The sequence below is a fragment of the Streptomyces chlorus genome (assembly GCF_042655885.1).
Classification (GTDB): Bacteria; Actinomycetota; Actinomycetes; order Streptomycetales; family Streptomycetaceae; genus Streptomyces; species Streptomyces chlorus.
This window is the reverse complement of the sequence record NZ_JBHSOA010000061.1, coordinates 115,344-161,369: the sequence shown is the minus strand read 5'-3', so window position 1 is coordinate 161,369 and position 46,026 is coordinate 115,344. Positions and strand designations below refer to the sequence as shown.

The window sequence follows — 46,026 nt, the reverse complement described above, 5'->3', positions numbered from 1 at the left end:
TCGTACGCGCTCGCGATGCACGCGGGGATGCCGACGCCGTCGTAGGCCGCGCCGCACACGGCCAGCCCCGGGAGGGCGGCGAGGTGCTCGCGGACACGGGCCACACGCGCGTGGTGGCCGACGGGGTACTGGGGCAGGCCATCCTGCCAGCGGGTGACGCGGGTGGCGACCGGGGTGGCGTCCAGGCCGGTGGCGGCCAACAGGTCGTACCGGGAGACCTCCACGAGACCGGCGTCGTCGCGGCCGAGGATCTCCGTCTCGCCGTGCCGGCCGACGGAGGTGCGCAGGATGGTGAGGTCCGGGTTCTCCTCGTCGATCCAGCCCCACTTGCACGAGGCGAAGGTGGACGCCTTGATGGTGCGGCCATCGACCGGCGGCACCAGGAATCCGCTGCCCGCCGGAAGATCGGTCTCCGCGCGGCGGTAGGCGAGCGTGATGAGCGCCATGGAGGCGTACTCGACGCCGGCCAGCTCGGCGGCGGCGCCGGGCGCCTCGGCACGCAGCAGCCGGGCGGCGGCCGGGGCGGGCACGGCGACGACGACCGCGTCGGCGCGCAGCTCCCGTTCCCCGGTGACGACCCGCCAGCCGCCGGCCGGCTCCCGGCGCAGTTCGGTGACCGGGGTGCCGGTGCGGATCTCCCCGCCGCGGGCCCGCACCGACTCGGCGACGGCGAGCGGGAGGGTGCCCACACCGCCCTCGATGCCCATGAACACCGGTCCGGTCTGCTGCGCGGTGGCGGCCCCGGCCTGGATCTCGCGGACGCCCTCGGTCAGGGAGGTGTGCGTCCGCGCGGCCTGGAACAGCTGGGGGACGGCGGAGCGCATCGAGATGCGGTACGCGTCGCCCGCGTACACCCCGCCCAGCAGGGGCTCGACCAGCCGGTCGACGACCTCGCGGCCGAGCCGGGCCGCCACGTACGCGCCGACGGCGACGTCGTCGCCGACCTCGGTACGGGGCAACTCGGCGTCCTGTCCGATCCGGGCGAGGCCCTCGTCGGAGAGCACCCCGGCCAGGGCGGCGGCGGTGCCGGGGACGCCCATGACGTGGCCCTTGGGCATCGGGCGCAGGGCGCCGCGGGTCCACAGCGACGCGGTCGCGGTGGCCGGGGGCCGGAGCCGGTCGGTGAGGCCCACCTCACGGGCGAGGGTCACCGCCTCCGGGCGGCGGGCCAGCATCGACTCGGCGCCCAGGTCCACGCGCGCGCCCGCGATCTCACCGGGCAGCAACTTGCCGCCGACCCGCTCCGAGGCCTCCAGCACGGTCACCCGTGCCCCGCGCCCGAGCAGCCGGTGCGCGGCGGCCAGTCCGGCGATGCCGGCTCCCACCACGACGACCCGCTGCTCCGCACCCGTGTGTGATCCGCTCATGGCTCCACCCTCTCAGATGCCGCCGACGGTCCCACCAGGGCCATCCGGCCCTCCCGAGTCCCTACCGTGACCGCTTCGGGACCGTTTCGCGCCGTCGTTCCGGCGCCCTCCGGCGTCGTAGGAACGTCAGTGGTCTCGAACCCGGGGGGAACCCACATGCGCACACGACGATCCGAACGGCCGGCACACGCCATGACGGGCCTGCTGCTGGCAGCCGCGCTCGCCCTGGCCGGATGCAGCGGCGCGGATGACAGCGCCGACTCCGCCTCGTCCGACGGCAAGGCCGCCGCGCAGGCGGACGCCAAAGCGGGCACCGAGGAAGGGGCGAAGGCAGGGGCGGCTCGGGAAGGAGCTCCCGGCAGCTCGGCGGACGGCTCGCGGGCGACGGCGCCGCCCGCGGACAGGAGCACCGCCACGAGCCACATCATCCGCACCGCCTCGTTGACCGTGCAGGTGAAGGACGCGCCGACGGCGCTGGCCGACGCGCGCACGACCACCGAGAACGCGGGCGGCTACGTCGGCGACGAGAACACCCGTCAGGACGGGGAGGGCCACGAGCTCACGCGCGTGGTGCTGCGCGTTCCCGTCGAGAAGTACGACAAGGTCCTCGCGGACCTCGAGGGCGCCGGCAAACTCGTCGAACGCAGCGCGAAGGCGGAGGACGTCACCGACCAGGTCGTCGACGTCGAGAGCCGGATCAAGACGCAGCGCGCCAGCGTGGCCCGGATCCGCGAGCTGATGGACCAGGCCACCCGGCTCAGTGACGTGGTCACCCTGGAAGGCGAACTCAGCACCCGTCAGGCCGACCTGGAGGCCCTGCTCGCCCGGCAGGTGTCCCTGAAGGACCGCACCAGCCTGGCCACCATCACCCTGACCCTGTCCGAGACGCCGGTGGAGGAGAGCACCGAGGACGACGACCCGGGGTTCCTGGACGCGCTCGCGGGCGGCTGGGACGCGTTCGTGACGATGCTGCGCTGGCTCGCGGTGGCGATCGGCGCGGTGCTGCCGTTCGCGGCGGTGGCGGCCCTGCTCGCGCTGCTGTGGCTGAAGGCCGTACGGCCCAGGCTGTCCCGCCCCGCACAGCCGGCACCCGCTTCCCCGCCCCTTCCCGCGTCCCGGCCCTCGTCCGCGCGTGCGACGGCCCGGACCTCGGACGAGACCCCGGAGCCGGATACGAAGTGACCGACCCCCGTAGCGTGGTCGCATGACCACGAGCACGAGCACGAGCACGGGTACGACCACGGGTACGGGTACGGGTACGGGTACGGGTACGGGCCGCAGCGCAGGTCCGGCCGCGAAGGGACCGGAGCGCCTGGTGGTGATCGGCGGCGACGCCGCGGGGATGTCCGCGGCGTCGCAGGCACGCCGGCTGAAGGGGCCGGACGAGCTGGAGATCGTGGCGTTCGAGCGCGGGCGCTTCACGTCCTTCTCGGCCTGCGGCATCCCCTACTGGGTGGCCGGTGACGTCGCCGAACGCGACGAGCTGATCGCCCGCACGCCCGAGGAGCACCGCGCGCGGGACATCGACCTGCGGATGCGCACCGAGGTCACGGAGATCGACCCCGACCGGGGGCGGGTGCGCGCGCGGGACCTCGATTCCGGCACCGAGTCGTGGACCTCGTACGACAAGCTCGTGATCGCGACCGGCGCGCGGCCGATCCGCCCGGAGCTGCCCGGCATGGACGCCGACGGTGTGCACGGGGTGCAGACCCTGGAGGACGGTCAGGCCCTGCTCGACACGCTGGAGCGCACGACCGGCCGCCGCGCGGTGGTCGTCGGCGCGGGGTACATCGGCGTGGAGATGGCCGAGGCGATGATCAAACGCGGCTACGAGGTGACCGTCGTCAACCGCGGCCGGGAGCCCATGGCGACCCTCGACCCGGACATGGGGCGCCTGGTGCACGGGGCGATGGAGGGCCTGGGCATCACCATGGTGAACGACGCCGAGGTCACCGGGCTGCTCACGGGGGACGACGGCAGGGTGCGGGCCGTGGCCACGGCGGACGCCCAGTACCCGGCGGACGTGGTGGTGCTCGGCATCGGCGTGCGGCCCGAAACGGCTCTGGCGCGGGCGGCGGGGCTGCCCCTGGGCGAGCACGGCGGCCTGCTCACCGACCGGTCGATGCGGGTCCGCGGGTACGAGAACATCTGGGCCGGCGGCGACTGCGTGGAGGTGCTCGACCTGATCTCCGGGCAGGAGCGGCACATCGCGCTCGGCACGCACGCCAACAAGCACGGCCAGATCATCGGCTCGAACGTCGGCGGCGACTACGCCACCTTCCCGGGCGTGGTCGGTACGGCGGTCAGCAAGGTCTGCGACCTGGAGATCGCGCGCACCGGTCTGCGGGAGAAGGATGCCCACCGCGCGGGACTGCGATTCGAGACGGTCACCATCGAGTCGACCAGCCGCGCGGGCTACTACCCGAACGCCTCCCCCATGACGGTGAAGATGCTCGCCGAACTGCGCACGGGCCGCCTGCTCGGGGTCCAGATCGTCGGCCGGGAGGGCGCGGGCAAGCGCGTCGACATCGCGGCGGTCGCCCTCACCGCCGGGATGACGGTGGAACAGATGACGATGCTGGACCTGGGCTACGCCCCGCCCTTCTCCCCCACCTGGGACCCGGTCCTGGTGGCGGCCCGCAAGGCCACCACGAAGATCCGCGCCACGGCGGGACAGCCGTCGCCGCGTACGCCCTGACAGCCGTCGCCGCGTAGGCCTGACAGCCGTCCGGCCTACGCGGTCCCGTTGATCCGTTCGATCGCCTGCCGCGCCTGCTCCGCCGGAGGCCGCGCCTGCTCCGCCGGGGCCCGGGGCGGCAGGGACGACACGGAGGCGCTGGTGCCGCCAGTACCGGCGAAACCGGCCGCACCGGTGACCCCCGCGCTCACGGCCGCCGGCGGCTGCTCCCCCGCCGGCTTCGCGTGCGCGGCGGCGGCCCGCGCCGAGCGCAGGCGGTGGCTCACCGCCTCGTCCAGCGTCACCGGCCGCTGCATCCGGGAGGCGAGCCGCCCCGCCTCCTGGCCGAGCCGGGCGATGTCCTCCCAGGAAAGGCGCACCACGAGCGTGAGTTCTGCCTCCCCGTCGGGCAGCGCCTGCATCGCAGCGGTCACTCGGTCGTTCATGGCCCGTTCCTCACGTCGGCCCCGCGGCCCCTTCCCCGCGCCGCAGGCAGTTGGGAAGGGATACGCAGGGCCGGACGGCGGTGTTCAGCGGGGCGGCGGATTCACCGGCGGCAGCAAGGGCACAAGTGGGACGTGGTCATCCCCGTTCATGACGTGAATCCGACACGGCGCACCCCGTGGGTCACCTACGCGCTGCTCGCCGCGAACTTCGTCGTCTTCGTGTTCTTCACGCCCGGTGTCGTCGGCTCCCTGACAGGCAGCGGGAGCAGTCTCGCGGAGCTGTGCGATCTCCAGGCGTTCCTGGACCGGTACGCGGCCGTGCCGCGGGAGCTGATCCACCACCAGATGCCCCGCCTGGTGCCCACGGGCGCCACGGGGGTGGGACCGCAGGGGCCGGGGTGTGTGGCGGGGCCGCCGTCGTACGAAAAGTCGCCCGAGCTGAGCGTGCTCACGGCGATGTTCCTGCACGGCGGCTGGCTGCACCTGCTCGGCAACCTGCTCTTCCTGTGGATCTTCGGCAACAACGTCGAGGACCGCATGGGCCATCTGCGGTACCTGCTGTTCTACCTGGTCTGCGGCTACGCGTCCGCATACGGATTCGCACTCACGAACCCCGACGCCACCACTCCTCTGATCGGCGCCTCGGGAGCCATCGCCGGCGTCCTCGGCGCCTACCTGGTGCTCTACCCGAGGGCCCGGGTCTGGGTCCTCGTCCCCTTCCTGATCTTCCTGCCGCTGCGACTGCCGGCCTGGATCGTGCTCGGCCTGTGGTTCGTCCTGCAGGCGGTCTACTCGTCCGGCGCGGGCGTCACCGGCGCCGGGACGGTGGCGTACGCGGCCCACGTGGTCGGCTTCGTCGTGGGCATGCTGCTCGCCTGGCCCCTCAAGCCGGGCACTCCCCCACCGCCCGAACCGGGCGGCATCCGCTTCGGGCGGCAGACACGACGGACCTGGTAGGGCCACACGCCAGCGGCCGACGGTACGGCACGCGTACCGTACCGTCGGCTCCCTGGTAGCCCTTGTCGGCCCAGCAACGGATGCCGGCCTCGGCCAGGACGTCGATGACGCCGTGGGTACGGGCCGCGCGGGCGTCGTGGACCGCGCCGGACAGAGCCGGCGAGGCCCACAGCAGGTGCCGAACGGGGCGGCGGGGACCCGCACGTTCACCCCGTTCTTCCGGTGCTTTCCGGGGTAGTACGGCCGGTCAGTGGCGATGCGGTAGTCAGCCGGTGGGATGGCGCGCGGGAAGGTTCCGGACGAAGCCGCCCCGTTTCTGCCCTCGCGTGTCCATCACGACCCGGCTCAGACGGCTTCCAGGACGCTGACGTAGTTGGCCACTGCCAGACCGCCCATGTTGTGTACGGCGGCGCGCCGGGCGCCGGGCAGTTGCATGTCGCCGGCGGCGCCGGACAGTTGCATGGCTGCGAGGGCGATCTGGGAGACCCCGGTGGCCCCGACGGGGTGGCCCTTGGCCTTGAGGCCTCCGGAGAGGTTGACCGGCAGCTTGCCTCCCCGGTACACCCATCCCTCCTCGACCGCTCGGCGGCCCGCGCCCCGCTCGGTCAGGCCGATGACCTCGTAGAGCACGAGCTCGGCGATGGTGAAGCAGTCGTGCACCTCGGCGAAGTCGAGGTCGTCCAGGGATACGCCGGCCATCGCCGTGGCCCGCTGCCAGGCGGTGACGCTTCCGGCGAAGGCCACCGGATCGCGTTTGCCGGCGGGCAGGAAGTCGTTGGCCTGGCCGAAGCCGACAAGTCGGACCGGAATTGTTGCGGCGGACAGCGACAAGGCGGTGGTGGTGAGTACCAGGGCCGCGGCGCCGTCGGATATGGGCGAGCAGTCGGTGCGGCGTAGCGGTGCGGCCACCACGGGGTTGCGGTCGGAGACGGTCTGGCAGAAGTCCTCGCCGAGGTCCTTGCGGAGCTGGGCGTATGGGTTGAGCATGCCGTTGCGGTGGTTCTTGGCCGCGATGGATCCGAGGACGTCACCGACCGCGCCGTATCGCTTCTCGTAGTGGTTGGCCACGTCGGCGAAGAGTCCGGCGAACCCTGTCGTGGAGTGCTGCCCGGCCATTTCGTAGTCGGCCCCCAGGAGGGCCGCGCCGACCACGTCGGCTGTCGCGTGGGTCATCTTCTCGGCGCCGATGACCAGTACGGTGCGCGCGGTCCCGGCCAGCAGGGACTTGACGCCCTGGTGGAACGCGGCGGAGCCTGAGGCGCAGGCGTTCTCCACCCGGGTGGCCGGGATGCCCGCCATCTCGTCGGAGGCCTGGAGCGCCAGGGACGAGGCGAAACCGAGCGGGACCATACCGGAGTTGAACTGGCCCAGAAAGACTTCGTCGATCTGGTCGGGTTCCACACCGGCGTTGCGGATGGCCTCCGCGGCCACCTGGACGATCAGGGATTCAAGGGTCTCGTCGGAGTGCTTGCCGAACCTGGAGTGCCCCCATCCGGTGATCAGTACGTCCTTGCCGAACTGTTCTGTCAGGCTCATGCCGCCAACGTCTCCTCGACCTCGTCACTCACATCGAATTCGGCGTCGGTGTGGTCCCGAAGCTCGCGCATCGTGACGCCGGGGGCAATGCGCCGCAGCAACAGGCCGCGTTCGGTCACGTCGAAGACGGCACGGTCGCTGATGATCCGGTCCACCACCTTGCGGCCCGTCAAGGGAAGGGTGCACTCCTTGACGATCTTGGGAGTGCCGTCCTTGGCGACGTGGTCGGTGAGCACCACCACGCGGGGGGTTCCGGCGACCAGGTCCATGGCTCCTCCCATCCCCTTGACCAGCTTCCCCGGGATGCTCCAGTTGGCGAGGTCACCGGAACCGGAGACCTGCAGGGCGCCGAGGACGGCGATCTTCACGTGGCCGCCCCGGATCATGGCGAACGACTCCGAGGAATCGAAGATGCTTCCGCCGGGCAGGATGGTGACGGTCTGCTTGCCGGCGTTGATCAGGTCGGCGTCCTCGTCGCCGTCGTAGGGGAAAGGTCCCATGCCCAGCAGGCCGTTCTCGCTGTGCAGGGTCACTCGCACCCCCTCGGGCAGGTTGTTGGCCACCAGAGTGGGGATACCGATGCCCAGGTTGACGTAGTCGCCGTCGTTGAGCTCACTGGCCGCGATCGCGGCCATCTCGGCGCGGGTCCATGGCATGGTGTGCTGCTCCTTCGTCCTTCTTTACTTGGCTGCGGCCGCCGCCATCGGCCGGGGCCTGACGGTGCGCTGCTCGATATCCTTGAGCCGGTCGTCCGCCCGCACGACACGCTGGACGTAGACCCCGGGGGTCACGATGTGGTTCGGGTCGATCGCACCGGTGTCGACGACCTGCTCCACCTCGGCGATGGTCGTCCTTCCGGCGGTGGCCACGACGGGGTTGAAGTTCCGGGCGGTCCAGCGGTAGACGAGGTTGCCGTCCGTGTCGGACAGGTGCGCTCTGACCAGAGAGACGTCGGCGACGATGGAGCGCTCCTGGACGTAGGTTTCGCCGTCGAACTCGGCGTGCGGTTTCCCTTCAGCCACGGGTGTCCCTACACCGGTCTTGGTGTAAAAGGCGGGAATGCCGGCGCCCCCGGCGCGCAGACGCTCGGCGAGCGTCCCTTGCGGATTGAACTCGACCTCCAGCTTCCCGGAGAGGAACTGAGCGGCGAAGAGTTTGTTCTCGCCCACGTACGAGGCCACGACCTTGGCGACCTGCCCGGCTTCGATCAGAACGCCCAGGCCCTTGCCGTCGACACCCATGTTGTTCGAGACGATCGTCAGGTTCTTGACTCCGGAGTCCCGGACGGCGTCGACCAGATCGACGGGAACTCCGCTGAGCCCGAACCCGCCCACTGCCAACGTCATTCCGTCGTGCAGCACGTCCTGGAGCGCTTCCGCGGCGCTCGTCCAGAGTTTTGACATGATGTTTCCCATCCTTCGAGGGGCGCGGCGAGGCCGCGCATGAAGCATCTGGTCTTGGCATGCAGCAACTACGGCCCCGGCGGGGGCCGACAGGCCCGACGCCGTTAGCGTCAGCTGTTGGCGGGAGGGAGGACTCGGCCCGTGCACTCCCCGAGCGCGATGACGCTGCCGTCGGGGCCGGGGGCGGTGGCCCGCATGCTGACCTCGTCGCCGTCCCGGAGGAAGGTGAACTCGCTGTCATCCTTGAGGGTGAGCGGCTCCGAGCCTCCCCAGCAGATCTCCAGGAACGATCCGCGCTGGTTGCGCTCCGGCCCGGAGACGGTGCCGCCGGCGAAGAAGTCGCCCGCGCGCAGGCCCGCCCCGTTGACGGTCATGTGGGCCAGCATCTGGGCCGCGGTCCAGTACGTCTCGGCGAAGGGCGCCACCGAAATCACCTCACCGTTGAGCGAGATCTCGATCTGCAGATCGAAGCACCACGGGTCGGCATCGCTGTCGTCGAGGTACGAGGCGAGCGGGGTGTCCCGGGGCGGCGGCGCGACACGGGATCCCGCCAGGGCGGCGAGCGGGGTGACCCACGGCGAGATGGTGGTGCAGAAGGACTTGCCGAGGTTGGGGCCGAGAGGAACGTACTCGAAGCTCTGGATGTCCCGCGCCGACCAGTCGTTGGCGAGGGTGAGGCCGAAGACGTGCTGTTCGGCCTCGTGGAGCGGTACTCGGCCCTGCGGCACCGGGGAGCCGAGCACAAAGCCGACCTCGGCCTCGATGTCGAGGCGCCGGCTGGGGCCGAAGCTGGGCGGCCCCTCGGGCTCGGGCCGCATCCCTTGCGGACGGGGGAAGTCCGTCCCACTGGGGACGATGGTGCCGGCGCGACCGTGATAGCCGATCGGCAGGTGCTTCCAGTTCGCGGTGAGCGGCTCCATGTGCGGGCGGAAGATCTTGCCGACGTTGCGGGCGTGGAACTCGTTGCCGTAGAAATCCACGTAGTCGGCGACGGTGAACGGCAGGCCGAGCGTCACGTCGCTCAGGGGCACCGCCGTCGCGAGGATCGCGTCGGTACGGGCGGGGTCCAGGAAGGCTGCCTGCAGCGCTCCGCGCACCTCGTCCCACACCGCCTTGGAGCAGGCCAGCAGCCCGTCCAGGGAGGGGGAGTCGGCGGCTTCCCGGGCAGCGGCGCTGACGTTCCCTCCGGCGAGGTCGAGCACGGCCGCCACATCGAGGACGTGATCTCCGAGCCGTACGCCGAGCCGAGGTGCCGCGTCCCCTGCCGTGAACGATCCGTAGGGAAGGTGCTCGACGCCGTTGCCGACGGTGCCCAGTGCCGCGGCGGCGCTGGTGGGGGACGGGGTGCTCATGCGGTGCCTCCATCAGGGGCGGGGAGAAGGGCTGGGTCCAGAAGGCCGAGATCGATGAGGGATTCGACCGGCTCGAGAATGCTGCAGGTGCCGAAGGACTCGAACGTGCCGCGCCATCCGGCGCCGGCCTCCAGGTAGGCGCGGCGGACCTCGCCACGGTCCTTGAGGGACAGCATCCGTACGACCTCTGCCAGGGGCGCGCCCTGCTGCGCTGCGGCGGTAGCGAGGGCGATGTTGAGGAAGCCGTGATGCGGATAGCCCGTTTCCAGCCCGACGTACCGGATGGCCCTGTGCAGTCCGGCCGTCAGCTTGTACGGCACCCGAGCCGCGACGGCCGCGTCGATGACCGCGGCGAGCTGCTCGGCAGTGGGGAACAGCGCGGCGTCGAGGCCACCGGTCCGGAACTTCAGCCGGGCCGGTGTTCCGCCGAGGGCCGCGACCCCTCCCTCTCCGACAGCGTCACCGGAGAGCTCGACATGCACGGTGTAGGGGGACGTCGCCGCCAGGTCCACCGCCGCACGCAGTTGCTCAGGCCATCGCTCGTCGGTCTTCACCTCCAGGCCGCAGACCACGAGCCCTTCCGGGGGGTCGTCGGCGATGCGGCGCGCCGTGTCCAGTGCGCCGGGGGCCACGACCAGTCCGGTCCGAAGCGGTTCACTTCCGAGGTCGTGGCCGAGCTCGGTGCTCGTGGCCCGGGCGATTCGTGCGGCCTCGGGGACCCGGTCGACCGTCAGCAGGAGCGGTCCGACCAGCGGAAGGAGGGGCGTGGAACGGCGGGCCAGGTGCGCGCGTACGGCGTCCGGCAGGGTGGCGGATCCCGGCGGGAAGATCGCGGCGTCGTCGAAGAAGCCGGTGAATGCCGGGGCGGTCGTCGTCACGCGAGCCACCGCCCGCCGCTCCAGGACGACGCGTAGGCCTTGTCCTCGGTCGCGAGGCCGGCCTCGCCCAGCTGCAGCGGCCGGAAGGTGTCGACCATGACGCCGGTTTCGTCGAAGTAGTCCTTGCCGAGGCTGGCCTCGATCGCGCCGGGCTGTGGCCCGTGGGGGTGGCCGCCCGGGTGGAAGGAGATCGAGCCGAGTCCGATGGCGGAGCCCTTGCGAGCCTCGTAGTCGCCTCCGACGTAGAACATGACCTCGTCGGAGTCGACGTTGGAGTGGTAGTAGGGCACCGGCACCGACTTCTCGTGGTAGTCCACCTTGCGCGGCACGAAGTTGCAGATCACGAAGTTCTTGCCCTCGAAGACCTGGTGGACCGGCGGCGGCTGGTGCACCTTTCCGGTGATCGGCATGAAGTCGGCGATGTTGAACGTGTAGGGGTAGAGGCAGCCGTCCCAGCCCACGACGTCGAACGGATGGTGGGGCAGCGTGTGGATGGTGCCGGTGACCCCCGCCGGGCTCCGGTGCTTGATGTAGACGTCGACGTCCGTCTCTTCGACGTGCAGCGGCTCGGACGGGCCCACCAGGTCGCGCTCGCAGTACGGAGCGTGCTCGAGCAGCTGCCCGTACTGCGACAGGTAGCGCTTGGGCGGCGCGATGTGGCTGTTCGCCTCGATGGCGTAGAGCCGGACCTCCCGGCTTTCCTCCACGACCCATCGGTGCGTGGTGGCGCGGGGGATGACGACGTAGTCGCCCTGGCGTGCCGGCAGGGCACCGAAGACGGTCTCGACGACGGCCTCGCCGGCCTCCACGTAGACGCACTCGTCGCCGAGCGCGTTGCGGTAGAGCGGTGAGGTGCCGCCCGCGACGACGTAGGAGATGCGCACGTCCTCGTTACCCAGAACGAGACGACGCCCCCTGACGGCGTCGGTCTCGGCGAGGGTCGTGGCATCCGCGAGGTCGTGCAGCCTCAGGTGCCGGGGCAGCAAGGGAGCGTTGGGGGTGAGCGTCTGGTCGGGAAGCTCCCAGCGTCGGGCGCCCACGACCGCTGACGGGATATGACGGTGGTACAGGAGGGAGGAGTCGGAAGAGAAGCCTTCCTCACCCATGAGTTCCTCGTAGTACAGGTCCCCGGTGTCCGACCGGAACACGGTGTGCCGGACCGGCGGCACCTCGCCCAGTGAGCGGTAGTACGCCATCAGGCGCTCCTTGGTGATCGTCGAGCTGTGATGTGCCCCGATCCTGTGAAGGGGTCTCCTCGAGACGCAAAGCCGGCCCGGGCCCCTTGGACGCCTTGGTCGCGACGCCCTCTTCGAGCCGGTTTCCCGCTCTCCGAGCGGGTGAGGCGCGGAATGCCGCGTCGGCGAGAATCCCGATCCGGCCGGGCAAGATGCTTCCACGTTGACATGGAAATGAAATGTTCGGCGTGCCAGAGTCGACGTTGGGCCCTCGTGACCAGGGCCGCAGCGCTCATCGCTGCCGCAATGCCAGGAGAGGAGGCCGATTCCGTGAGGACACGTGACATCGGCGACGATCCCCGGACGCGCCGTGCACGGACCGGCGCCGCCTCGGTCTTCCCGGTGCCGGCCCAGCGGCTGGCAGTGGTCGACCTGGGGAACGAGCTGCACACCAGGCCCCACGTCGGGGCGATGTCCGAGAGACTGAACTGGAGCGTGCTGCACCTGCACGAGGCCGAGGAACTGGGCTGGGCGCTCACGGTCAACCGCCCGGCTGCCGTGCTCGTCATCATCCCCGCGGACCTGCCGCCCGACCCCACGACCGTCGCACGGGTGCGCCGGGCCACGCGTGCACCCATCGCCGTACTCGCCGACGTCACCGGGCCCCAGAGCGTCGCGCTGATCTCCGCCGGAGCGGACACCGTGCTGCCCACCAGCACCCGGGAGGAGGAGATGGGCGCTCGGGTACTGGCATTGGTGCGGCGGGCGGCCGAAGGCTCCGACGCGGGTGCCCGCTACCTTCTGTCCGGGCCGCTGCGCGTCGACCTGTGGCAGCGAGAAGCCACCCTCGACACCGAGCCGGTACGGCTGACCAACACGGAGTTCAAGCTGCTCGTCTGTCTGATGGAGGCCGGAGGACAGGTGGTCCCGGCCAGTCGTCTCACCTCCCGTGTGTGGGGGTGGGCCGGCGGTGACGACGGACTCAACACACTCCGTATCGGAGTCGGGCGTCTGCGGCGCAAGCTGGGCGACACCGTCCATGAGCCGCGCTTCGTCCTCTCGGTGCGAGGCTCCGGCTATCGGTTCGGTGGTCAGGTCACCGAAGTGGGGGCCCGGGAGGAGGAGCGGCGCACGTCCGAGACGGGCAGCGACCTGCTCCTGGCCGAGCGACTGGCCCGGCGTTGCGAGGAGCTCGCCAGTGCACCCGACGCCAGGTCCGCGGCGAGCCTGGTCGCCCGCTCCCTCGTCCAGGAAGGGACGGTCGATGCGATCGGCCTGCACCTGTTGGACGGTGATCGACTGCAGTTGGTCGCCCATCACGGGTTCAGCGCCGCCTGGCAGGAGGCTGCCCAGGAACTGCGTCTTGCCGACTCCGGATTCGCCGCCGTCCGCACGCTCACGGCGGAGGAACCGGTGCAGTTGCGCCGCTTCTCGACCAAGGCGGGGTATGCCCGCACGGCGGCGCTGGCTCACGTGGAGTTGCCCGGCACCTACCTCTTCGTCCCGCTGCGCAGCGGTTCCTCGGTGGTCGGGGCGATGGGCCTGCACCGTCACTCCTCCGAGCCCTTCGGCCCGTTGAGCATCACCTACCTCAAGGCGGTGGCGGCTCTGTGCGGTGTGTGCCTGAGCGCACGCTGGCGTACCACTTCCACCTGATACCGGCTCACCCTTCCCGATCCGCCCTTGCCGGAGAGCCGGCGAGGCCGAGATCCCACCTGGCCGCACCCGGGCGCGGTCGTGGGCTCTGCGATGCTGGGCACATGATGCCCCAGAAGCCGGAGCCCGGCGTCACCGACCTGGACTTCCAGTCCTTCGCCGAGTACGCCCACGGGCGCACCAGCGAGCTCGTCGACGACGCCGATCTCGAGGCCGCATCGCTGGTGCTCACTCTCCACCGCGCGGCGGGCACAGTCGTCTACGACCTGGAGTCGACCGTCCATCGGCCCGCCGGGTGGAGCTGGTCGGGCTTCCGCCTGCTGTACGTGCTCTGGGTCTCGGGGCCGCTCGAAGCCCGGCACGCGGCCCGCCTCTCCGGCATGAGCCGGCAGAGCACCTCGACGCTGTCCAAGACCCTCGAACGCCATGGACTGCTCACCCGTGCCCCCCGGCCCGACGACGGCCGGTTGATCACCTATGCGCTCACCGCCGAGGGCGAACAGCGGGTTCGAGAGGTCTACCGCGCCCACAACGACCGCGAACGGCTGTGGTCGCGGCTCCTGACTCCCGAGGAGCGTGCCGCGGTCGTGAGCGCTCTCGGCAAGCTGCTCGCAGCCGCCGACGACCTCGAAGTACGTCGCCGCGCCGACTGACCCGCCCTGCCGCGACGCGTCCCGGCGACGAGGCGCCGGCGAAAAGCTCTCCGGATCCCCTTGCCGGACGTGACGCTTCCCCCTACGGTCTTCCCATCCAAGGTCATCAAAGGTTTTATGACCTTCCGGACCTCATGACCTCTACGCGCTGGAGCCGCCATGTCCAAGCCGTTCGCTTCCACCGGTGAGACCAGGGTCAAGCAGCAGACCCTGGAAGTACTCGCCGACGGCGTCTACGCCGTCACCGCCGAGGGCGACCCCAACTTCGGCGCCGTCGAGGGAGAGGACTTCCTCGTCTGCTTCGAGGCACTCGCCACACCGACCGTCGCCCGCAGGACCCTGGCGATGGTGCGGGAGCACACCGACAAGCCGGTGCGCCACCTGGTCCTGTCGCACTACCACGCGGCCCGCGTCCTCGGAGCGAGCGCCTTCGAGCCCGACGTGATCATCGCCCACGCCCAGACCAAGGCGTTGATCGAGGAGCGCGGCAAGCAGGACTGGGACTCCGAGCAGGGACGCTTCCCGGTGCTCTTCGAGGACCCCGACTCCATCCCCGGACTCACCCGGCCGGATGTCACCTTCACCGACGGGCTGTCCATCGACCTCGGCGGCGACCGGGGCGAGCTGCAACTCCTCTTCCTCGGCCGGGGGCACACGTCCGGTGACATCGTCGCCTGGCTCCCGCGCCACAAGGTGCTGTTCGCGGGCGACCTGGTCGAGACCCAGGCCGCGCTGTACACCGGTGACGCCTACCACCGGGAATGGGCCACCGAGACCCTCGACCGGGTCGCGGCCCTGGGCGCCGAGGTGCTGGTGGGCGGCCGGGGCGTCATCGCCCGAGGCCGGGACGAGGTCTCCGCGGCGATCGCCCAGACGCGAGGCTTCCTCACCACGTTGATCAACACCGTTCAGAGCGTGCACGCCCGGGGAGGCGACCTCAGGGAGGCCTTCGAAGCCGCCCACGGCGCACTCGAGCCGCAGTACGGCAGCTGGCCGATCTTCGAGCACTGCCTGCCCTTCGACGTCGCCCGGCTCTGGGAGGAGCTCTCGGGAAGCGAGCACCCGACGATCTGGACCGCGGAGCGCGACCGTGAGGTCTGGGCCCAACTGCAGCACTGAGGACGTGACGACACCATGACCACCACCGAAAGAAGCCGGATCGACGCCCCCGTCGTCGTCATCGGCAACGGCCCGGTCGGCCAGACCGCCGCCCTGCTCCTGGCCCACTGGGGTCTGTCCACCATCGTGTTGGACCAGCGTCCCGAGCGCGATCCGGTCGGTTCCAAGGCGATCGCCCAGCAGCGCGACATCCTCGACATCTGGGACACCCTCGACGGAGCCGGACGGCAGATCACTCAGGAGGGCCTGACCTGGAACCGCTCTCGCACGTTCTACCGCGAGCACGAACTCTTCTGCACCGAGTACACCGACGACGGCAGCGTCTTTCCGCCGTTCGTCAACATCTCCCAGACCCGCACCGAGCAAGTGCTCGACGAGCGCATGGCCAACCAGCCGCTCATCGAGGCGCGCTGGGGACACCGGGTCACCGACCTGATCCAGCATCAGGACCACGTCGAGCTGCTCTGTGAGACCGCCGACGGGAACGTCACGGTCCGCGCCGCCTACGTGCTGGCCTGCGTGGGCGCCCGCGGGCACGACCTGCGCGACCACCTCGGAGTGGGGTTCGGCGGCCGCACCTTCGGCGACCAGTTCCTCATCTGCGACATCCAAGCCGATCTGCCCGGCTGGGAACGGGAGCGGCGCTTCTACTTCGACCCGGAGTGGAACCCCGGGCGCCAGGTGCTGATCCACCCCTGCCCCGATTCGACGTACCGGATCGACTGGCAGGTGCCCGAAGAGTTCGACATGGCGGCCGAGGAGAGCGACGGCCGGCTCGACCGCCGGATCCGGGCTGTGATCGGCGACCATGCGTATCGGATCGTCTGGAAGTCGGTCTACCGGTTCCACTCCCGGGTCGCCGACCGGTTCCGGGTGGGGCGGGTGCTCCTGGTGGGCGACGCCGCCCATCTGGTCTCCCCGTTCGGCGGCCGGGGCCTGAACTCAGGGGTGCAGGACGCCGAGAACGCCGCGTGGAAGGTCGCCGCGGTCCTGCACGGCATGGCTGGGGAGGGCCTGCTGGACAGCTATCACCACGAGCGGCACGCCGCGGCCCTGGAGAACCTCGCGATCACGGGAGCCACGATGGAGTTCCTGGTGCCCCAGACCCCCACGGAACAGGCCCGGCGGCTCGACGTGCTGGAGCGTGCCGTGGCCGAACCGGCCGCCCGGGCGCAGGTGGACTCGGGGCGGCTGGCAGAGCCGTTCTGGTACGTCGACTCGCCACTGACCACCACCGACCCGGCGCGCCCCTTCGCCGGTCGCCCGCCGAAGGGATCCGTGCCGGCACCCGGACCTGGCGTACTGGTACCTGACATCCCGGTCACCGATCCCGCCACGGCCAGGTCTACGCGCCTGCGACTGCTGGCGCGCAGGCGTTTCACGGTGGTCACCGGCGACGAGGTGAACGCCGCCGCGCTGCACCGGGAGCTGCTCGACCTGGGCCGTGCCGTGCCCGTGCACCGCAGCGCGGACCTGGCCGAGGGCGGCGCCGCGAGGCTGGGCATCAAGCCCGACGAGGTGTGGGTGATCCGCCCCGACGCCCACCTGGCCGCCACACTCACCGGCCCCACCGCGGTCGAGGTGAACGCCGCCCTCACCCGGGGCCTCGGAGCCGCTGTCACCGCGCTTGCGCAGCCGCCCCGGCCGACATTCTCCCGGGCCTGACACCGAGCTGTTGAACGCCATAAGGACGACGCAAAACAAGAAGGAAGCCAAAGAAACTGATGAACTTCACTCACGAGACGCTGCCGCAGCGTGTCGTCTTCGCCGCCAGCTCGGCCGCAGAGGCCGTAGCGGCGGAGGTGGCGGCACTGAAATGCAGCAGGGTCATGCTCATCGCCTCCGGGCGGGAAGCCGGCTTGGTCGACCCGATCGCGAAGAAGCTCCCGGTCGTGCTCCGGCACGAGGACGTCGTGATGCATGTGCCTGTTGAGGTAGCTGTCCGGGCGCGCGAGGCCGCAGAGACCTCGGGAGCTGATGTCCTGGTGTCGGTTGGCGGCGGATCGACAACGGGCTTGGCGAAAGCGGTGGCCATGACAACCGGTCTGCCGATCATTGCCGTTCCCACGACGTACGCCGGGAGTGAGGCGACCAGCGTGTGGGGCCTGACCGAGGGTGAGACGAAGACCACCGGTGTGGACAACAAGGTTTTGCCGGCCTCGATCGTCTATGACGCCTCGCTGTTGACCAGCCTGCCGGGAAAGATGACTGTGGCCAGTGGGCTCAACGCGATGGCGCATTGTGTGGACTCGATGTGGGGGCCGCGGTCGGACCCGATCGATCGGGCGTTGGCGCAGGAGGGCATTCGCGGCCTGGCGGAGGGGCTGCCGGTGGTGGCAGCTGACCCGGCGAGCATGGCGGGGATCGAGCAGACGCTCTACGGCGCCTACCTGGCCGCGGTCGCCTTCGCCTCCGCGGGGTCGGGGATGCATCACAAGATCTGTCATGTGCTGGGTGGGATGTTCAACCTGCCGCACGCACAGACGCACGCTGTCGTACTCCCGTATGTCCTGGCCTTCAACTCACCCAACGCAGCTGACGCTGATGTCCGGATCGCGACCGCATTTGGGTCGCCGACCGCCACTGCGGGCCTCGCCGCGTTGCGCAAAGCCCTCGACGCACCAAGGGCGCTCAAGGACTTCGGCATGCCGGAGAGCGGGCTCGAGAAGGCGGTTGCGCCGCTCCTCAGAGCGATCCCGGTCAACAACCCGACTCCAGTCACTCACGAGAACGTCACCGCCCTTCTGCGGGCGGCTTGGGAAGGAAGCGAACCCGCATGAGCCCGACCGACGCCCGGAACCCTGCTGTCCAGCGGATCGAATACGCCGAGGCCGAACAACAGACCCCGTGCCGGCCAGTCAAAGCGCGCCAGGCGGAGATTGAGGAGGACGTACTTCAGCGCGTGATCCGCTCCTTCGACGGCTGTGCCGATCCGCGCCTGAAGCGAGTCATGGTTTCGCTGGTAGAGCACCTGCATGCGTTCCTGCGCGACGTGCGGTTGACCGAGGAGGAGTGGGGCGAAGCGATCAAGTTCCTCACCGCGGTCGGGCACATCACTGACGACAAGCGCCAGGAGTTCATTCTGCTCTCCGACACCTTGGGCGCCTCGATGCAGACCATCGCGATCAACAACGAGGCGTACAAGGACGCCACCGAGTCAACCGTGTGGGGCCCGTTCTTCGTCGAGGGTTCCCCGGAAATTCAGAACGGCGAGGACATGTCCTTCGGAGCCGCCGGCCAGCCGTGCTGGGTTGAGGGCACCGTCACCGACACCGAGGGCAACCGCCTCCCCGGCGCTCGGATCGAAGTGTGGGAGGCCGACGCGGACGGCCTGTATGACGTCCAGTATGCGGACGGCCGGGTCGCCGCCCGCGCCCACCTGTTCGCCGACGAGAACGGCGCCTATCGCTTCTGGGGCGGCACGCCGACGCCGTACCCGATCCCGTATGACGGCCCGGTGGGCAAGATGTTGCAGGCCGTCGGTCGCTCGCCGTACCGGGCGAGCCACCTCCACTTCATGGTCACCGCACCTGGGTGCCGCCGGCTGGTCACCCACATCTTCGTCGCCGGTGACGATCTGCTCGACAAGGACAGCGTCTTTGGGGTCAAGGAGTCCCTCATCAAGGACTTCGTCGAGCAGTCGGCCGGCACGCCCACACCTGACGGACGGGTTGTCGAGGGCACCTGGACCCGCACCCGGTTCGACATCGTCCTTGCCCCCACTGGGTCGTGAACGCTCCTTCCCTCACCGAGGTCCGAATCGCCGAAGCCGCTCGTTGTGCCGCAATGGCCGCGGGCGATATCTATGCGCTGACAGACCTACTTCACGCCGGCCTGCGCTACAGACTCATCAGAGGCTTGTGGGACACCAAAACCGAATGCCTTGTCAAGCTGAGCGATGGAATACCTCGACATGTCATCGACGGAGGTCGGTGCCAGTTCGGTTGGCGACGTGGTGTTCCTGTGGGTCCACGTCAACGCTCGTGTCCCTGCACTGGTCGGCCAGCGTCCGATCTGCAACGCGTGCGTCACAGCGTGGATGAAGGATGTAGGCCGTTGTTTGAGCGCCTCGCGCCTCCAGGCCCTCGGCACACGAGGCACCCTTGATCCCGCGACACGACCACAAGCCCTTGCTATTCTACGATGCATGTCATACAAGCGTTGACGATCGGGCTCCGAGCGTTGGCGGAAGAGGTGAGCATTGCCAATGGCGACCAGGGCAGGATTGCTGACAAGGACACCGCTACGCCGATTCAGCGTGATGGAAGACGCCGAGCTGGAGGCCCTCGAGGCGAGCGCCCCGGCTTGGCTCACCGAATGCAAGTTCAAGACGCCTCGCCGTCAACTTGCCGCCATCACGCGAGCGTCGCTTTCGGCGACCACGCTCGGACCAGTGAAGCTCGTCTACGCCCACACCGTCGGCAGCGAGTTGGCCGTCGATTTCACTCGGCAAGAGTCCAACTACGTCGTGAGCTTCGCGCTTGCAGGCACCAACCAGGTGACCGTAGCCAATGAGCAGGCGCTCTGCTCGGCCACGCGAGCGGTGGTTCTGTCGCCGCAGATGGTCGCCGGCATGCACCTCAGCGACGGGTACGCGCAAGTGCACGTCGGCATCGAGCGTTTCGCCCTGGACCGGAACCTCGAGCGGATGCTCGACAGGCCGGTCACCAAGCCGATCCGGTTCCAGATAGGCATGGACCTGACCCGACCCGCCCTCGCATCCTGGGTCAGGGGGGTCAAGGTGCTGCTGGAGGATTTGGATGAAGCCTCAGGCCTCAGCGCCGTAGGAGCAGAAGCCAACCCGTGGCCAGACTTCCTCATGACGGGGCTGCTGTTGGCCCAGCCGAACAACTACTCGGAGTGGCTCAACCAAGGACAGGTCAATGGATTTCGCCCCCAGTCACTGAAGCGCGCGGTCGAACTCATCGAGCAAGAGCCTGCCGGCGATCTGTCGTTGAGTCGGCTCTGCTCGGTGGCGGGGGTTAGCGCGCGGGCTCTGCAGCGACATTTCCGCGAGTACGTCGGCCTGTCACCGCGAGAATACGTGCAACGGGTTCGGTTGGAGCATGCGCACAACGACCTGGCTGCGGGGGCGGGGAAGACGGTCGCCGAGATCGCTTACCGCTCGGGTTTCACCCACGTGCCTCGCTTCGCCGGCGCATACCGGGAGCGCTATGGCGTCCCGCCGTTGGTGACTCTGCGTGAGTCTGCGACCCGGTAGGACAGCCCCCGCGCATGCGCGGCAGTGCGTACTGAGCGGGTGAGTCGCATGGGGGACCGCGGAGCCGCTCTGCTGATCAGCAGGCAGCAAGTCGTAGGGACAAGGCCGCAGGACCTGCCCTGACCAGGGCAGGTCCTGCGGCCTTGTCCCTGGCAAGTCCACTGCGTTCCGGCCCACGGGCAGTGTCATCGCCCCCCACAACTGGGGTCGCATTACGGATCGGCACGTCGCAACGCGGATCGGAGGTTCGTCCAGACCCTCCTAGCGTGAGACACCCAACACATCCCAGAAACAATGGAGCACAATCGATGGGCGCCATCAGCGACGACATGAACGGCATCAAGTTCGTACACCAGTACGGTCTAGGTCTGCACACCACCGACCGGGTGCCGGATGTGCACAACCCCACCTGGCAGAAGCGGCAGATCGACGACTTCGTCGAGTTCGCCCAGCTCGCCGAAGAGCTCGGATTCGATGGTCTGACCGTCACCGAGCACCATGCGCCACTGATGACCTGTCCCTCGCCGCACCTGCTGATCGCGGCGGCGGCCGTGAAGACCAGCACGATCCGCCTCGGCACGGCAGTCACGATCCTGCCGCTGTACAACCCCATTCGGGTGGCCGAGGAGGCCGGCACCCTCGACCTGCTTAGCGGCGGTCGGTTCGAGCTGGGCATCGGACGAGGCGCGCCGGGCGAGGCACGCATCGCGCTGGGGCGCGACCTCAGCGAAGCGGATCTCAAGGAGGCATGGCTGGAGTCCCTCGAGCTCGTCCGACTCCTGCTCAGCGAGCACGACGTCACCTTCGATGGCAAGTACTTCAAGGTCACGAGGCCGACCTCGATCGCCACCCGCCCGCTCCAGGAGGAGTTCCCGATCTGGCTGGCATCCGGCAGCCTCGAAAGCATGGCGGTCGCCGGCGGGTACGGCTGGAGCGTGATGCGCAACTTCGGCACCGACCAGTCCCACAAGGAGGCGCTTGACTACTACCTCCAGGTCTCCAACGAGCACGGTCACGATCGATCAGCGGCCAACATGATGGTGGAGCGCTTCATCGCGATCGGCGAGACCGAGGCCGAGGCTGAAGCCAACTGTGACGTCTTCGCCAACACGTTCAATCAGTTCATGGCGCACTACGCCTCCAACGGCCGCTCGGTCCCCAAGAGCGACGGCGAGTTCGCGATTGACAAGAAGAAGGACCGCCCTGCACTCACGGTAGTCGGCACGCCGGACCAGATCATCGACCAGCTCCAGGAGGCACTCGACGCAACCGGCGCGCGCCGCCTGCTCGTCGAGACCTTCACCCCCGACCAGACCCGCCTGTTCGCGCGGGAGGTCATGCCTGTCCTGCGAGCGCGCAATGCAGGCTGAGTCCAAGCCCGTGACGAGCGCTGTGCGCCTCGCCCAGCAGGGGTACTTCTGGGTCGGCGTCACGTACCAGGAGAGCGAGGGCCAGACGCTTGTCGACGGCACGCAACTCTTTGTCGACTTCCAGGTGCCGGAGGAGCAGACGCAGGCTTACCCGGTCGTCCTGATCCACGGTGGTGGGGGCCAGGGCCTGGACTGGATGTCGACTCCCGATGGCCGACCCGGCTGGCGGACGCTCCTGCTCCAGCGCGGCTTCTCCGTCTACACCCTCGACCGCCCGGGACAGGGCCGTTCCCCGGTCCGTCCCGCTATCACCGGCCCCTCGCCGATGCCCTCCTCGGTGGAGACGCTCGGCGTCATGTTCGCCGGAGCGAACAACCCCGAGCACACCCAATGGCCAGGCACCGGCCTCGCGGACGACCCCGCACTCGCCCAGCTCCTGGCCTCCCAAGGACCAATGCCCGACCTTGCGCATGACCACGAGCTGATGCGGAGGCGAGGAGCGGAGCTCCTGGATCGGATCGGTCCGGCCATCATCATCACCAACTCCGCCGGCGGCCCGGCTGGATGGCTGATGGCCGACGAACGGCCCGACCTTGTGCGGGCCATTGTGGCACTGGAGCCGCTGGGTCCGAGCGGGCCGTTCCCGCTCCCGTGGGGGCTCGCCGCCTGCCGGATGAACTACGACCCGGCACCGTTGGCCGCCGCAATCGACCTGATCAACGTCCAGGCCACCGACTCGGAGCCTCCGATGCGACTGCAAGCCGCCCCACCCCGTCGCCTGCCGGGCCTCACCGACACGCCGATCGCGATCGTCACCGGCGAGCAGTCCTTGGCCGGGCCCATGGACGCCGGCACCGTCGCCTTCCTGCGCCAAGCCGGGTGCGAGAACGTCGACCACCTTCGACTTGGTGACCTCGGGATCCACGGCAACGGCCATCTCATGATGCTTGAACGCAACAACGACCAGGTGCTTGACGCCGTCATCGCGTGGGTCAGCGAGCACGTCGTTCTCACGCCCTAGGCCTTCCTCGACCACGCGTCGACCGCCCCGTCCGGCGTGACGCCGTCACGCCGGGCCGTGAATCCATGAAGGACACATCCCTATGAACTTGCGCCCGTTGTCGGCCGACCCGACCGAACTGCGACATGCCTTCGCCTGCTTCCCCAGCGGTGTCGTGGCTGTGTGCGGCTGCATCGAGGACGAGCCTGCTGGCATGGCCGTGAGCTCCTTCACCTCGGTCTCCCTCGACCCCGCCCTGGTGTCGGTCTGCGTGCAGAAGACGTCGTCGACGTGGCCCTTCCTGCGGGACCTGCCCCGGTTGGGCATCAGTATTTTCGCCGAGGACCAGGCGGCGGCCTGCCGGGCCCTCGCGGGACGGGGCGACAGGTTCCGCGATGTTGGGTGGAAGAGGACCGTCGAGGGTGCGATATTCATCGACGGTGCCGCGGCCGTGTTCGACTGCTCGGTCTACCAGGAGATCGACGCCGGCGACCACGTGATTGTCTTGCTCAAAATCGAGGCGCTGCGGGCGGACCGTGCACGGCTGCCCCTCGTGTTTCACCACAGTGAGATGGGACGACTGGCCAACTCCCACGGCCGCACTGCTCAGGGACTCCCGTTGCTGTTGGTCAGTGAAGGTGGTGCGGCGTTGTTTCCGCCCGTGTGCTCGTAAGACGAGCCATCACGAGCCCCGTCTCGGTCGCGGGCCCCGCTGTCTCCACTGCGGCGAACGCCGTGCTGGACCTGGCGGGACGGTCACCTTGCGAACGACCGCCGAGGTCCGGGTGCCGGCCTTCTTGGCGCGGTGGGTTTGGTGCTTATTGGCTTCGGCCGCCCGCTTGTACTCGTCGGCGTTGCAGCCGAAGAGCTTGCCGGCCGTCTGGCCGCCGGCCTGGTCGAGCTGGAAGCGATCAATATGGGAGGCCTTGAATTTTAAGCTGCACCGGTGACCGCCGGCGTATTGGGGGACCGTGCCGTTGGCCTCCAGCTCGCCCATGAGCGTCCATTGGCCGCGGCTGAACACCTTCCCGGGATTCGTGGTGTCGGACACGACCTCGACGCCGATTCCCTCCCGACGCCCGGCGCGGGCGACCTGCGCGTACCGGACGACCCTTCTGCCGGAGCCGGGGCAGCACGTGGTCCTGGACATCGGCGATCATGTCGGGAATCTCGAAGCGGTCAAACCGGTCACCACGGACAGCTCGGAGAAGTCCTCGGCGATGCCGAAGCTGGCGGGATCGTCGAGGATTGCCAGAAGTAGGGCTGTCGAGTCGAGGCCGAGGCCGTAGGAGAGCGAGTTGTGCGGAGCTGCGCGGAAGGCTGCCAGCGTGTCCGCGGCTACCACGTCCGCCGGGGTGCGGGAGGGCGTCGGCGAGGTGGGTGCGGGGTCTCGTCGAGGTGGTGGTCAAACAGGATGAGCGAAGTCATGAGGGTGCCTATGAGCTGCCAGCGGTGGTGAGGTGGGGGCGATGCTGGGGCCGGTGCGGCCGTCGTCGCCGTTGATGGTATGGGGATTGCCGGCGGCGTCCCGGTACTCGACGAGGCTGAGCCGGACCAGGGAGGCGCTGGTCGGCCAGCCGACGGCGGCCCGCTGGGCGTCGCTCAGGATCGCGCGGCCTCCCCGCGCCGGTGATGAAGTACGGTCCGACGCCACTTCTTCTGGGCCGTCCCCGGAGGCAGCCGGTAGCGGTCGCCGTCGTTGCGGTAGACCAGGTCGTCGTCCAGGTAGACCTGGAGCGTCGCGGCGCTGACGTTTCCTATGAGATGGCCGTCGGGATGCAGGCACGCAGCCCGAAGGTGCTGGGGTGCGGGAGGGTACGTGCTGATCATCGCGGTCCCTCCAACGCGGGGAACTGCCCTGGGAGCAGAGCGGCCACCTGCGTGCTTTCCGGCTGGCTGGCTGGCCGGCGGTGCGGCAGCCGTCAGGGGCCCTCTCAGCTCGTCGCGGCACGGGGGTTCGTCCGCCGACACTTCGGGCAGCGCCACATCAGCCCGGCCGAGACCGCTGCCGTGACGATCGCGCCCTTCTGCTCGGTGTCGGCAGCGGCAAAGGGGTCTGCACAGCGAACGGATCTGTCCACCATCGTGTTGGACCAGCGTCCCGAGCGCGATCCGGTCGGCTCCAAGACGATCGCCCAGCAGCGCGACATCCTCGACATCTGGGACACCCTCGACGGAGCCGGACGGCAGATCGCGCAGGAGGGGCTGACCTGGAGCCGTGCTCGCACGTTCTACCGCGAGCACGAACTCTTCTACACCGAGTACACCGACGACGGCAGCGTCTTTCCGCCGTTCGTCAACCTCTCCCAGACCCGCACCGAGCAGGTGCTCGACGAGCGGATCGCCGGCCAGCAGCTTGTCGTGACACGCTGCATCAGGAGCTGCTCGACCTGGGCCGTGCCGTGCCCGTGCACCGCAGCGCGGACCTTGCCGAGGGCACCGCCGCGACGCTGGGCATCAAGCCCGACGAGGTGTGGGTGATCCGCCCCGACGCCCACCTGGCCGCCACACTCACCGATCCCACCGCAGTCGAGGTGAACGCCGCCCTCACCCGGGGCCTCGGAGCCGCTGTCACCGCGCTTGCGCAGCCGCCCCGGCCGACCTCATTCCGGGTCTGACACCGAGCTGTTGAACGTCACCTGCAATCGACATGTCACTGAAATGCATTCCGGGTCACAGTGATGCCCATCGGTGACGACGATCACGCCGAAGGGTGGTGGGGCATCACGTCACCCACCACCCCTCGGTCAAGCAGACCGGCGTCCCCCTCCTCCTGAAAGGCCGCACAGTGACTGCTACCCCACATGCCACGGGTGCTCCCGATGCACCGTCGCCGGCCGCGCGGCTCGACCGTCTGCCGGTCGGCCGGTGGCACTGGAAACTCACCGTGCTGGTCGGGATCGGCGCCTTCTACGAGTACTACGAGGTCTTCCTCGGCGGAGTGCTCGCCGCGGTCCTCGGCCCGCTGTGGCAGCTCAACAGCTTCGAAACCGCCAGCCTCATCGCTTCGGTGTTCCTGGGCATGTTCTTCGGCGCCCTGACCCTGGGGCGCCTCGCCGACCGAATCGGCCGACGGCGCATGTTCCTCATCAACCTGACCATCTACCTGTTCTTCAGCCTGGTCGCCGCGTTCGCCCCCAACCTCTGGGTGCTGGTCGCCTGCCGCTTCATCGCCGGCATCGGCGCCGGCGCGGAGGCCGCCCTCATCCCGGCGTACCTCGCGGAGTTCATCCCGCCGAAGCGTCGAGGCCGCCACATCGGCTACGCCTTCACCATGGCCTTCCTCGCCTACCCGGTGATCACCCTCATCGGAGCCCCCCTTGCGGGGAGTCACTTCCTCATCGACGGGTGGCGCTGGCTGCTGGTGATCGGTTCCAGCGGCATCCTCGCCCTGCTCTGGTTCCGCCGTGGTCTGCCCGAGTCGCCCCGCTGGCTCGCCTCGGTCGGTCGCCTCGACGAGGCCGACGCGCTGATCACCAAAATCGAGAAGGAGATCGCCGAGAGCACCGGAAAGCCGCTTCCGCCCGTGCCGGTCACCGTGTCCCAGGCACCCGCGCACCAGGGCGAGGACCGAGCACGGGTCTCCGACCTCTTCAAACGCGGCGCTCGCAGAGCCATGATCGCCGCCGGCGCACTGTGGACGCTCAACGTTCTCGCCTACTACGGCTTCAGCTCGCTCACCCCGCTCCTGCTGGCCGACAAGGGCTACGACCTGAAGAGCTCCCTGCTCTACACGGCTGTCATGGCGATCGGATACCCGCTCGGAGCGTTCACCGCCGCACTCATCGCCGAGCGGTACGAAAGGCGGACCGTCTGCATCGCCACCGGTTTGGGCACAGCCGCAGCCGGCCTCTTCTTCGGCTTCGGGATCGGCAGCCTGATGATCATGGCCGCGGGCTTCGCGATCGGGTTCCTCTCCAACGTGCAGACCAGTTCCATCAACATGTACGGCTCGGAGGTCTTCCCCACCAGACTGCGCACCACCGCGATCGGGCTCTGCTACGGCACCGGACGCCTCTGCGCCGTCGCGATCCCCTTCCTCGGCATCGCGATCCTGGACAACTTCGGAGGCACAGCCGTCGTCCTGCTGTCCGTCACCCTCTACGTCGTCACGGCCGTCCTGGTCTGGATCTTCGGCCCCAAGACCACAGGCAAGTCCCTGGAGGAGATCACCGAGGAACACAGGCCGAGTTCGCCGTCCGTCGCGACGGTGGCCTGACCGCCCGACAAACTCTCCACAGCGAGGAGCCCTGGTGTCCCCTACGGAACAGCTGATCGACTTCGTGCGGTCGACGCGACTTGACGAGATCGACCTCGAAGCCCGACGCATCGTCCGCACCATGATCACCACTGTGCTCGGCACCACGGTGGCCGGAGCCGGTGAAGACGGGTGCCGAGAGCTGAGAGGACTCCTGCTCGAGAACGGTGGTGCCCCACAGGCCACCTCACTCGTCCACGGAGACCGCCTGCCGGCCGCCTCGGCTGCGCTGCTCAACGGAGTCATGGCTCGTGCGCTCGACTACTGCGACGCCATGGAACCCGGCCTCCACCTCGGCTCCTCGCTGGTCCCCGCCGCCTTGGCCGCCGCCGAGTTCCGCGGCGGGGTCAGCGGCGAGGAGTTCGTCACAGCCGTCGCGGTCGGCGCCGAACTGGGATCGCGGCTCAACCTGACCGAGGCCCTGTACGACGGTTTGGACCCGACCGGCGTTGTCGCCCCGCTCGCCGCCACCGCAACGGTCGGCCGCATCCTCGGACTGTCGGGAGACCAGCTACTGGCGGCCCTCGGCCTGGCCTTCAATCGCGCCGGCGGGAGCTTCCAGAGCAACGTGGACGGCTCCCTCGCCGTGCGACTCATCCAGGGCTGGGCCGCCGAGGCAGGCGTGACCTGCGCGCTCTGGGCCCTGCGAGGGCTCACCGGCCCCCACAACTTCCTGGACGGCGTCTACGGGTACACCCACCTGTACGGGCGGGGCCAGGTCGACGCAACCACCTTCGTCGAGGAGCTGGGCGATCACTATGCGCTGACGGGGACGATGTTCAAGAAATACCCCAGTTGCGGCCTCACACAAGGGGTGACCGAGCTGGCCCTGCAGGCTCGCCGGTCGGGAATCCTCGCCGATCGGATCGACCGGGTCGAAGTAGTGCTCCCGCCGTACGCCTACCGGCTGGTGGGGCATCCGTTCGCACCCGGCACCAACCCGAGGGTCGACGGCCAGTTCAGCGCTCGGTTCTGCGTCGCCAACGCGTTCCTCCACGGCTCCTCCAGGTTGGAGCACTTCACTCCGACGGCCGTGACCGGGAAGGAGGTCGGTGACCTGGCCGCTCGGGTGCACGTCACCGCAGACCCTGCGCTTGACACCCGAGGCCACAGCGCGGCTGACCTCATCGTCGTCAGCCAGGGTTCCGAGCAGCGTTTCGGGCTCGACATTGCGCCGGGCTTCCCGGGGAACGCCCTCTCCCAGGAGAATCACGACCGCAGGTTGCGAGACTGCCTGGCTGCCACGGCATACCCGCTCCCGGACAGTCGGATCGAGAAGCTCATGGAGTCCTTGAAGGCCCTGGAGGAACTCGACGACGTCACGGATCTGGTCGCGGACCTGATCAGCCCGGAAGCCGACGCCGACAGAACGGCCTGAGCATGGAAGTTCCTTGAGTCGTCGTCTCCGGCACCATGCCTCTGCCGATGGATCGGCCGGAGCATGGTGTCGGGACCGAGGTATCGTCAGTCCTTGTTTTCGCAGATGATCCGCCGAGTGTGACGCGACTTCTGACGGACGTGGGGGCAGCCCCGCAGCCGCCGGCCCGGCCAGGACCGGCCTCCCGGGAACTCGGGGTGCCTCTGTGTCTTGTCAAGCCCCTTGCGTGGGGAGTGACTTGGCCCTTCGCTCGTCGGCGATCATGACGCGCCAGACATGGTCGGCCAGTCGGCGTTTCAGGCACCGCTTCGCTTCCTTCGGCGTCTTACCCTCGGAGAGTTTCCGCTGGTAGTAGGCATGTCCGGGTGATTTCGGCATCCGTATCTGCACGACCGCGATGGTGTGGAGGACGGAGTTGAGCTGTCGGTCGCCGGAGCGGGAGAGCCGGTGGCGGGCCTTGTCCGCGCTGGCGATCTCCACCGGGGCAGCACCGGCGTAGTTCGCAAATGCCGCCGAGGTGGGGAAGCGGTGAGCCCGTCGGGTGCGGCCGATCAGCCGAGCGGCCATGACCGGCCCGACGCCCGGGGTGTCCATCAGTGTGCTGCCCGATGCCTCCACGAGGCTCTGCATCCGGGCAGCATTGTCCGTGAGCTGCTTGTCCAGTTTCCGGATCTCGGCGACCAGGTCCCAGGCGATGTCCTTGCGGACGGTCTCGACATCGCCGGCGGGACGGACCGACCGCAGCAGCCTGGTGGCCAGGTCCGCGGACAGCTGGGTCGGGGCGCCGCCGGGCAGCAGGTCACGCAGCAGCGCGTGGAGCTGGTTGACCGTGCGGACCCGGGCCTGGGCCAGGTTCACACGCCGTTCGTCCAGGAGAGCCAGCGCCGTGGTGTGATCCTCGGGCTCGACGTCCCGTCCGTCTCCCTGCAGACAGGCGACGGTGGCTGCGGCCGCGGCGTCGATCTGGTCGTTCTTGCGCCGCCCACCGCGGGAGAGTTCGCGCACCCGGCTGGTCGCCGCGGCAGGGATATCGACGACGCTCTCGCCGCGGGCGATGAGCCACTGAGCAAGATGCCGGCCCAGTCCGTTGGCGTTCTCCACAGCCCACTTGCGCTGCGGCCATCGCTTGGCCCAGGCCAGCAGCCGCCGGTAATCCGTCAGGCTCGCCTCGATCCGCATCGACCCGGCCTGCAGGTTCGATTCCGGCTCGACGGCGGTGGCGGTGTGGGTGGACTTGTGTGGATCGACACCGAGCAATATCACGACAACGTTCCTCACGGTCGGTCGACAGGGCGCCACGGCCGACACGCCGACTTTTGGAACCAGACGACCGGGACACGCCTCTGTTGAGTCAGACCGCGGACGGACACCGGACCGGCGACATACCCCGGGAGAGCCAGCCCCGAAGAGCGGCAGACGGTTCACGAGTCACCCGGCCCGGCGTCCTACGGCACGCTACGAGCGGCCAACCCGACCGCGTCCCGCTTCCCCCATATAAGTCGGCGGTTCAATCGTCTGCTGCCCCAGTTCGCGTCGTGCTTCCGCCACCGAGGGAGCCGTCTTCTTCCGGTCGGCGTACAGCTTCGTCAGCCTTTCGACCGCCGCGTCCTGGGTCCGATACCCGGTCTCCTCTCGCTGTTTTCCCCGAGCGTCGCGAAACCGGATGGGGTAGGCGTGCGGGCAACGGCTGGTCCTGGCGCAGTCACAGGGCTTGAAGAAGGAGCCCATGCCGCGGGCGAGCTGACGAGCCAAGGACCGACACCTTCCGAAGGACGGGTGGACCAGCGGACCCGGTCCTGCTGACGCGCCCCGCGGTCAGCAGGGCGGGGCCTCCCGCTCGCCGCTTGCTGGCCACTTGCTGACCTTGGCTCACCCAGCATGCACCTGACCTGCGGCAATGCCCATCCTGTGGATCTTCGGCAACAACGTCGAGGACCGGATGGGGCATGTGCGCTTCCTGCTGTTCTACCTCGTCTGCGGCTACGCGTCCGCATACGGATTCGCACTCACGAACACCGACGCCACCACTCCCCTGATCGGCGCCTCGGGAGCCATCTCCGGCGTCCTCGGCGCCTACCTGGTGCTCTACCCGAGGGCACGCGTCTGGGTCCTCGTCCCCTTCCTGATCTTCCTGCCGCTGCGGCTGCCGGCCTGGATCGTCCTGGGCCTGTGGTTCCTGCTGCAGGCGGCCTACTCCTCCGGCGCGGGCGTCACCGGCGCCGGAACGGTGGCCTACGCGGCCCACGTGGTCGGCTTCGTCGTGGGCATGCTGCTCGCCTGGCCCCTCAAGCCGGGCACTCCCCCACCGCCCGAACCGGGCGGCATCCGCTTCGGGCGGCAGACACGACGGACCTGGTAGGGCCACACGCCAGGAGCCAGGCAACCCAGGGGAAACCTGAAAGATTTCACATAAGCAACATGAACCCGCCCCGGGTTTGATGGAGACATCGAAGACCCGGAAGGATCTCGTTCATGCCTGCTCCCCGTAAGTACCCCGATGAACTCCGCGTCCTGCCCGGCTCACGAAGAGCCCCCAAGCATGTTGGACGTCTTGACCGATCTCCCAGGCGATCTCCGGATGGACGAGGTGGCGTGCTCTTCGGTGCCGGGAGCGGGAGTTACGGCGCGGCCGGAGGTGGAAGAACCTCCGGCCGGGCCTGACCGGCGGCGCCTCCCGCTCGACCTGTCTGATCCGGGGCGCGCAAGCAGGCAGCCCCAGGCCCTGCAAGTTCGACCTGAGAGTGCGGTAAGTGATGGTCTAGCTAATTTCGCACCACTTCGTCCCAGTGGGTAGCAGGCCCCTGACCTCGGCTGTCGAGCCAAACCGGGGAGCCGGAGCCGTGCGCTCGGCCAGGGCGGCGATGTTGATCATTCGACCGCCGGAATCACCCCGTTATGGCATGTCATCACATCGGTGTGAAACGGCAGGAAACATCACTTACCGCACTCTGAGAGGAATTCCTACTTCTTCAGGCCCACCGCCCCGACGGCGTGGCCTTGCTCTTGAGTGGTGTCCGCGGAGTCGGGGTCCGGGCGCCAGTCGGCAGACCTGACCAAGCCTGGTTCGACCAGTCGCAGCCCCTGCAGGAAGCTCCCGATGTGCTCGGGCGAGCGCAGATGGTACGTATTGACGGACTGTGCGTTGTATGCCTCGACGGCCACCTTGAGTGGTTCGCTGGTGGCCGTGCCGTCACTCAGGGCCACGTAGCTGCCCCGGGGCAGAGCATCGATCAGCTCGGCCACGATCCGCTCGGGCTCCCCCTCGTCCGAGACCTGACCCATGATGTTGAGCAGCATCAGGCCGACGGGCTGGTCGAAGTCCAGTGTGCGAGCCGCCTGGGTGAGGATCTTCTGCGGATCGCGTACATCGGCGTCGAGGTAGGCGCACTTTCCTTCCGGCGTACTGCTCAACAACGCATCGGCGTGGGCGAGGACGATGGGATCGTTGTCCACGTAGACGATCTTGCTTTCGGGCGCGATGCCTTGGGCGACCTCGTGGGTGTTGTTGGTGGTGGGCAACCCGGTGCCGATGTCGAGGAACTGGCGGATCCCGGCGTCGCGCGCCAGGAACCGCACCGCTCGTACCAGGAAGCGCCGTTGCACGCGGGCGATGGCTGCGAATTCGGGGAAGGTCCGGAGGATCAGGTCACCGGCCTGGCTGTCCACCGGGTAGTGGTTCTTTCCGCCGAGCAGGTAGTCCCACACACGCGCTGAGTGGGGTCGATCGGTCTGCAGTCTTCTGCCCCAGTCGTCTCGGTCAGTCATGATCGAAGCATGACATACGGTAGCCCTCTCTACGCTCAACTCCCCTGTTCGCACTGGTCGTTGCTCAAGTCCGATTCGGCTGGCATCTTCCATGTCGCCGGGCCGGACGCCGTCAGCCGTCACGAGCTCGGCGTGCTCATCGCCCAGCGCGACGGACGTGACGTCGCCCGGCTGCGCATGGGGTGCCGGGCGGACACGGGCCTGTCCGGGGCACTCGACATGCGCCTCGACAGCAGCGCCACACAGCAACGACTTCACCTCAGAGTGCGGTAAGTGATGTTTCCTGCCGTTTCACACCGATGTGATGACATGCCATAACGGGGTGATTCCGGCGGTCGAATGATCAACATCGCCGCCCTGGCCGAGCGCACGGCTCCGGCTCCCCGGTTTGGCTCGACAGCCGAGGTCAGGGGCCTGCTACCCACTGGGACGAAGTGGTGCGAAATTAGCTAGACCATCACTTACCGCACTCTCAGACCGCGTGGGGCCCGCACGTTCCTTTGCCTTCCTGCCGACCTTTCCGCGGCGGGATCGGCGGAGTGCGGTCCAGGCCATGCTTCCGGTCGTCAGGAGGAGACGGTGACGGCCCGCGGCATCCAGCTCGGCGTCCTGATGCCCGCTGGATGTACGGGCGCCACGCTCGTCCCTGCCTGCTCTGCGGCAGCCAATGCCTGCTCCCGAGTGCCTCGCTTGAAGGTTTCGGCTGAGCAGATCGGCATTCCCCCGATACGGCGTGCTGTGGCGTTGGTCGGGTGACGAGCGCTCGCACCTGGGAGAAGGCGTCGATGGGGTAGTCGGCGTGGCCCTCTCTGCCAGCCTTGGGTGAGATGCTGCGGCGCACGGAGGAGACCGGGCAGCGGCCTGGCGTGCTCGCCTTGGCCCGGCAGTTCTCCATGAGCAACACCACCTTCCGCCGTCACTTCCCGGACATCACCCGCGAGATCGCCAGGCCCGCGCCGTGATGGCGTCCCGCCGGACACCAGGTCCTGTCCTTGCGAGCATCAGGTTCAGCGGGCCGACTCGTCGACGCAGACCACCCGGCCGTCCGTCGGCGGGGTATCGCACATGGCCAGGACCCGGTGCGTCTTGGCGATGAAGTCCGGGTCGGTGGACGCCTTCCAGGTCGTGGCGGCCTGCCAGGAGACCTTGCCCTCGCGCAGGATGCGCCCCGGGCTCTCCCGGCTGATCGCCGGTACCACGTGCCGTTTGACCAGGTGGTCGGCGAGCTTGGCCAGGTTCCAGGTGGAGAACGCGGCGATGTTCCAGTCGGCGGGGGACGTCCGCGCGACCAGGCGGATGTGCTCACGCACCCGCTCACCGATCGTCTTCGGGCCTCCCCCGCTCCCTGTCGGGTCCAGTGCGTCGAACCCCCGTGGTCAGCGGGCGGTGACGGTGTGGACGTGGTCGACGAGGCGGGTCAGCGCGTCGGCGTCGGTGTTCGGCATGACGCCGTGACCGAGGTTGAAGATGTGGCCCTCGAGGCCCTCGGCCGCGGCCAGCACCTCGTCGGCCTTCGCCTCCACCGCCTGCGTGCCGGCGAACAGCACGGTCGGGTCGAGGTTGCCCTGGAGCGCCTTGCCGGGGCCGACGCGGCGGACGGCCTCGTCCAGCGGGACGCGCCAGTCGACGCCGACGACGTCCGCGCCGGCCTCGCCCATCAGGCCGAGGAGTTCGCCGGTGCCGACGCCGAAGTGGATGCGGGGGACGCCGTAATCGGCCACTGTGTCGAGGACCTTGGCCGAGGCGGGCAGCACCGAGCGCCGGTAGTCGGCCGGGGCGAGCGCGCCGGCCCAGGAGTCGAACAGCTGGACCGCGGAGGCGCCGGCCTCGAGCTGCACGGTGAGGAACGCGGCGGTGATGTCCGCGAGGCGGTCGAGGAGGTCGGCCCAGAGCTCCGGGTCGCCGTACATCATCGCCTTGGCGTTCTCGTAGGTGCGGGACGGGCCGCCCTCGATGAGGTAGCTGGCGAGGGTGAACGGGGCGCCCGCGAAGCCGATCAGCGGGGTGGAGCCGAGCTCGGCGGTCAGCAGGCCGTACGCCTCGGTGACGTAGGAGACGTCCTCCGGGGTGAGGTCGCGCAGCCGGGCCAGGTCGGCGCGGGTGCGGAAGGGCTGCTCGACGACGGGACCGATACCGGGCTTGATGTCGAGGTCGATACCGATGGCCTTGAGGGGGACGACGATGTCGCTGAAGTAGATCGCCGCGTCGACGTGGTGCCGACGGACCGGCTGGAGCGTGATCTCGGCGACGAGGTCGGGGCGCATGCAGGAGTCGAGCATCGCGATGCCCTCGCGCACCTTGCGGTACTCCGGCAGTGAGCGGCCCGCCTGCCGCATGAACCACACCGGAGTGTGCGGCACCGGCTCACGCCGGCACGCCTTGAGGAAGGCACTGTCGTACGTCTGGGTCGGCTGCTTGCCCCGCGGGCTGACATTGGCACTCACCCGGCCAGTCTCGCATGGTCCGCCGGCGACCCCGCAGGCCACCCGTGCACAGGCCCGCGCCATGTGGTGCGTCACACCCTGCGGCGCACCCCTCGGCACCCCGGCGTCACACCTCACGCCACGCCGGACACCGCGCCCCGCGCCACGCCGGTGCGACACGATCCGGACACCGTTTCCCGCCGTGGGTGTCCCTCCCCGCGCCGGGGCCCGCTTCCGCTTAACCTTCCCCGCATGGCTGCGGCTCAGGGACGACTGTCGGACGGCACGGGCGGAATGGACGAAGCGAAGGACACCGATGCGGATCTCGGGCTCGGGGACACGGCACTCCCGCTGCCCTTCCGGACCGCCGTCGACGCGTTGCGGGGCGCGCGGCTCCGACCGCAGATCGAAGTGGAGACCACCCCGGCGCCCAAACGGCTCGCCCCGTACGCGTACGCGCTGGAGGCGGCGGTCGTGGACGGCGACCAGGACCTGGCCGACGGCCGGCTGGTGTTGCTGCACGACCCGGCCGGGCACGATGCCTGGCGGGGCACCTTCCGGCTGGTGACGCTGGTGCGCGCGGAACTGGAGCCGGAGATGGCGGCGGATCCGCTGCTTCCGGAGGTGTGCTGGTCCTGGCTGACCGGTGCGCTCGCGGCACGCGGGCTGACGTACGGCGAGCCGAGCGGCACGGTCACGCGGGCGAGTTCGCACTACTTCGGCGGGCTGTCCGAGCGCCCTGCCGCCTCGCAGATCGAGATCCGTGCCTCGTGGACGCCGCGGGAGGGCCCGGACGGGGTGCCGGACACGGCCACGCATCTGGTGTCCTGGTGCGACCTGCTGGCGCAGGTGGCCGGGCTGCCGCCGGCCGCTCCGGGGGACGCGTCGGTGGTGACGCTGCCGCAGCGGAGGGGGCCGCAGTCGCGCTGAGACCTCCGCCCCCTTGAGTCCGCCGCACCGCCGAGCCCACCGCGGGCGCTGAACCCGCGGCCCTTGCCGTGCCGAGCCCTTCATGGGGCTCCCGGCGATCATCCAGACCGGTCTTCGGACCGGTCTCTTTGTCGTTCCCGGGCCGGTCACCGGAGCGCTCCCAGACCGGTCTCTTTGTCGATCTTCTCGGCCTCTCACCTTGTCGATCTCTTCGTGGCCTCTTTGGCGACCTTTTTGGGGATCTCTTTGTCGATACGGCCACTTTCGGAAGCGTTACGACGCAGACCGGAGCCGTTCGGTCTTCGAATGATCGACCGCGTGTCCGAATTGCGCGAATTGTTACTCACTGGATCGTGATCATTCTCTAAAGGAGACCGTGTTTGTTGCCGAAGACGACTGTGACCTTGAAAGCACGGTTGAGCCCGGCTCCGCCCCCACGAGCCGGCCCCGTCCCGCCGCCACCCCAGGAGGCCTGGTGTCCGTTCTCCTCGAGCAGCCCGCAAGCCTGGTCGCCTACCGCCCGAACAAGCCGACCGCCATGGTGGTCGTGGCCGACCCCCGCGTCCGCTCCACCGTCACCCGCCATCTGTGGGCGCTCGGTGTGCGCGACGTGATCGAGGCCTCGTCCGTCGCGGAGGCTCGTCCCCGCATCGGCAACCCCCGCGACATCTGCGTCGCCGACGTCCATCTGCCGGACGGTTCCGGCCTCACCCTCCTCTCGGAGACCCGGGCCGCAGGCTGGCCCAACGGCCTCGCCCTGTCCGCCGCCGACGACATCGGCGCCGTGCGCAACGCCCTCGCCGGCGGAGTGAAGGGCTACGTCGTCACCGGCACCCGCACCAATCTCGGACTTCCCTCCCGTCCCGGTGCCGCCCCCATCGGCGGCGCCCGTCTGCACCGCCGCCCCCCGGGTGCCCCGAGCCACCCGGGCGGCTACCGCGAACTGTCCGGCCGTGAGGTCGAGGTGCTGCGGCTGGTGGCGGAGGGGCAGTCGAACAAGGCCATCGGCGTCTCGATGGGCCTGTCCGCGCTGACCGTCAAGAGCCACCTCGCCCGCATCGCCCGCAAGCTCGGTACGGGCGACCGCGCCGGGATGGTCGCGGTCGCCCTGCGCACCGGCATCATCCACTGACCTCCCCGGCCGTACCGCCCCCTTCCCCTTCCACTCCCCCCTCCCCCTCCCCCTCCCCTCCGGTCGGCTTCCCATCGGCCGGGCATGCACCGGCCTGACTTGTTTACGACCCCCCGGGGCCCGCCGCCGGAACGTTCCGTCGGCAGGCCCCTTCACGGCATGGATACTCTTGACAGGTGACCGACGCCCACGACACCGCAGCAGACAGTGCCCTGCGAACCACCGGAGGCGCCCCTCCGGACGACGACGGATCTTCTGCTACGGAGGCGCCGATCCCCTTGCTCGAACCCCGCGAGGGCATTCCGCCCGTGATCACGGACGACGCCGCGCTCGCCGAGGTGATCGCCGCCTTCGCCGCGGGCACCGGCCCCGTCGCCGTCGACGCCGAGCGGGCCTCCGGCTACCGCTACGGCCAGCGCGCCTACCTCGTCCAACTGCGCCGCGAGGGCGCCGGGTCCGCGCTGATCGACCCCGTCGCCTGCCCTGACCTGTCGGGCCTGGGCGAGGCACTGTCCGGCGTCGAGTGGGTGCTGCACGCCGCCACGCAGGACCTGCCCTGCCTGCGCGAGATAGAGATGCTGCCCACCCGCCTCTTCGACACCGAGCTGGCCGGCCGTCTCGCCGGTTTCCCCCGTGTCGGGCTCGGCGCGATGGTCGAGAACGTGCTCGGCTTCGCCCTGGAGAAGGGCCACTCCGCCGTCGACTGGTCCACCCGCCCGCTGCCCGAACCCTGGCTGCGGTACGCCGCCCTCGACGTCGAGCTCCTGGTCGACCTGCGGGACGCCCTGGAGAAGGAACTGGACCGGCAGGGCAAGCTGGAGTGGGCGTGGCAGGAGTTCGACGCGATCGCGTCCGCGCCGCCGCCGGAGCCCCGCAAGGACCCCTGGCGGCGCACCTCCGGCATGCACAAGGTGCGCCGGCGCCGGCAGATGGCCGTCGTACGGGAGCTGTGGCAGACCCGGGACCGGATCGCGCAGCGCCGGGACGTCTCCCCGGGCAAGGTGCTCTCCGACGCGGCCATCGTCGAGGCCGCTCTCGCCCTGCCGGCCAACGCGCATGCCCTGGGCGCGCTGAACGGGTTCGGACCGCGCGTGGGGCGGCGTCAGCTGGAGCAGTGGCAGGCGGCCGTGGACCGGGCGCGGGCGCTGAGTGAGGCGCAGTTGCCGCAGCCCGGCCAGCCGGTGACCGGTCCCCCGCCGCCGCGCGCCTGGGCGGACAAGGACCCGGTGGCCGCCGCCCGGCTGTCCGCGGCCCGCGCGGGGGTGAGCGCGCTCGCCGAGCAGCTGAACATGCCGCAGGAGAACCTGATCACCCCGGACACGGTACGGAGGGTGTGCTGGGAACCGCCGCAGCCCGCCGGCCCGGAGTCCGTCGCGGCTGCGCTGGCGGGGTACGGGGCCCGGCCGTGGCAGGTGGAGCAGGTGACGCCGGTCCTCGTCACCGCGCTGGCCTCCGACGGTTCCGGGGAGGTCTGAGTGCCGTTGGCGGTGCGGGTTGTGGGCGGGTACGGGTGCGTTGTGGCTGGTCGCGCCCACGCGGCGGAGCCGCAAGTCGATACAGCCCCGCGGCCCCTTGTCAGCACCGCCGTGTCAGCACCGCCGCCCTGACCGCCTGCGGCGGCACCCCCTACTTCCGTCGCCCCCTCATGAAGCGCTGGAGGGTCAGGAAGACGATCAGGGTGGGGAGGATGACCAGGATCGCGCCTGCCGAGATGGTTTCCCAGTGGGCTCCGAAGGGGCCCTTGAAGCGGAACAGAGACGGCGAGATCACGCCAAGATCATCGGATGGCATGTAAAGGAATGGGATGGAGAAGTCGTTGTAGACGTTGATCCCCTTCACGATCACCACCGCCGCGATCGCCGGTTTGAGGAGCGGGAGGATCACCTTCCGGTAGACCGTGAACGCGTTGGCGCCGTCCAGGAGTGCCGCCTCGTCGAGGGAGACGGGGATGGAGCGGATGAACTGCAGGAAGATTGAAGTGCTCTCCCGGCTGAAGCCGGGAGATTCCTGCCTACCTTGCGGCAGCGGGCTTGACGCGCTGCGCGCGCCTGACGACTGCCCTCCCGGCAGCCGGGACGAGCGCGAGGCCCGTCCGGTACAGGTGCAAGACGTTGCGGGCCGCGTTGTGGTCGGCGTTGCCCGACCAGCCGCAGTCCGGGTTCTTGCACACGAACACGGCCTGGGACTCCCGGCTGCCGGGCGTGATGAAGCCGCATGCCGAGCAGCGCCTGGAGGTGTGCGGTGCGGGGACCTGGTGCAGGGTGCCGCCGTACCGGGCGGTCTTGTACGTCAGCAGGGTGACCGTGCGCCCCCAGGCCTCCCGGCTGATGGAGCGGTTCAGCCCGGACTTCTGGGCGACGTTCTTCCCCGGTGCTTCGATGGTTCCCCTGGCGGACTTGACCATGTTCGGGATGGTGAGTGCTTCGACCACGACGGTGGCGTAGGTGCGGGCGATGGCGGTGGTCGTCTTGTGCTGCCAGTCCAGGGCCCGGCGCTTGGCTTTCGCGCGCAGTCCTGCGATCCGGTCATAGGTGCGGTGCAGCCGGCCGCTGGTGCGCTCGCCGGGTTTGCGGTGCTGTTTGCGCTGCGCGGCGCGCTGCTCCAGGTGGAGAAGCCTGGTTTTCTCCTTGTTGGTCAGCCATTCGCCGTGCTCGTAGGTCTCGCCGTCCGAGCAGGCGATCGGCACGGTGATACCGACGTCGATGCCGATGTCCGGCCCCTGGTGAGGCTCGGGCCTGGCCTGAAGGGTCTGGACGCGGAAGGCGATGTGCCAGCCGAGCGCGTCCTTGACCAGGCGTGCTCCGGTGACCCGGTTCTCCGCGTTAGCGTGTTTGCCGACCGGTAGGTCCTTGGTCCAGCGGAAGCGGACCCGGCCCACCCTGGGAATGTTGACCATGCCCCAGCGGCGGTGCACCCGGACGATGTTCAGGTCCCGGCCCTGCGGGATGTCCACGGACATCACCGTGCGGATGCGGCTCTTGAAGTTCGGGGCGTCGGCCCGGTGCTCCCAGCAGTTCTTCCACGCCCGGAAATACGTCTTGAGTACCGCTTGCGCGGCCTGCGCGGGAAGGACGGCAAGGAAGTCGATGTCCTTACGGGCCCGGCGGATCGCGGCGTCCGCGTGTTGGAGTGTCCGCTCCTGCTTCGGCATCATCTGCCACCAGGCGTGCAGCAGGTTCCACAGGGTACGGGCCGCGTGCGCCTGGTCATCGGTCTTCGACACCTCGGAAGGCGACAGTGCAAGCCGGGCACGGTGCCCGAACTGCCGCTTGACCGGGGTGTCTCGACTCACGATCGAGAGAATAGCCAGGGTGGGTGTCACCGCGCCGGCACCCTGACCCCGATGTCGGAACCGGCCGCCATGTTGTTTACCACCTGCATGTTCACTTGATTTTTGTTACGAAGTACCGGCGGAATGCGTTCACCGATGCCATGCTGACCCGCACTGAGGAGATCATGCGGGAGGTCTGTACCGGCTTCGAGGCCGGGCTGAAGCAGTTCAACGGCGAACAGGACCACGTCCACCTGCTCGTGCACTACCCTCCCAAGGTCCAGCTCTCCAAGCTGGTCGACTCCCTCAAGGGCGTCAGCTCCCGCAGGCTCCGCCTGGGGGCACCTCCCGGCCGAAGGCTGGGGGGAGTACACCACGCGTGTCCGCCGGTACCTGTGGGGCGGACACTTCTGGTCCGGCTCCTCCTTCGCAGGATCGTGCGGCGGGGCACCCCTGACCGTCGTCAGGCAGTACATCGAAAGCCGGCAGCGTCCCGGCTGACCGTCAACCCGGAGACGAAGAGCACTCCGGCGCTCCGCGCCTCCGGGCCAAGGATGGCCTTCACCCCTGCCCTGAAGGGCGGAGCACTGGCCAAGATCAGAGGTAGATCGACACGATGTCCGTGCCGGGGTCCCCGTAGTAATCGCCGCAAAAACAACGGATACGACTGCGACGGCTTCTGAGCTGCCGTGACGTATCCGGTGACCTCGCCCCGGCCTTGACGGAACGAGCCGTGCGCCCGTCCACTTCAGCCGCGCAGGGCGAACGGCGTGCCCGCCGCCGTTCGCCGTGGGCGGCCATGGAGGGGCCGGGGCACCGGCGGACCACCTGTGTCTCGGCGGCGTCCAGGTCCACGGCCGGGTGGGCATGGGGCGGCGGGCGGTGTCGCCGACCTTGAGCAGGAGGGCGATGAGCAGCCAGTTGGCGACCGAGGCAGGCGTGACGCCCGCGGGCAGGCGAGGGGGTGTCGGCTCCTCAGGTCCGGGCGGCCGCGGTCACGGCCTGCCGGGCCGCCCGCTCCACCAGTGAGATGCCGTCGCTCATCGACGCGCTGCCGTCCGACAGCACGGCGACGAGGTAGTGGTGTCCGTCCACCGTGACCCGGCCGACGCTGTTGACGTCCCAGAGCCCGGTGGTGGTGCGCTGCAGCCAGCCGTTCTTCAACGCGTACTCGGCGCCGGAGGCCGCCGAGACACCCCACGCCTGGTCGCTCGCGATACGGCTCATCAGGGTTTGGATGTAGGCCCGGGACTCCTTGTTCAGCGGGGAGCCGGTCTTCGACGTCGCAGCGCTGTCGAACACGGAGAGCAGGAGCCTGATCCGGTCACTCGCGGTCGTCCGCGTCAGCCCCCACTTCGTGTCGGGGCCACCCTTGGTCGAGGTCAGTCCCAGGCGCTTGTTGGCCGCCTCCAGGCCCGGTGCCTGGCCGATCTCGCGCCACAGGGTGCTCGTCGCCGCGTTGTCGCTGTTCCGGATCATCGGTTCGGCCAGCGCGCGTTCATGGGCGGTGAGATGCCGGCCCGCGTCCTGAGCCTGCAGCAGCAGCGCCGCGAGAATGTCGACCTTGATGATGCTGGCGGTGTCGTACAGGGCGTCCTCGCCGTACAGCAACGGCTTCCGGCTCCCGCCGTCGAGGCTGAGCACCGCCGCTGTCACGCGCGCCTTGCTCTGGGGCTGCACCGCGGCGTAGACGTCGGCTGTGGCATGGGTCTGCTCCGACGGCGCGGGCGCGGCGACCGCGGGTGCCGCGTGCAGCGCACCGAGGGAGAAGAGGGTCGTCACCGAGGCCAGGAGCACACCGGCGCAACTGCCACGGCGCCTGGCTGAGGTCTTCGAATGCGGCATAGAACACGGGTAGGACATGGTCGGGCAGGCCTCGACAATGGGTCGACAAAGGGGAACTGCACGGCAAAGGTAGACAAATTGCGCGCCAGGCGAAGTGACCCCCGTCACTGCGAACCCGTTTCGACCCGAATTGTGAGAAGGCCCATAGGCCTGGTGGCCGGCGAAAGCGCGGACCTGGTCAGGAGCCGCGCGACAGCCGGCGTGCCCGGCTGCCCTTTGATCAAGTGGCGCACCAGGCACCCTCGATGACGCCGGTGGCGATCGGCCGGCCGCGTTCCAGGGCGGTGTCGTAGCGCAGGTGTTCGGCCTTGCCGGTCAGGTAGTTCACGGCCTCGTCGATGCCCTCGCGCTTGGCGCCGCGCAGGCCGGCGGCGCGGGCGGCCGCCTTGAGCGCGGCGGCGGTCCGGTGCACGCCGCCGCCCAGCAGGACGCGGACGTGGCAGGCGACCCAGGCCTCGGCGGAGGCATCGCCGGTGTCGTGCAGGCACCAGGCCGCTCGCCATAGATATCGGGGTCCGGGTAGGAATGGACCAGGAAACCGGTGTTGCTGTCAGAAGTTTTGACAGGCCGTGATCTGCGGCGGTTGTAGTTGAGGTGCAGGAAATCCCGGTGAGATTGATCTTGCCTCTGTTCAGTCCTCTGGCTGGTGGTCCCAGAGGTGCACGGTCTCGCCGGACTTGAGTGACTTGTCGGCTGGTCCCTTGATAGGGGCGGGCACGATGCGGTCTTCGTGCTCGCACGCGTTGTCGGCATGGGCGCGGGGGGCCCGGTCGGCCGACGTGTTTTCGCCCAACAGGTCGCCGCCCAGACCACCAGCCACCGGGCCGACCCCGGACCCCCTTCGCCGGTACGCGGAGGTGGCACGGACAGCGTTCGGGGATACTCACCACCGGGGCCCGGATTCGTACCCCCGTACCGGCCCCGGCCCGTGCCGCGTCGCGTCGCGTCGCGCGACGGTTCCCCCAGGAGTGTGACCTTCGCCGCTCGGGAGTGTAGGACTGGGCAGCTACATTACCCACAAGTAGCATAGGGTCTGAGCGCGCGCTCAGCGCAACGCAGCAGTGCCATCCCGCACCCTGGAGGAGAGCCATCGTGCCTCGTACCGTCAGGGATGTCGTCTTCGTCGACGGCGTCCGCACCCCGTTCGGCAAGGCGGGCCCGAAGGGCGTCTATCACGAGACCCGTGCCGACGACCTCGTCGTGAAGGCGATCCGGGAGCTGCTGCGCCGCAACCCCGGACTCGACCCGAAGAAGATCGACGAGGTCGCGGTCGCCGCGACCACGCAGATCGGCGACCAGGGCCTGACCATCGGCCGCACCGCCGGCATCCTCGCGGGCCTGCCCACCACGGTCCCGGGTTACTCCATCGACCGCATGTGCGCGGGCGCCCTGACCGCCGTGACCGCGGTGGCCGGCTCCGTCGCCTTCGGCGCGTACGACGTCGCCATCGCGGGCGGTGTCGAGCACATGGGCCGCCACCCGATGGGCGAGGGCGTGGACCCCAACCCGCGCTTCGTCTCGGAGAAGCTGGTCGACGAGTCCGCCCTGTTCATGGGCATGACCGCGGAGAACCTGCACGACCGCTACCCGACGATCACCAAGCAGCGCGCCGACGAGTACGCGGTCCGCTCGCAGGAGAAGGCCGCCAAGGCGTACGCCGACGGCAAGATCCAGGCCGACCTGGTACCGGTCTCGGTGCGTCGCACCAACGCTGAGGCGGGCGAGACGGGCTGGGGCCTGGTCACCGCCGACGAGCCGATGCGTCCGGGCACCACCCTGGAGAACCTGGCCGGTCTCAAGACGCCGTTCCGCGTCCACGGCCGGGTCACCGCCGGTAACGCGGCCGGTCTGAACGACGGTGCCACCGCCTCGGTCATCGCATCCGAGGACTTCGCCCGCGAGAACGGGCTGCCGGTCAAGATGCGCCTGGTCTCCTACTCCTTCGTGGGTGTGGAGCCCGAGGTCATGGGCTACGGCCCGATCCCGGCGACGGAGAAGGCGCTGGCCCAGGCGGGGCTGTCCATCTCCGACATCGGCCTGTTCGAGATCAACGAGGCCTTCGCCGTCCAGGTGCTGGCCTTCCTGGAGCACTACGGCATCGCCGACGACGACGCGCGCGTCAACCAGTACGGCGGCGCCATCGCCTTCGGCCACCCGCTGGCCTCCTCCGGCATCCGCCTGATGACGCAGCTGGCCCGCCAGTTCGAGGAGCAGCCGCACGTCCGCTACGGCCTGACCACCATGTGCGTCGGCTTCGGCATGGGCGCGACGGTCATCTGGGAGAACCCGCACTTCGAGGGGGACAAGTGAGCACCACCGCCGAACTGTTGAAGGGCGCGGCCGCGCTCTTCCCGGACGAGGTCGTCACGACGGCCCACGTACGTCACTTCGAACTGCCCCTGGGCGCTGGGCGCTTCGCGCTCATCACCCTGGACAACGGTCTCGACCACACCAAGCCGACCACCTTCGGCCCGCAGTCGCTCGCGAACCTGGACGCCGCCATCGACCAGGTCGAGAAGGAGGCCGCGGACGACGCGATCGTCGGTGTCGGCATCACCGGCAAGCCGTTCATCTTCGCCGTCGGCGCCGACCTCAAGGGCGTCGAGCGGCTGAAGGAGTGGGACCACGCCCACGCCATCGGCAAGGGCGGCCACGACGTCTTCAAGCGACTCTCGAAGCTCGCCGTCCCGACCTTCGCGTACTACAACGGCGCGGCCATGGGCGGCGGCGTCGAGGTCGGCCTGCACTGCGCCTACCGCACGGTGTCCTCGGCCATCCCCGCCTTCTCGCTGCCCGAGGTCTTCCTCGGTCTGGTCCCCGGCTGGGGCGGCTGCGCGCTGCTGCCGAACCTGATCGGCGCCGAGAAGGCCGTCTCGGTGATCATCGAGAACAGCCTCAACCAGAACAAGCAGCTCAAGGGCGAGCAGGTCTACGAACTCGGCATCGCGGACGCGCTCTTCGAGGGCGCCGACTTCCTGGAGCAGTCGCTGATCTGGACGGCGGCCGTCCTCAAGGGCGAGATCGTCGTCGACCGCCCGGTGATCGACCGCGGCGAGGCCTGGGACCAGGCCGTCGCCAAGGGCCGGTTCATCGCCGACTCCAAGGTGCACGGCGCCGCCCCGGCCGCCTACCGCGCGCTGGACATCATCGCCGCCGTCAAGAACGGCGACCTCCAGCAGGGCTACGACGCCGAGGACAAGGCGCTCGCCGATCTGATCATGGGCGGTGAACTGCGCTCCGGTCTCTACGCGTTCAACCTGGTGCAGAAGCGCGCCAAGCGCCCCGCCGGTGCCCCGGACAAGAACCTGGCCCGTCCGGTCACCAAGGTCGGTGTCGTCGGCGCCGGTCTGATGGCCTCGCAGCTCGCGCTGCTGTTCCTGCGCCGCCTCGAGGTGCCGGTCGTGCTGACCGACATCGACCAAGAGCGCATCGACAAGGGTGTGGGCTACGTCCACGCCGAGATCGACAAGCTGCTCGGCAAGGGCCGCGTCAACCAGGACAAGGCCAACCGCCTCAAGGCACTGGTCACCGGTGTGCTGGACAAGGCCGAAGGCTTCGCGGACGCCGACTTCGTCATCGAAGCGGTCTTCGAGGAGATGGGCGTCAAGCAGCAGGTGTTCGCCGAGGTCGAGGCGGTCGCCCCGGCGCACGCGATCCTCGCCACCAACACCTCCTCGCTGTCGGTGTCTCAGATGGCGTCGAAGCTGAAGAACCCCGAGCGGGTCGTCGGCTTCCACTTCTTCAACCCGGTCGCGATCCTGCCGCTCCTGGAGATCGTCCGCGGCGAGCAGACCGACGACGCCTCGCTGGCGACGGCGTTCGGTGTCGCCAGGAAGCTGAAGAAGACCGCGGTGCTGGTCAAGGACGCCCCGGCGTTCGTCGTCAACCGCATCCTGACCCGCTTCATGGGCGAGATCCAGAACGTCATCGACGAGGGCACCCCGGTCGAGACCGCCGAGAAGGCCGTCGAGCCGCTCGGCCTGCCGATGTCTCCGCTGGTCCTCCTCGAGCTGGTCGGCCCGGCGATCGGTCTGCACGTCTCCGAGACGCTCAACCGGTCCTTCCCGGACCGCTTCACCGTCTCGCCGAACCTCAAGGCGGTCGTCGAGGCCGGCAAGCGCGGCTTCTACGTCTACGACAGCGGCAGGCCGGAGCTGGACCCGGAGGTCGCCGCGCTGCTCAAGCAGGGCGACACCGTCCTCACCGAGGAGCAG

The 46,026-nt window shown here is 69.3% G+C and carries 41 protein-coding genes and 4 pseudogenes (1 of these 45 cut by a window edge); 25 read left to right on the top strand and 20 right to left on the bottom strand.

Annotation, left to right across the window (positions count from 1 at the left end; translation table 11 throughout):
• Window positions 1-1,367, bottom strand: a 1,367-nt coding sequence (gene hemG / locus ACFPZI_RS26195) for a protoporphyrinogen oxidase (protein ID WP_381368080.1), incomplete at its 3' end; no start/stop codon positions are given.
• Window positions 1,368-1,523: 156 nt separating this feature from the next.
• Here hemG and ACFPZI_RS26190 point away from each other — a divergent pair.
• Together ACFPZI_RS26190 and ACFPZI_RS26185 are read left to right on the top strand one after the other, a co-directional pair.
• Window positions 1,524-2,549: a DUF4349 domain-containing protein gene (locus ACFPZI_RS26190; protein ID WP_381367605.1), complete on the top strand. Its 1,026-nt coding sequence runs from the start codon at window positions 1,524-1,526 to the stop codon at window positions 2,547-2,549.
• Window positions 2,550-2,571: 22 nt separating this feature from the next.
• A complete protein-coding gene (locus ACFPZI_RS26185; protein ID WP_381367602.1) occupies window positions 2,572-4,065 on the top strand; it encodes an FAD-dependent oxidoreductase in 1,494 nt (497 codons plus the stop codon).
• A 35-nt stretch (window positions 4,066-4,100) separates the two neighbouring features.
• Here ACFPZI_RS26185 and ACFPZI_RS26180 read toward each other — a convergent pair whose 3' ends face one another.
• Window positions 4,101-4,490 carry a hypothetical protein gene (locus ACFPZI_RS26180; RefSeq protein WP_381367599.1) on the bottom strand — a complete coding sequence of 130 codons (390 nt, stop codon included), beginning with the start codon at window positions 4,488-4,490 and terminating at the stop codon, window positions 4,101-4,103.
• Between the two features lie 132 nt (window positions 4,491-4,622).
• Here ACFPZI_RS26180 and ACFPZI_RS26175 point away from each other — a divergent pair, with 132 nt between their 5' ends.
• Window positions 4,623-5,447, top strand: a complete 825-nt coding sequence (locus ACFPZI_RS26175; RefSeq protein WP_381367596.1) for a rhomboid family intramembrane serine protease — start codon at window positions 4,623-4,625, stop codon at window positions 5,445-5,447.
• A gap of 19 nt (window positions 5,448-5,466) precedes the next feature.
• On the opposite strand, the pseudogene ACFPZI_RS26170 reads toward ACFPZI_RS26175, so the two are convergent.
• The 7 genes and pseudogenes from ACFPZI_RS26170 to ACFPZI_RS26140 form a co-directional block, all read right to left on the bottom strand.
• Window positions 5,467-5,708, bottom strand: a pseudogene (locus ACFPZI_RS26170) (transposase family protein); the annotation flags it as partial.
• Window positions 5,709-5,792: 84 nt separating this feature from the next.
• Window positions 5,793-6,983, bottom strand: coding sequence for an acetyl-CoA acetyltransferase (locus ACFPZI_RS26165; RefSeq protein WP_381367593.1), 1,191 nt, complete (start codon window positions 6,981-6,983; stop codon window positions 5,793-5,795).
• Window positions 6,980-7,639 carry a CoA transferase subunit B gene (locus ACFPZI_RS26160; protein ID WP_055592294.1) on the bottom strand — a complete coding sequence of 220 codons (660 nt, stop codon included), beginning with the start codon at window positions 7,637-7,639 and terminating at the stop codon, window positions 6,980-6,982. Before ACFPZI_RS26160 ends, ACFPZI_RS26165 begins: the two co-directional genes overlap by 4 nt.
• Before the next feature lie 24 nt (window positions 7,640-7,663).
• Window positions 7,664-8,386, bottom strand: coding sequence for a CoA transferase subunit A (locus ACFPZI_RS26155; protein ID WP_145768039.1), 723 nt, complete (start codon window positions 8,384-8,386; stop codon window positions 7,664-7,666).
• Window positions 8,387-8,496: 110 nt separating this feature from the next.
• On the bottom strand, window positions 8,497-9,738 hold the full coding sequence (locus ACFPZI_RS26150; protein WP_381367589.1) for a fumarylacetoacetate hydrolase family protein: 1,242 nt from the start codon (window positions 9,736-9,738) through the stop codon (window positions 8,497-8,499).
• Window positions 9,735-10,616, bottom strand: a complete 882-nt coding sequence (locus ACFPZI_RS26145; RefSeq protein ID WP_055592291.1) for a hypothetical protein — start codon at window positions 10,614-10,616, stop codon at window positions 9,735-9,737. Before ACFPZI_RS26145 ends, ACFPZI_RS26150 begins: the two co-directional genes overlap by 4 nt.
• Complete coding sequence (locus ACFPZI_RS26140; protein WP_055592290.1) at window positions 10,613-11,812, bottom strand: homogentisate 1,2-dioxygenase; 1,200 nt, start codon at window positions 11,810-11,812, stop codon at window positions 10,613-10,615. Before ACFPZI_RS26140 ends, ACFPZI_RS26145 begins: the two co-directional genes overlap by 4 nt.
• Window positions 11,813-12,121: 309 nt before the next feature.
• Here ACFPZI_RS26140 and ACFPZI_RS26135 point away from each other — a divergent pair, with 309 nt between their 5' ends.
• The 10 genes from ACFPZI_RS26135 (at window position 12,122) to ACFPZI_RS26090 (ending at window position 23,483) form a co-directional block, all read left to right on the top strand.
• The gene (locus tag ACFPZI_RS26135; protein ID WP_381367586.1) at window positions 12,122-13,447 is read left to right on the top strand and encodes a winged helix-turn-helix domain-containing protein; all 1,326 of its coding nucleotides are present in this window, start codon (window positions 12,122-12,124) and stop codon (window positions 13,445-13,447) included.
• Window positions 13,448-13,551: 104 nt separating this feature from the next.
• Window positions 13,552-14,100, top strand: a complete 549-nt coding sequence (locus ACFPZI_RS26130) for a MarR family winged helix-turn-helix transcriptional regulator (protein WP_381367583.1) — start codon at window positions 13,552-13,554, stop codon at window positions 14,098-14,100.
• Window positions 14,101-14,259: 159 nt separating this feature from the next.
• Window positions 14,260-15,219, top strand: coding sequence for an MBL fold metallo-hydrolase (locus ACFPZI_RS26125; RefSeq protein WP_381367580.1), 960 nt, complete (start codon window positions 14,260-14,262; stop codon window positions 15,217-15,219).
• A 15-nt stretch (window positions 15,220-15,234) separates the two neighbouring features.
• Window positions 15,235-16,884 (top strand): FAD-dependent monooxygenase, encoded by a 1,650-nt coding sequence (locus ACFPZI_RS26120; protein ID WP_381367577.1) that lies wholly within the window; start codon window positions 15,235-15,237, stop codon window positions 16,882-16,884.
• Between the two features lie 59 nt (window positions 16,885-16,943).
• A complete protein-coding gene (locus ACFPZI_RS26115; protein WP_381367574.1) occupies window positions 16,944-17,999 on the top strand; it encodes a maleylacetate reductase in 1,056 nt (351 codons plus the stop codon).
• The gene (locus ACFPZI_RS26110; RefSeq protein WP_381367571.1) at window positions 17,996-18,952 is read left to right on the top strand and encodes a dioxygenase family protein; all 957 of its coding nucleotides are present in this window, start codon (window positions 17,996-17,998) and stop codon (window positions 18,950-18,952) included. The genes ACFPZI_RS26115 and ACFPZI_RS26110 overlap by 4 nt, the downstream gene beginning before the upstream one ends.
• A 528-nt stretch (window positions 18,953-19,480) precedes the next feature.
• Entirely contained in the window at window positions 19,481-20,440 is a 960-nt protein-coding gene (locus ACFPZI_RS26105; RefSeq protein ID WP_381368077.1) for an AraC family transcriptional regulator, read from the top strand.
• 308 nt (window positions 20,441-20,748) lie between these two features.
• A complete protein-coding gene (locus ACFPZI_RS26100) occupies window positions 20,749-21,810 on the top strand; it encodes an LLM class flavin-dependent oxidoreductase (RefSeq protein ID WP_381367568.1) in 1,062 nt (353 codons plus the stop codon).
• Between the two features lie 10 nt (window positions 21,811-21,820).
• Window positions 21,821-22,831 (top strand): alpha/beta fold hydrolase, encoded by a 1,011-nt coding sequence (locus ACFPZI_RS26095; RefSeq protein ID WP_381367565.1) that lies wholly within the window; start codon window positions 21,821-21,823, stop codon window positions 22,829-22,831.
• Between the two features lie 82 nt (window positions 22,832-22,913).
• Window positions 22,914-23,483: a flavin reductase family protein gene (locus ACFPZI_RS26090; protein WP_381207684.1), complete on the top strand. Its 570-nt coding sequence runs from the start codon at window positions 22,914-22,916 to the stop codon at window positions 23,481-23,483.
• Window positions 23,484-23,492: 9 nt separating this feature from the next.
• Here the strand turns inward: ACFPZI_RS26090 and ACFPZI_RS26085 are convergent, their stop codons facing one another.
• From ACFPZI_RS26085 to ACFPZI_RS26075, 3 genes are all read right to left on the bottom strand, one after another.
• On the bottom strand, window positions 23,493-23,960 hold the full coding sequence (locus tag ACFPZI_RS26085; RefSeq protein WP_381367561.1) for a hypothetical protein: 468 nt from the start codon (window positions 23,958-23,960) through the stop codon (window positions 23,493-23,495).
• Window positions 23,961-23,966: 6 nt separating this feature from the next.
• A complete protein-coding gene (locus tag ACFPZI_RS26080) occupies window positions 23,967-24,155 on the bottom strand; it encodes a hypothetical protein (protein WP_381367558.1) in 189 nt (62 codons plus the stop codon).
• Between the two features lie 257 nt (window positions 24,156-24,412).
• Window positions 24,413-24,640, bottom strand: coding sequence for a hypothetical protein (locus ACFPZI_RS26075; protein ID WP_206188794.1), 228 nt, complete (start codon window positions 24,638-24,640; stop codon window positions 24,413-24,415).
• A gap of 51 nt (window positions 24,641-24,691) precedes the next feature.
• On the opposite strand from ACFPZI_RS26075, the gene ACFPZI_RS26070 reads away from it, so the two are divergent.
• The 3 genes from ACFPZI_RS26070 (at window position 24,692) to ACFPZI_RS26060 (ending at window position 28,446) form a co-directional block, all read left to right on the top strand.
• Window positions 24,692-25,291 (top strand): hypothetical protein, encoded by a 600-nt coding sequence (locus ACFPZI_RS26070; protein ID WP_381367555.1) that lies wholly within the window; start codon window positions 24,692-24,694, stop codon window positions 25,289-25,291.
• Between the two features lie 307 nt (window positions 25,292-25,598).
• Window positions 25,599-27,029, top strand: a complete 1,431-nt coding sequence (locus tag ACFPZI_RS26065; RefSeq protein WP_381367552.1) for an MFS transporter — start codon at window positions 25,599-25,601, stop codon at window positions 27,027-27,029.
• A 34-nt stretch (window positions 27,030-27,063) separates the two neighbouring features.
• The gene (locus ACFPZI_RS26060; protein ID WP_381367549.1) at window positions 27,064-28,446 is read left to right on the top strand and encodes an MmgE/PrpD family protein; all 1,383 of its coding nucleotides are present in this window, start codon (window positions 27,064-27,066) and stop codon (window positions 28,444-28,446) included.
• 213 nt (window positions 28,447-28,659) lie between these two features.
• Here ACFPZI_RS26060 and ACFPZI_RS26055 read toward each other — a convergent pair whose 3' ends face one another.
• On the bottom strand, window positions 28,660-29,709 hold the full coding sequence (locus ACFPZI_RS26055) for an IS110 family RNA-guided transposase (protein WP_381367546.1): 1,050 nt from the start codon (window positions 29,707-29,709) through the stop codon (window positions 28,660-28,662).
• Window positions 29,710-30,343: 634 nt separating this feature from the next.
• On the opposite strand from ACFPZI_RS26055, the pseudogene ACFPZI_RS26050 reads away from it, so the two are divergent.
• Window positions 30,344-30,805, top strand: a pseudogene (locus ACFPZI_RS26050) (rhomboid family intramembrane serine protease); the annotation flags it as partial.
• Between the two features lie 602 nt (window positions 30,806-31,407).
• Here the strand turns inward: ACFPZI_RS26050 and ACFPZI_RS26045 are convergent.
• A complete protein-coding gene (locus ACFPZI_RS26045) occupies window positions 31,408-32,211 on the bottom strand; it encodes an SAM-dependent methyltransferase (protein WP_381367543.1) in 804 nt (267 codons plus the stop codon).
• Window positions 32,212-32,220: 9 nt separating this feature from the next.
• Between ACFPZI_RS26045 and ACFPZI_RS26040 the strand changes: the two genes are divergently transcribed.
• Entirely contained in the window at window positions 32,221-32,484 is a 264-nt protein-coding gene (locus ACFPZI_RS26040) for a hypothetical protein (protein ID WP_381367541.1), read from the top strand.
• Between the two features lie 554 nt (window positions 32,485-33,038).
• Entirely contained in the window at window positions 33,039-33,173 is a 135-nt protein-coding gene (locus ACFPZI_RS26035; RefSeq protein WP_381367538.1) for a hypothetical protein, read from the top strand.
• Between the two features lie 45 nt (window positions 33,174-33,218).
• Here ACFPZI_RS26035 and ACFPZI_RS26030 read toward each other — a convergent pair whose 3' ends face one another.
• Both ACFPZI_RS26030 and hemE read right to left on the bottom strand, forming a co-directional pair.
• Window positions 33,219-33,521: a hypothetical protein gene (locus tag ACFPZI_RS26030; RefSeq protein ID WP_381367535.1), complete on the bottom strand. Its 303-nt coding sequence runs from the start codon at window positions 33,519-33,521 to the stop codon at window positions 33,219-33,221.
• A 66-nt stretch (window positions 33,522-33,587) separates the two neighbouring features.
• Window positions 33,588-34,655: a uroporphyrinogen decarboxylase gene (hemE, locus tag ACFPZI_RS26025; protein WP_381367532.1), complete on the bottom strand. Its 1,068-nt coding sequence runs from the start codon at window positions 34,653-34,655 to the stop codon at window positions 33,588-33,590.
• A 231-nt stretch (window positions 34,656-34,886) separates the two neighbouring features.
• On the opposite strand from hemE, the gene ACFPZI_RS26020 reads away from it, so the two are divergent.
• From ACFPZI_RS26020 to ACFPZI_RS26010, 3 genes are all read left to right on the top strand, one after another.
• Window positions 34,887-35,564 (top strand): DUF3000 domain-containing protein, encoded by a 678-nt coding sequence (locus tag ACFPZI_RS26020; RefSeq protein ID WP_381367529.1) that lies wholly within the window; start codon window positions 34,887-34,889, stop codon window positions 35,562-35,564.
• Between the two features lie 475 nt (window positions 35,565-36,039).
• Entirely contained in the window at window positions 36,040-36,696 is a 657-nt protein-coding gene (locus tag ACFPZI_RS26015; protein WP_042164084.1) for a response regulator transcription factor, read from the top strand.
• Between the two features lie 176 nt (window positions 36,697-36,872).
• Window positions 36,873-38,171: a ribonuclease D gene (locus tag ACFPZI_RS26010; RefSeq protein ID WP_381367526.1), complete on the top strand. Its 1,299-nt coding sequence runs from the start codon at window positions 36,873-36,875 to the stop codon at window positions 38,169-38,171.
• 151 nt (window positions 38,172-38,322) lie between these two features.
• Here the strand turns inward: ACFPZI_RS26010 and ACFPZI_RS26005 are convergent.
• Together ACFPZI_RS26005 and ACFPZI_RS26000 are read right to left on the bottom strand one after the other, a co-directional pair.
• Window positions 38,323-38,679: pseudogene (locus tag ACFPZI_RS26005) on the bottom strand (ABC transporter permease subunit); the annotation flags it as partial.
• Between the two features lie 28 nt (window positions 38,680-38,707).
• Complete coding sequence (locus ACFPZI_RS26000; RefSeq protein WP_381367523.1) at window positions 38,708-39,988, bottom strand: RNA-guided endonuclease InsQ/TnpB family protein; 1,281 nt, start codon at window positions 39,986-39,988, stop codon at window positions 38,708-38,710.
• Window positions 39,989-40,011: 23 nt separating this feature from the next.
• Here ACFPZI_RS26000 and tnpA point away from each other — a divergent pair.
• A pseudogene (gene tnpA, locus ACFPZI_RS25995) lies at window positions 40,012-40,468 on the top strand (IS200/IS605 family transposase).
• Between the two features lie 474 nt (window positions 40,469-40,942).
• Here tnpA and ACFPZI_RS25990 read toward each other — a convergent pair.
• Together ACFPZI_RS25990 and ACFPZI_RS25985 are read right to left on the bottom strand one after the other, a co-directional pair.
• Complete coding sequence (locus tag ACFPZI_RS25990) at window positions 40,943-41,812, bottom strand: serine hydrolase (RefSeq protein WP_381367520.1); 870 nt, start codon at window positions 41,810-41,812, stop codon at window positions 40,943-40,945.
• A gap of 220 nt (window positions 41,813-42,032) precedes the next feature.
• Window positions 42,033-42,224: a hypothetical protein gene (locus ACFPZI_RS25985; RefSeq protein WP_381367518.1), complete on the bottom strand. Its 192-nt coding sequence runs from the start codon at window positions 42,222-42,224 to the stop codon at window positions 42,033-42,035.
• A gap of 680 nt (window positions 42,225-42,904) precedes the next feature.
• On the opposite strand from ACFPZI_RS25985, the gene ACFPZI_RS25980 reads away from it, so the two are divergent.
• Window positions 42,905-44,122 carry a thiolase family protein gene (locus ACFPZI_RS25980; RefSeq protein ID WP_381367515.1) on the top strand — a complete coding sequence of 406 codons (1,218 nt, stop codon included), beginning with the start codon at window positions 42,905-42,907 and terminating at the stop codon, window positions 44,120-44,122.
• On the top strand, window positions 44,119-46,026 hold the 5' portion of the coding sequence (locus ACFPZI_RS25975; protein WP_381367512.1) for a 3-hydroxyacyl-CoA dehydrogenase NAD-binding domain-containing protein. Its footprint extends 222 nt past the window's final position; 1,908 of the gene's 2,130 nt are visible here — the first part of the coding sequence; the start codon lies at window positions 44,119-44,121; its stop codon lies beyond the right edge, outside the window. Before ACFPZI_RS25980 ends, ACFPZI_RS25975 begins: the two co-directional genes overlap by 4 nt.

Coding starts and splice junctions, on each gene's coding strand:
- ACFPZI_RS26105 (WP_381368077.1), top strand. CDS start 19,481: ATGGAAGACGCCGAGCTGGAGGCCCTCGAGGCGAGCGCCCCGGCTTGG.
- ACFPZI_RS26185 (WP_381367602.1), top strand. CDS start 2,572: ATGACCACGAGCACGAGCACGAGCACGGGTACGACCACGGGTACGGGT.
- ACFPZI_RS26110 (WP_381367571.1), top strand. CDS start 17,996: ATGAGCCCGACCGACGCCCGGAACCCTGCTGTCCAGCGGATCGAATAC.
- ACFPZI_RS26100 (WP_381367568.1), top strand. CDS start 20,749: ATGGGCGCCATCAGCGACGACATGAACGGCATCAAGTTCGTACACCAG.
- ACFPZI_RS26165 (WP_381367593.1), bottom strand. CDS start 6,983: ATGAGCCTGACAGAACAGTTCGGCAAGGACGTACTGATCACCGGATGG.
- ACFPZI_RS25990 (WP_381367520.1), bottom strand. CDS start 41,812: ATGCCGCATTCGAAGACCTCAGCCAGGCGCCGTGGCAGTTGCGCCGGT.
- ACFPZI_RS26190 (WP_381367605.1), top strand. CDS start 1,524: ATGCGCACACGACGATCCGAACGGCCGGCACACGCCATGACGGGCCTG.
- ACFPZI_RS26180 (WP_381367599.1), bottom strand. CDS start 4,490: ATGAACGACCGAGTGACCGCTGCGATGCAGGCGCTGCCCGACGGGGAG.
- ACFPZI_RS26155 (WP_145768039.1), bottom strand. CDS start 8,386: ATGTCAAAACTCTGGACGAGCGCCGCGGAAGCGCTCCAGGACGTGCTG.
- ACFPZI_RS26045 (WP_381367543.1), bottom strand. CDS start 32,211: ATGACTGACCGAGACGACTGGGGCAGAAGACTGCAGACCGATCGACCC.
- ACFPZI_RS26160 (WP_055592294.1), bottom strand. CDS start 7,639: ATGCCATGGACCCGCGCCGAGATGGCCGCGATCGCGGCCAGTGAGCTC.
- ACFPZI_RS26035 (WP_381367538.1), top strand. CDS start 33,039: ATGCTGCGGCGCACGGAGGAGACCGGGCAGCGGCCTGGCGTGCTCGCC.
- ACFPZI_RS26120 (WP_381367577.1), top strand. CDS start 15,235: ATGACCACCACCGAAAGAAGCCGGATCGACGCCCCCGTCGTCGTCATC.
- ACFPZI_RS26020 (WP_381367529.1), top strand. CDS start 34,887: ATGGCTGCGGCTCAGGGACGACTGTCGGACGGCACGGGCGGAATGGAC.
- ACFPZI_RS26085 (WP_381367561.1), bottom strand. CDS start 23,960: ATGTCCAGGACCACGTGCTGCCCCGGCTCCGGCAGAAGGGTCGTCCGG.
- ACFPZI_RS26040 (WP_381367541.1), top strand. CDS start 32,221: ATGACATACGGTAGCCCTCTCTACGCTCAACTCCCCTGTTCGCACTGG.
- ACFPZI_RS26090 (WP_381207684.1), top strand. CDS start 22,914: ATGAACTTGCGCCCGTTGTCGGCCGACCCGACCGAACTGCGACATGCC.
- ACFPZI_RS26130 (WP_381367583.1), top strand. CDS start 13,552: ATGATGCCCCAGAAGCCGGAGCCCGGCGTCACCGACCTGGACTTCCAG.
- ACFPZI_RS26115 (WP_381367574.1), top strand. CDS start 16,944: ATGAACTTCACTCACGAGACGCTGCCGCAGCGTGTCGTCTTCGCCGCC.
- ACFPZI_RS26150 (WP_381367589.1), bottom strand. CDS start 9,738: ATGAGCACCCCGTCCCCCACCAGCGCCGCCGCGGCACTGGGCACCGTC.
- ACFPZI_RS26140 (WP_055592290.1), bottom strand. CDS start 11,812: ATGGCGTACTACCGCTCACTGGGCGAGGTGCCGCCGGTCCGGCACACC.
- ACFPZI_RS26125 (WP_381367580.1), top strand. CDS start 14,260: ATGTCCAAGCCGTTCGCTTCCACCGGTGAGACCAGGGTCAAGCAGCAG.
- ACFPZI_RS26075 (WP_206188794.1), bottom strand. CDS start 24,640: ATGATCAGCACGTACCCTCCCGCACCCCAGCACCTTCGGGCTGCGTGC.